Here is a 44038-nt window from a genome sequence, read left to right on the forward strand (position 1 = left end):
CCGGCTGCCTCCGCAACGCCCGCCGCTCCGGCCGCCACGCTCTCCGCGCCCGCCCGCATCGCCGGTCAGGCCCGCATCGCCGACAGGCTGCGCGACAAGGTCGCGCCGAACGACACCGTCTTCATCCTGGCGCGCCCCATGGAGGGATCCCGCATGCCGGTCGCCATCCTGAAGTTGCAGGTTGCGGACCTGCCGCGAGCGTTCGTGCTGGACGACAGCACATCCATGTCGCCGGACGCCACGCTGTCCAAAGCCGGCAAGGTGCGCGTGGAGATCCGCGTCAGCCGCTCGGGCAATGCTGCCGCCCAGGCCGGGGACCTGAGCGGCGTGCTGACGGATGTGGGGCCGCGCGCCGACGGGCTGGAACTGGTGGCTGACACTGTAGTGCGCTGACCGCTTCCGCCGTCAGCGCTTTCGGCTCACACCCGCTCGATCCGCGCCGGCAAGCCCTGCCGTACCGCCGCGCCCGATACCCAATCGATCCAGACGTTGGCGTGCTGGCCGCGCGTCGCGTCCCCAAAGCCCAGATCGTTCAGATTGACCCCCGCTGCCAGCGCCGGATCGTGCGGCATCGGCTTGCCGTCGACAACATGCGCGCGCGCGCCCAGCTCGGTATGCCCGTAACCGTGCTCGATGCCCACCGCGCCCGGCTGAACCCCATCGCGCAGCAGGGCCAGCCCCACCACCGACCCGCCCGGCGTCACGATGCGGACCGTATCGCCGTTGCGGATGCCCAGCCGTTCGCCGTCCTGCCGGCTGATCGACACGGGGTTGTGCGGATGCACCTGCCGCAGACGGTTCACGCCGATCGACAGCGAGCTCATCAGGTTGGACTTGAACGAGCTCAGCAGGAAGGGCCAGTCCTCGCGCGGATACTCATCCCGCATATCGCGCCCGTCCGCCAGGCGCGTCGGATACCAGGTGGGACAGCCGCTGTAGCGCTCGCCCGTCATCGCGTGGCGGAACCCCGCCAATTCCTCGCTCCAGACATGCAGCGGCTTGGCATAGGCCACGCGCGTGCGACGCGGCTGTTCGGCCGCTTGCGTCCACGCGTCTTCCATTCGATCGAAGCGCCCGCCACGGCTCATCAGCATCGCAACCTGCCGCCATTCGCCCGGCTTGAGCTTGCTCTGCAACAGGTCGCGGTAGCGGTCGACGCCGGTCAGCGCCATGTCGTCGTCGCTGGCCTCCGGCACCGGACGTCCCGCCGCAAACGCGATGTTGGCCATGCCGCGCAGGAAGAAATCCTCGGGCGTGTCCAGCGCGTACTTGCCGCCGTCCTTGTCCGAGATGGCGCCCTCGCCAAACCCCGGCATGCCCAGGCGCTTGGCGCACGCGATCAGGAAGGTCTCCAGGCACACGGGCTCGTTCGTAGCGGTACGCGACACGCGCGGCTGCACCGCAGGCCAGCGCACGGTCGAGGCCTTGGCCACCACGTCGGCCCACGGCGCGGATACGCCCCAGCTTTCGTACGTGACGGTGTCCGGCACGATGTAATCGGCCAGCGCATTGGTCTCGTTGATGAAGGGGTTGATCGACACCGCCAGCGGCAGGATGCGCGGGTCCTTCAGCTTTTCCAGCGCCACGTGGCGGAAGCCGGCGATGCCGTACACCGGATTGCTCATGTGGTTGAACCAGACCTTGGCGCGGTATGGATAGCCCGCCAGCGCCGACGCCAGCATCTCCGAGCTGAGTCCGCCGGTGGCCGGATACCAGGGCGCGGCCGCCGGATACGCTGGCTCGCCCGCGGCCTTCTTGCGCTTGAACTCGCTGGACTTCTCGTACGGAAAGCGGTTGCGCGACAGCGACACGCCTTTGGGCGAGGCCTTGTTGGCAAAGCCGGCGATGTTGTAGCGCGGGCCCATGCCGTAAGGCGGGAATGGCCCGGCATCCAGCACCAATCCGCCCTCGACGTTCAGGTTGCCCACCAGCGTGTTCAGCATGGCGATGGCGTAGGCGGTGTAGAAGCCCGACCCGCTCATCGTGCCGCCGTGCGCATCGGCCACGGCGCGCTTGCCGTGGCTGGTGAAGCGTTCGGCCAGAGACGCGATCTTGGCAGCAGGCACCCCGCAAAGCGCGGCGTACCCGTCCAGGGTCTTGCGGCGCGACTCCTCGCGCAGCAGGGTCAGCGAGGACCGCACGCGCAGCGCCTCCGGGTTACCGGGCATGCCAGGCGCGGCGATGGAGTCGTCCACAAACAAATCTGCCGATGATGCCGTCGTGTGCGGCGCGAGCGTGCCGTCAGCCAGACGCACGACATATACGTCCTCCCATTTTTCGTCCGCATCGGCCGGTCGCGCCCAGCCCATGTCGGCGCCACGCAAAAACGCGCCCAGGCGAGGATGACCGGGTTCGGCCACCACCAGATGCGTCGCGTTCGTCCACGCCGCCTCGCCCGCCGCCTTCATGGCATTCGGACCGGGTTGCGCCAGCATGCGCGCATCGAAGCGTTCGTTGTCCAAAATCCAGCGGATCAGCCCCATCGCCAACGCAAGGTCGCTGGCCGGATTGACCGGCACCCACTCATTGCCCGATCCCGCCGACAGGCTGGACGAGGCCGGCAGCACCGGGGACACGACCACGTAGGCGAACGCGGATTCACCGGGCCGCACCCGCGCCTCGGCCAATTGGCGGGCCTGGCGCTGAAACGGATTGCCGGCCTGCGCGGGCGCCGCGCCGATGAACAGGCCGAAGCGCGCGTTGTCCCAGTCCGGCTTGCCGTGCGGCATGCCCTTCAGGTCGCCCAGCGCCGCGCCCGCGCCCACCCGGAAGCTCTGTCCGCAGTACGAGCCGTGGTTGCTGAAGTTGACCGTGCCAAACGACTGCCCGGCAAAGCGCTGGATCAGCGGCGTGCGCCCTTCGTTGGACGCGTCGGTAAAGAGAAACTGGTTGACCTTCGCGCCGTACTCCGGGTTGTCCGGGTCCAGCGGCGTCTCGCGGTCGAAGATCGCGCGCAGGCCGTCCACGTGGCCTTCGCCAAACAGGTCGCCGCCTTCACAGACTTCCTGCACCAGTTGCTCGAAGCTGATCGTCTGCCATTTGCCGTCACCGCGCTTGCCGGCGCGCTTCATCGGCTGCAGTACCCGGTACGGGCTGTCCATCTGCTCCAGCATGGCCGAACCGCGCGCACACGACGTGGCGCGCCCTTCCAGCCCGCTGTCGCCGCCCAGTTGCGCATAGACATCGCGCACGGGCGTGTCCATCGCTGCGGGCCGCGTCGTGGCCAGCGGGTGATACGGATTGCCAGCCACGCGCAAGATGCGGTTCTCGGCCGTGTCCACGCGCAGCCGCACGCCACATTGCGTCCAGCAGCCCAGGCAGCTCGACGGGCTGACGATCTGGCCCGGCTGCGCGCTCAGCGCGCCCGTCAGCGGATCGATGCGGAACTCCGGCGTCAGCGAATTGCCGCGTACCGCGTGCGCCGTCGGCACGCCGGCGGTCCCCTGCGCCAGTCCCTTGACCGCTTTGACGACCGTGTCGCCATAGCCTGCCGCAAACGCCGCCATGCCGCCGGCCACCATGCCGCCGCGCATCATCAGCTTGCGCCGCGCCTCGTCGCGCGGCTGGTCCGGGCCATCCTCTGCGTCGCGGCGCTTGTCGTCTTCGTGTTGCTTGTCCATTGCGTTCTTATCCATGTGCTTATCGTCTCGGCGCGCGCTCAGGCGGCCACGGCGCGTGCGCGCGCGGGGAAGATGTCCAGGGCCCAGGTCACGGCGGTGATCAACGCCACGCACAGCCCCAGCACGCCCACCATGCCGAGCAGCCCGTCGCTGCCCCACGGCATCTCATACAGGTACAGCCCGGCGCCGTACTTGGGCACGCCCTGCACGCTCATGAAGACCACCCAGCGGAAGATCCACGCCGCGCCCAACATCGTCAGCGCCAACGCGGCCGACGGCAGCGGCGCCGCCAGCGTGCGCGCCGGCCGTTGCAGCAGCGCGATGATGCAGAAGGCCGTGATCACGGCGCCCGCCAGACTCAGGCGCCAGATCGGAAAGTCCGCGAAAAGCCGCAGCGCCGCCTCGAAGGACGGATCCAGTCCCAGCAGGCCCAGCAGCACCCACGCACCCGCGCCCAGCGCCATCATCACGACGGCGGTCACGCTCAGCCGGCGCAGCATCTCCACCGGCAACGCGCGCAAACCGCCGGGCAGCCAGCGGCCCACCAGGAACATCGCGCCCAGCGCGCCCAGCCAGGCGGTCAATGCAAAGTTCACCGGCAGGAACACGGTGTGCCACAACGGCCGCGAGCGCAGCACCATCACCTCGGCCCCGGTGTAGACAAGGATGGACAGCGCCGACAGCGCCAGCGCCGCCGCCACCACCCGCAGCCACCCGATCCGGCCCCACCACCACGCCGCACAGAACAGCAGCGCCAGCGTCACGAAGACCGGCAGCAGCAACGCCCCCAGCCACATCCACGACCACGGCGTGATGTGCGCATAGAAGTGCCAGAAACGGCCGGGCTGATGCAGGTCGGCCAGCAGCGACACCGGCGCGGCGATGGCGCTGACCAGCAGTACCGTCACCGCCGCCGGCAGCAGGCGACGCGGGGCGGAATCTGCCCGCCCGAACGTCGCGAAGGCCGCGGTCAGCGCGGTGGTCGCGCTGATGCCGATCAAAAAGAAATACTGCACGGCCCAGGGCAGCCAGGCGGCGTCGTAGACCGGCGTGAGCAATTCAGAAATTCGCATGAGAGTCCCCTTCCTTGGCTCAGTGGCCGCCCGCCAGGCGCACACCGGCCTGGCCGTCGACCTGGTGCACAAACGCATCGGGCAGGCCGATGTAAAAGACGTGGGGATCGGTCTTCATCTCGGGCTTGAGCACCTTGATGTCGGCCTTGTGTTCGGCCAGCAGCCGCGAGATCGCACTGTCCGGATCGTTCATGTCGCCGATCACGCGCGCGCCGCCGACGCAGCTTTCCACGCACGCCGGCAGCAGCCCGGCTTCCAGCCGGTGCTCGCAGAACGTGCATTTGTCCGCGGTCTGGGTCTCGTGATTGATGAAGCGGGCGTCATAGGGACACGCCTGCACGCAATAGCCGCAACCCACGCAGCGCGCGTTATCGACCAGCACGATGCCGTCCTCGCGCTGGAATGTGGCCTGCACCGGACAGACCGGCACACAGGGCGGCTTGTCGCAGTGGTTGCACAAGCGCGGCAGCATCACCATCGAACAGGGGCCGCCGGTTTCGGGGGTTACCTCGTACTGCAGGACGGTGGTGCGGAATTGTCCGATGGGCGGCACGTTCTCCAGCGAACAGCTCACCGTACAGGACTGGCAGCCGATGCATTTGCGCATGTCGACGACCATGCCGTAGCGCTTGCCGGCCATGCCGGGCCGGCGCGGCGGCTGGCCATTGAGCCCCGGCGCGGCGTCGGCGTGGATGGGAATGACCGTGGCGGCGGCGCCCAGGCCGAGCAGCCCTTTCAGGAAACCGCGTTTGCCCGGGAGCGGTGTCTCCGGGGGCCTGTGGGGGGTGTGCATCGTTAAACTCCGAAACGTTTAAGTGTTACGGAAATTAACTTATCACCTGTAGTTATATAGAGCCTTGATATCTGTCAATTGGGGGACGGAGTCGGGGCGGCGATGGGACGTCGTAATCGCATTTGGTGTGAGGGGTGTGCGGGAATAGATCGCCACACGATCTGGGCGCGAGTCGCAGATTCAGCGAGGTGGAAACTTCAATGCCGGCTCCCACGCCATCAGTTTCTGCTCGAAACTGGCCGCCGCGTGGGCGGGGCTGGTCGAGGGCAGCTCGTAAATGTCGAGTTTGGGCGCCTGCAACGTCGGCAGCACATGCCGCCGGAACATCGCTGCGGCCTTCGCACCGTTGAAGCAGATGCGCCCGATGGACGGGTGACGGTTCAAAAACGCCTGGAAATCGTTCGGCACCAACGTATCGCCCCGGATGTCGGCATCCAGGCTGCCCGGCCGTTCGCAGGCCTGCAACACATCCCACAGCGCCACGCCGTTAGCCTGCAGCGCGTGCAAGCGCCCGTCGTAGTCCAGGCCAGGATCGAATCCAAAGATCCGCGCTGCCAGGGGCCAGAACGCATTGCGCGGATGCGCGTAATACTGCACCTGCCGCAGCGAGGCGACGCCCGGCATGGAGCCCAGCACCAGCACGCGCGCCCCCTCCCCCACGACCGGGGCAAATCCCGTCACCACCGTCTCGCACCGCGCCGCCGCGGTTTCGTCCCTGGTCTTGTCCATGCCCGGAAGGATACCTGCCCGGGGCGGGCGTGCCCTGCTGCCCCGCGTTGATCGTTCGCCGCATGGAACAGTGCTTATCAGCCACGGGCACTACCGATATCGGCGTTCCGCCCTTATCTTCTTGCCTATGACGAACGGCCCCGAAGGGGCCGCGCAACAGGAAACCTCACCATGAAGAAGATCCTCGGCGTGCACGCCAGCCCCCGTCCCCACTGGGTGGGCGACGGATTTCCGGTGCGCTCCATGTTCTCGTACAACGACAAGGGCCGCGACACCAGCCCGTTCCTGCTGCTGGACTACGCCGGCCCCGCCGAATTCGGCCCGGCCAGCCAGCCCCGCGGCGTCGGCCAGCACCCGCATCGTGGCTTTGAGACCGTGACCATCGTCTACAGCGGCGAAGTCGAACACCGCGACTCCACCGGCAACGGCGGCGTCATCGGCCCCGGCGATGTCCAGTGGATGACGGCGGCATCGGGCATCCTGCACGAGGAATTCCATTCCCACGCCTTCACCCGTACGGGCGGAAAGCTGGAAATGGTGCAGCTCTGGGTCAACCTGCCCGCCAAAGACAAGAAGGCGCCGGCCGGTTATCAGGGGATTCTCAACGCAGACATTCCGGTCGTAGCGCTGCCGGATGACGCGGGCTCGCTGCGCGTGATCGCGGGCAGCTACGGTGGCCAGGCGGGGCCGGCGCGGACTTTCACGCCGATGGATGTGTGGGATGTAAAGCTGGCGGCGGGTAAGACGGCGACCTTCCCGATTCCGCCGGGCCGCAACAGCATGCTCGTGATGTTGCGCGGCACGGTTCTGGTCAACGGCGAAGCTGTCGCGCGGGATGCGCAGTTGGCGCTTTTCTCGCAAGAGGGAGAGGACATCACGGTCGAAGCGAATAACGACGCCGTGTTCCTGATCCTGAGCGGTGAGCCGATCGATGAGCCGGTTGTCGGCTACGGGCCCTTTGTGATGAACTCGCAAGCGGAAATCGTGGAGGCGATCCAGGACTTCAACGCCGGGAAGTACGGGCAGATGCATTAAGGCGAACGCTCCGCCAGCCCCCCGCGCCCGCATGCCAGTGAACGGCATGCGGGCGCGGTCGCGTTTTGGGGCCAGGCAGATCTGACGATCACGATGCCGACTGGCGCGGCGAGGACCCGCCTATTCCAAAGGCGCCTCATACGGCACCTGCACCAGTTCACCCGCCGCCGTCCGGGCAAACGCCGCAGGCGGTGGCGTATCGAGGAGCGGGATGATGTCGGGGGAGAGGTTTGCGATGGTGTTCACGTCGAAAACCCCGTGATTCGACGGATCATCCATGTAAGCCTGCGTCTCGTCCCCGGCCTGAAAAGCCCAGCCGCTGTCTTCGGGGAACATCGGTTCCTCACGCACCATGTAGCCCACTGGCCTGCCTTGCACCGTGATCCTGTCGGTGGCAATACATCCGCCCTTGCCGGTAGCCAGGGGTTTGAGTTCAGCCGGTGCAAGCTTGAAAGTTTTGGTGGGTCTGTTCATGGCGTTCACTCAATCCCGTTCCAACTGGCTGGCAAACTGTTTGGCGACGCCTTGATAATGCTTCGCGGATGCCGTGTTCTTTTGCTGCGAATAATACGCGCTGACCTGCTTCGCGGCACGCTCGGCGACCTTGAAGCTGTCGTCGATATCCACTCGCTCAGCTTCCTTGGAGGTGCCGATCTCCTTGCCGTCAAACAGGCCTGCGCGGTAGCCGGCCCCGTCACTGACAACGCCGATAATCGGGACGCCAGCGCGCAACTCGCCATAAAAGGCGGGGCCAGCCTGATTTGCCGTGCGAGCCACAATCGTGCCGACGCCGGTTGCCACGCCAGTGACGCTGGAGCAAAAACCCGTCCAGTACTTGGGTCCATCGCCCAGAGATTCCGGCGCAACGAAGCGGCATTGCGTGCTGGGATCCGTGGACCATTTCAAACTGGCGCTGGCTTCAGCCGCCCCGGCCGAAACCGGCATCGCTGCGCAGACTAGCGCCGAACCGATACCGAGCGCTAACTGGCTCATGCTCTTAGCGTGGAATTGCACGTTCAAGACTCCGTATTCAGCGAGGGGAAATTCACGCGCTCGGCGGCGGGCCCACCGGCATGCGCATCGTGGCTCGCTTTGTATCACCGCTATTCACGCGCGCATATTGCCGAGCGCGGCAAACCCGTAATAGGAAGTGGATAACGTGAAATTTCGTGTCAGGCAATTTACGGTTGGCCGATCGTGCTGCCGAATGGGCCGGCCCGGCGCGACTTGCAGCACAGCGAAATGCTGGATGAATCGTTCCCAAACCTATGGGTTTTCCCTTAGCAATTCCCAGTAATAGTTAGCAACGCAATACACGCCATCGTCCTCGCATGTCGCCCTGCATGCCCGTGATATGTTCGATCCCTAATTATTTCCGCCGCTGTTATCTCTCGACACTTCCACACAACGATGATGACCGCAATCGCCCGCTCTCCCTACTCTCTCGCTTGGCGCCTGGCACTGACAGTCGTCTTCGTGCGCGTCGCCTACGCCGCGTTGGTGCAAGGCTACACACTGGTCGGACTTCCCGAATCCGCGCAACTGCGCGAAACGTTCATCCTGCCGCAATACCTCGTGCCGTTCCTGGCCAACATCGCGGCTTCGTCCATTTTTGTTGGCTTGACGATATGGAGCACCACGCATCGCTGGCTGCGGCAGCACGACACGCATGAAGTAGACGCGCCGGGCAAACTTTTCGGCATCGCCATCATCTTGACGTTGGTGTTCTCGCTGGCCGTGTCGGCCCTGATGATTTATCTGCAAAGCGTGTTGGTGCTGTATGCCGTGCAGCACGCCAGCGCCGCCAACAACTTCCTGACAATGAGCCTGTTGCTCAGTGCCTTGGCTGTCGCCTTGGAAGTGGTGGGCGCGCACCTTGCCGTGCGCATCGCCATGCGGACCGTTCAGCCTGCAGATCACGCCGGTGGTCCCGCGTATGAACAGCGTCACGCGGCCTGGAGTGCTGGGTCGATGATCTTGGGCTGGCAATTGAGTGTGTGCATCGCCATGGGCACCTACCTGAATGCGCAATCACTCACCGTCGGCTGGCTGCAATATGCGCTGGGTTTCCTGATCCTGCCCGTCCTGCTTCTGGTGCTGTGCACGGTGGTCTGCCTGAAAATCCTGCCGCACCCGGTCGGCGACTCGCGTCAAGGGCGTGCAGTCGCGCTCGGCACGCTGGCCTTCTGGCTGGCGCAAGTGCTGGGGGTCGGCCTGGGCTTTCTGGCGATTCGGGCAATGACATGGGACCAGCTGATCCGCGCCGCGGATTCCAACGTGGTGGCGGTGGTGATGCTCGTGGTGTACGCGGCGCTGCTGATGCTGGGATGCTGGATTGGGAAGCTGGCGCTTTATGGCGGTTCGAGAAGGTTTGTACCGGCTAGCTGAGCATCGCGCGGAAGATGCCGAAGTCGCTCAGTTTTGCCAGTGCTCTAGTCGGCGTAGAAACTTCCCAGAATTCCGTCGATGACGGGAAAAGTGGGTTTTGTTCCGATCGTCCATCAGCATGTTCATCTGTCCAGAGGAGCAACCCCCTAATAGTGACGACAAGATGAAAAGCTCCTGCATTCACTTGCGTTGAACGTCGCCAGCGATCTTCCTGGCCGTCAGCGTCACGGTGAAGAACTCGTTAAGCTTATCGGCCGGAACGGCATCCAACTGGCCCCTTCCATACTCAGCATGTTGCCCGTCCTCGAATCGCGGGTAATACCCTTTCCAGAAATAGCGCACCTGTGTGCCGCCCGCGAACACTTCTTTCGCAGGCAGCCCGGCTACAAATCGCGTATCGGCCATGTCCGCCCGTGCTCGCAAGGCGACGCGGGCCTCTGTCAATGCCCAATGGCATACCCCCCGCCCGTAATAGTCTTCATTGAGCAGCATGTCGGCGTACACGGTGCCCGCGTACTCGGTGGCGGATATACGGGAAAGGCGGAATGGTTCGTGGCTGGTCAATGTCGGCACGTGGCCCGACACGGCGTTGGATTGTCCACAGCGCGCGCCGTTGCTGGCGTCGAATTGCGCAGTACCTTCGACTACCGTAAACGGCGATTTGCCGTCGGCTGCACTTGAGAGATCGGACGCATTGGCAAGTGTGAGCCGTATCTCATAGGCCTGCGTCGGAGCGGGATTCAGCTTGCGTAGCGGTGCCTTGGCCGTTGTATCGCCGTAACTTGACCCGCACCCGGCGGTGGCCAGAAAGACCAGCGCAGGCAATGTCCGACTTAAGATCGGCGGCGAGAGATATCGAAGAGCGTTCGGCAAGGTCAATGCTTCCTAGGCAAGGAATTTGATCGCAAAGTTTGCCACGAAATTGAACGACTGATTTTGGCCGGCAAACGTCCTAGTTGTCCGACCGATTTCGACCCATAGCGGCCATGCGTGATCAAATCCGATGCGCGCGCAGTACCAGCAGTTCAACATCGGCTACTCGCACCTCCTAGAAATCTAGGCACGGGCCAGTCTTACCGTGCCCGTCGCGTCACGCCGTCGCGCGTAGTCGACGGTGCTACCCCAAAAAGAGCGCGATATCGTGCGAGAGCATAGGAGGAATAGGCGTACCCGTTCTGCTCAAACGTTTCGCTGATGGAGGTCGAATCTCGGCGTGCATCAAGCAACGCATGGTGAATCGCATGGAGCCGTCGCAAATTGAGGTACTGCATGGGACCGCGTCCAAAGCAGTCATGGAAGAAGTTCCTAAGTGATCGAGCTCCGACAGGAAGCCCATCAAGCGGCGCGGCTACCAATCCTGTACTGTCGACCTCACTGAAAAAGTCCAAGGTCGCGTCGCACAGCTCGTGATTCGAGGCCGCTGGACGGCCGATTGCCGTCGAGCGCTGGCTACCCGAGTGCACCAGATTCACGATTGCGTTCTCGATAAGCATGCGGCCCTCAGCAGGGGGCGTGCGCGGGTCCGCGCCAATTAGCGCCGCATCTTGAAGGGTTTGGAGCACACGGGGCGTGGTCTCCACCATACGGGTCGATCGACTCCAGAGGCGCAAAACATCGCCTATGACGTCATCTCCGCGCAACAGGCCTGCTCCAAGAGGCAGGGCAATAGACGTCCAATGATTGGGCCCGGCAGCGCGGAAAACGAAGCCTCGACCCGGGGCCAGGACACCCAAATTTCTGCCAGTAAAGCGAACGCCATTCAACCATGTTGGGCTCGGCTGACCTCTGGACAGTAAGAACATCAAATGGCTGGGCCATCCGGAAGCCTCACATAGGTTCGGAACGCTCTCCACACCCCGTTGAACGGCTAACCCATCCACATCAGCATGCCCGAGCCGCCACCGTCCATCGCGGGGGCCGAGTAACCGCACGCTCAAATCGACATCGACGACGGCACTTTCAAACTCTCCAAACGAGTCAAAACGGTGCAACTCCATCAATTGCCTCGTATCTGTCTATCGAGTTATTGCCAAAATTAGCATGGACGCGGGACGTTGTCGCCGTTAACAATGACCTCGAAGCTTGATGCGGCCCTGCGACGCCGGGGCGCTCATAGGTCCCCCCCAATCGAAGAATTAGGGAGCGTAAGCATGAAGAGTAGGTTCGCAGTCTTGACGTCTGTCGCCATGTTGATCACGACAGGCCTAGCGCCGGCGCTCAGTGCATCCTCGCAACACGGCGATCGCCCTACGCTAGCAATGCCGGCCCCCGGTATCGTCATGCATCCGGAGTACGCCAAGACTATTGGCCGCATGGCGTACGTGTGGGGCTGGCCGATGGTGAACATGCTGAATCGCAACGAGCGGATCACCAAGGCGCCTCGTCCAGGTCTGCTGGGAGGAGTCCTGCCGGTCGCTCCCCGCGGTCAAGTGGGCATGCTTCACGATTACATACTCCCCGCGGAGACTTTCGTCACCTGCCCAAACCAGGACGTTGTCTACGGCCTTGGATTCTTTTCGCTCGATGAAGAACCTGTAATTGCACAAGTGCCGGATTTCGGCGACCGGTTCTGGGTGTACGCGCTCTACGACCAGCGTACCAATCAGTTCGGTGAGCTTGGCAAGCCATACCAAAGCAAGCCCGGCTTCTATCTACTGGTGGGTCCGAACTGGAAAGGGGAGAAGCCCGCCGGCGTACAGGCGATCATCCGAAGCCCCACCGCTCTGGCCAACGCCATTCCGCGCATCTTCATGGATGACACGGACGCGGACCGCCAGGCTATCCAAAAGAAAATCAACCAAGTGGTCTTCTATCCATTGAAGGACTTCGACGGAAAGATGAAGTCGATAGACTGGAAGAGCACCGCCGATATCCCGAATCCTGGCGCAGACAGCGCTAGTGCTGGAGAAACGCGTTGGGTCGTTCCGGAACAGTTCTTCGATCAATTCAGCCAGGTGCTGGAAATGGTGCCGCCGTTGCCTGGCGAAGAAGCCATGTATGCGCAGTTCCGCTCGGTGATGGCCGCGGCGGCTAAGGACCCGGCAATCAAGGAAGCGCTGGTGCAAGTCGCCAAGGAAACCGAGGAGCAGGTGATCACACCGTTCTTCCAGTGGAAGCACAACGGCGCTCCGGCTGGCAATAACTGGAACCGGTCGGTCAACAATGCTCAGACTGGACTGGACTACTTCAATCGAACGGGAACGGCCAAGTCGAATATGTTCGACAACCGGCCTACCGAGACCCAGTATTTCTATACCGACTACGACTCTTCCGGAACCACCCTGGATGGTGGCCAGCAGTACGAGGTCCGCTTCGCTTCGGGCCAGTTACCGCCCGTCAAAGGTTTTTGGTCCCTCACGCTGTACAACAAACACCATCTGTTCAGTCCAAACGACCTCAAGCGGTTCTCGCTGGGCACCAAGAATAAAGATCTAATCCGGGGACCGGATGGATCCGTGACGATCTATGTAGGGCCGACCTCGCCTGGCAAGGACAAGGAGCCTAACTGGCTACCTTCGCCTAACGAACCCATTTCGCTATATATCCGCGCCTATTGGGGCGATAAGGGCATCCTCGACGGTAGCTGGAAACCTCCCGTCGTCAAAAAGGTTCAGTAAGCGCCCGCATCTGAGAAGCGACGGCACCAGCCGTCGCCCGTTGATACGTTGGCGTCATGGCCGCGCCATTTCCAGGAGTCGATTCATGCCCGCTTTGCCCAAACTCTCCTTGTCTGCCGGCCTGCTGCTGGCGGTCCTGGCGCCCTTTGCGTCTGCATCCGCGCAGTCTGATGCGCCCAGGTCGCCATTGGTCCAACAACTGAACAACGGCAACTGGCTGGACCCCAAAGAGGCCGAGAGCCTGCGGGACGAGCTTTACTATCAGCGCGCTATTCACGCCTATATGACCATGTTGCCGGCGCTGAACGTCATCGGCATGCGCGATGGCTCTGAGAAGGAATTTGGCGCCGGCTACAACGTGCTCCCCATCTGGAAGCAACGTATGGATTCGCGGACGATGGTGCCCACGCCGAATGCCGACGTCATTTATTCCATGAGCTACCTGGATCTGAAGAAGACCGGCCCGCTCGTGGTGAATGCGCCTCCGAATGTCATCGGCATGTTCACCGACTTCTTTCAGCGCACCATCACGGACGTTGGCGCTATCGGGCCGGACCGGGCCCGAGGTGGCCTTTATTTGCTTTTGCCCCCGGATTACGAGGGGCATGTGCCCGCTAGCTACTTCGCTTTTAAATCACCGACATACAACGTCTTCTTGTTTTTCCGCACAGTGATGGCCAAAGGTGAGGGCAAGCCCGATCCAACGCCTGCGGTGAAGAGTGCGGAGACGACGAGGGTCTATCCCTTGTGGGAGACCGAAAAGGACATCAAGCCGATGAATTTTCCGGACGCGAGCGGCAAGCAGATCAACATGATGTATCCCATCGACAATACCTACTGGACCAAACTGAAAGAGTTCGTTGACTACGAGCCGGTGGAGGCGATCGATCCGGAATTGCGCGGTGTGCTGGCGTCCATCGGCATTATCAAGGGTCAGCCCTTCCAGCCCACCGCGCGCCAGGATGAGCTGCTGAAAAAGGCGGTAGAAACCGCACCGAAGATGATTTTGGCGAATCGACAGTTGGGGCGCGAGGATAAGCGCAATCTGTACTACAAGGATCGGTACTACGAAAACACGTGGGCTGGGGGAACGGCGGAATGGATGCAGGATAGCTATCTGGATGTCAGTCAGCGCGCGAATTTCTTTCAGTTTGCCTATTCCTCCGCGCCCGCTATGGTCATGCATACCACCGGGGCTGGCTCAAAGTACCCCTTCACGGCGCGTGATCAGGAAGGCAACTTCCTCGAGGGCAGCCACACCTACAAATTGCGGTTGCCGCCAAATCCACCCGCGGCTCTATTCTGGGCGGTCACGGCGTACAACATCACCGACGGCACGATGCCGGAAACCAAGCAATTGCTGCCGTCGACCAATGGCTATTACGACATTCCCAAGCAGTCTGATGGCTCTGTAGAGATCTGGTTTGGACCAGAAAAGCCTGAGGGCGTCGCCGAAACCGCGTTCATCCAAACGATTCCCTCTCGTCACTTCCTTGTCGCACTGCGCTTGTATGGCGCCCAAGACGCCTTCTATGACCAGACGTGGAAGCCGGACGACGTCGTCAAGGTCAAGTGATTCCACGCTGCGGCCTTCGACTATCGGTCGATGAGCTGAAGCAACAGGCCGCTATCGATTCGGGGTATGTAATGAACACAGCTTTGATTAGGATCGCCGTCACGGTTGCGGTTGCTACCGTATCGGTAGCGACCTCTGTGGAAGTGTCAGCTCAAACAGACGCCGCCGACTCTGCGGCACAGGCCAACAATCCGCTGGCCAACATGACGGCCTTCAACATCCAGAACTATTACATCGGTAGGCAGACGGAAACCGGCGATACCGCCAACCAGTTCTGGCTGCGTTATGCCCAACCATTCTCCATATCCAAAAGCAATTGGCTGATGCGGGCCTCGCTCCCTGTGAATACGTTTCCGGTGGACAACAGCCACAAGACGGGCATTGGTGACTTGAATATCTTCACTGCCTATCTCATAGATACCGGGAACCCCGCCGTCAGCTTTGGCATTGGGCCGCAGATCACTGCGCCTACGGCGACCAAGAAAGAGGTGGGCAGCGAAAAGTGGTCGGCCGGCTTGGTCAACGTATTGTTCGACGCCAGTTCACCGAAGTTCCAGTACGGCTATCTGCTGTCTTGGCAGAGTAGCTTTGCCGGTTCCAGCCGACGCGAAGACGCGAACTTGGTCGCCTTGCAGCCTTTCGCGATGTATCAGCTCGGTGGTGGCACCTATCTGCGCGCGGCGCCGGTCTGGACTTACAACTTGAAGAACGATGGGTATAGCGTGCCGCTAGGGATAGGGATCGGCCAAGTCTTTAAACGTCAGAAGACCGTCTACAACCTGTTTGTTGAGCCTCAGTTTGCCGTAGCAAGTCGGGGCCCGGGACAGCCCGATTGGCAAATCTACATGGGTTTGAATATGCAGTTTCCGAATTAACGTGACGCTTCCGTGCGCCCGACGCGGCTGAACTCGGCCGAGGGGGCCAGCGACGGTTCCTGGCCGGCAGCCGCCTTTGAGGGCATACCGTTCTCGATCTCAAGCGGACTCGCCACATCCACGGCGCAAAGGAAGCAAGGCCGACGCTCGGGAGCACCGGCCTTGTGGTTCACGGGCGAGTCCGCCTAGGGGGTCACGATGTTGAACCAGAACTCGAAGTTGTCCAGCGACGCAAACATATCGGTGATTTTCTGCTGATCGCCAGTAACCTTGACGTCACCCTTCGCCAGCGCGTCCTTGAGAGTCATTTCCTTGAGCATCATGCGGTTCAGGGACTCGCGGCTGAGCGTCATGCTAGCCGTGGGTTCCTTTGCCTGTTTGCCCTCAGTGTGGTTAAGCACGCCATTCACCATTTCCAACGTGTACTTCTGATTTGTATCGGTGAAATCCAGGTTCAGCACGACATGCTTGCCGGCGGCCTTCTCGCGGTTCAGGCGCACCGCGAAATAGTCGAACAGCATGTCCAGCGTCATCGCGCGCACGGTATCCGGGCTGGCGGTGTCGGGAACCGGCAGCTTTTGCACGCCTTCGCGCAACTCCTTGGCGCCGGTCAGGTAGAAATTGCGCCACGGGCCGCTCTCGGCCTGGTAGCCCATCTGCTCCAGCGCGTCGGCCTGGAGGTTCTTGGCCTCCTGATTGTCAGGCTCGGCAAAGACCGCATAGTTCACGACTTCCGCTACCCAGCGATAATCCCCCTTCTTGTAATACTCGCGCGCCTTCGTCAGGATGGCGGGAACGCCGCCCATCATGTCCACATAGCGCTTGGAGGCCTCCTGAACCGGCAGCGTGTGCAGCGTCGCGGGATTGCCGTTGAACCATCCCAAATACAACACGTACGTCGCGCGCACGTTGTGATTCACGGAACCGTAATAGCCGCGGTTGGAGAACTTGGTGGCGATCGCCTCAGGCAACTTGACCTGCTCGGCGATCTCTTCCTTGTTGTAGCCCATGTTGGCAAGACGCAAGGTCTCGTCGTTGATGTAGCGGTACATGTCTCGCTGCATGCCCAACTGCTCCTGGACTTCCTTTTTGCCCCACACCGGCCAGTGGTGCATGGCGTACATGACCTCGACATCGTCGCCCCACAACGCCAGGGCCTCGTTCAGTTACTTCGACCACGCCAGCGGATCGCGGATCTTGGCGCCGCGCAGCGAATAGGTGTTGTGAAGCGTGTGAGTGGAGTCTTCGGCCGTGTTGAGCGCCTTTTTCTCCTTGATGTAGTACAGCATCTCCGCAGGCGCTTCGCTGCCCGGCGCGTAGAGGAACTCGTAGGTCAGCCCGTCGATGGTGCGCGTTTCGCCTGTCTTTTCGATGATGTCCGTCGGCGGGATGAGGGTGACGGTACCCGCCGAGGTCGTCGTGCCCAGCCCAGCGCCTACTTGGCCGGTGGCGCTAGGCGGCAGCAGGTTGCCGTACATGTAGCTCGCGCGGCGGCTCATGGCCGTGCCCGCCATGACGTTTTCCGCCACGGCATGCTCCAGAAACCCCAGTGGCGCGTAAATCTTGACGGTGCCGGCCTTGACGTCCACCTCATCCACGACACCGCGCACGCCGCCGTAGTGGTCCACGTGGCTGTGCGTGTAAATGACTGCGACCACGGGCTTCTTGGGGCGGTGCTGGTAGTAGAGATCCAGCGCGGCCTTGGCCGTTTCGGTGGAGATGAGCGGGTCCATGATCGTCAGGCCTTCCTTGCCTTCGACAATCGTCATGTTAGACAAATCGAAGTTGCGGACCTGGTAGATGCCGTCGGCCACCTGGAACAACCCTGAAATGTTCAGCAATTGCGATTGCCGCCAGAGGCTAGGGTTGACCGTGTCGGGCGCGGGAGCGCCTTCCTTGATGAAGTCGTACTTGGTGGGATCCCAGACCAAATTTCCCTCTTCACCCTTAATCAGCCCGGAGGGAAGAGGAGCGATAAAACCCTTGTGTGCCAGCTCGAAGGACGTCTTGTCCGAGAAGGGCAGTTCCTTCGGCAAAGCGGCATTGGCGTCCTTGGTGGCCGCTTCTGCCGGCCGAGGGCCGTCAGCCGCCCAAGTGGCCGTCGTCAGACCCATTGCGAACGTCGCCACGGCAGCGGCGATTGTTCGCTTGCGCGGCATGGCCACCCGAAATTGCATTCTTGCGGACCTCGATGCAGGTCGTCTATTAGCGCGCAGGGCAACTCTTGCACCCTCGCAAACACTCCGCTGTCCGAGGTAGTGGTTGCCCTGGGGGGGGCCAAGCGCGGGCATCGGCGTGACCCTGAAGAGGAGACGCACCCGCTCGCGAATCCACGTTGGCGATGGAATGGGTCAATCGGCAGATGTCGTCGATGAACGGCAAAAGGTGTTGCAACACCCCAAAATCGTCGCATTGCTCAAGGCTACACGTGGGTGCCAATGGCGGAGAAGTGGACACTGGGGCTGCGTGCCGACAGCCAGATCACCTGAGGCAATGTGCCCTTTTTCCGACAACCCTATGTGGACCAACGAGGGGGATCACGGGGTCGCTATCAGGATCGCGACACGTTGACGGGTGAAGTGGAACTGCGGTGGAACGTAACCCCCCGTTGGTCCGTGCTGGGCTTTTCCGGAGTCGGCAAAGCCTACGGTCGATGGAACACGTTCTCCAGCGCCTCGAATGTGGTGACTATCGGCACCGGCTTTCGCTATCTGATAGCGCGCGAACTGGGACTCGCGATAGGAGTAGATGTGGCGCACAGTCGTGACCAGAATGCCTTCTACATTCAAGTGGGAAGTGCATGGCGATGAAGGCAGCTTGGCGGCTGTGGTGAATTTGCCATAAGCAAATATGGCGGGGTCAAGATGCTCTGCCTTTAAGCTACTATGGATCGATTGGCTTGAACCTTGATTCAGGCGAAAGTTCAGCTTTCCTGTCGTGTCCGGTTAATACTGATTCTGCGCAGGTACTAATGTGAACTACTCCCTTTTCCTGGCCGCCGTGGCTGTGGTGTTTTTCACGCTGTTGTTGCTGGCCATGCGGCTTGGCAAGGGACTCGGGCGGAGTGCCGACGAGACAAGTCGGTCAGGAACTGCGGCCATCGAGGCGTCGGTGTTTGCGCTACTCGGACTTCTTGTCGCCTTCACCTTCTCAGGTGCGTCCCAAAGAATGGCCGACCGTCGGGCCTTATTAGTTGAAGAGGTCAATGCAATCGGCACGGCCTGGCTACGCATCGACCTTCTCAGCCCCTCGGATCAGCCAGCCTTGCGCGAACACTTCCGCCGCTACGTCGACGAGCGAATCAGCTATTACCACCAGGTGGCGGATCTGGACAAGCGGGAAGCAATTGCTGCACGGGTGGGTATGCTTCAGAAAGAGATCTGGACGTCCTCAGTCAACGCCTCACGTAACGCTGCACCACCTTTTGCCGCGTCCTATGTAGCCGCTGTTAATGACATGTTTGATGTATCAACTTCTCAAACCGTCGCGCAAAAGATCCACCCGCCCCTCGTCGCATACATTTTTTTAGGTTGTTTGGCGTTGATCAGCGCGGGATTAGTGGGATTCAATCTGGCGTTAGCCAAGCGTGCAACCCTGCCGCATCAAGTCGTGTACGCCGCGGTCATGACGGCGGCGCTGTACATCATCATTGATTTCGAGTTTCCTCGGGTCGGCGCAATTCGCATCGACCAGAGCGACGCATTGCTGATTTCGCAACGTCAATCGATGGTAGACCCCGATGGAACTGCGCGATAGTCATGAACGAGGTAAGACGAGAATTGCCGGCCATCGTAAGCCCGTCGTAGAGCACGCTAGGGAGGTGATCCAGCCGAACTTTTGGCTCTCCGCCCTGGTTGTTTGCCTGCTATCCACTGACGCTCAAGGGCAGGAGCGACTTCGCTTGACTCAGGACGATCTGCAAAAGCGTGCAAACGGTGTACTGGCGCTGATGTCGTTCTCGATAGTCCCCGACATCACCACCAGTTCGCTCAATATCGGTAGTGGAGGCGGATCGACCTCGGGTTCAAATGAGTTTTTTATGACGCAATTGGGCGGAGGCGACACGGTTTCCGATTCGGTTCCCATTTACCTTGAGGGCGTCTTGGCGGGCAGCCGCTACGATCCAACTTTCATCGCAACGCAAGGCGCCGAGCAGCGGAAAATTCCAACGAAGTGGAACAGCATATCTGCGACAGGCGGAGTGGGGTGGGATTTCAAGCTCACAGACGAATTGAAACTTCGCCCAATTTTTAATATCGCTCTGGGGAATGTGACGAGTGACCTGCGCGCGGCGAGCTGGTACGTAGGACAACGCACCGGCCGGGACATCGATTTTCTAAATCGCGGGTCGCTGAACGCGTATGGACTCGGAGGGTCGATCATGCTGGATTACGAGCATTACCGGCCAGGCTACGAAGTGGATGTGGAGCTGCGATATTCCGATATCCGTCTGAAGAGCTTCGACAGTTCGGCGGCGGTACAGGGTAATGCAACAGCACAATCCGCCAACCTTTGGGCGCGCTATCGAGCGCCCACCGGAATTGCGATGCTGCAACGACCGCTGCGGTATGTACTGGAGTTGACGCATTCCGAGTTTCTCGGAGATCAAAAGGGAATTCTGGGGTTTGATCGGCTAACTTCGGTAGGAGCTGGTCTGGAATTGGATTCGAGCGCCTACGACGTGTTCATTACGCGGACCAGACTAGTAGGTCGCTACGTTTTTGGGAGCAATGTGCGAGGCTTTTCTGTCGGCTTGGCCGTCAGCTTTTGAAGTGGGTGGCGGGGCCGGCGACCATGCCGGCCCCTGACCGCTTACTCAGCCTTTGCTTGGATGGCGTGCGCAACGCGGCAAAGTCTGCTTTACGGTCGGGCGCGAAACCGACTGCTGGTTAGCTTTCTATTTCAGACTGGTCTGGCTATTCGGGACAGCGGCTCTTCAATCCGATCAGGGGTGATCAATGACCGGTACCGTATCGCAATTGCCTCCGGCCGAAACGTTTCTTTTAGTGGAAGATGACGGGCTGTCTCGCCTGCAAAGTCAAATCGGTCTTATGCCGGGCGGACGAGGAGGGATCAAGCGGCGAGCGCTGATCTATGCGCTTCTCGCCTGGCTACCTCTGGTCGTCGCGTCCTGGTTAGCAGGCATTCCGGCCGAACGGGGCGCCGGAACTGCCGAGACGCTGCTAGGGCACATCGGGATCCATATCCGCTGCTTGGTCGCCATTCCATTGCTCGTTCTGGCAGAAGGAGTTGCGCGCAAAATCCTCCCTCTTTGCCTGCGCGAGTTTAGGCGTTCCGGTCTGGTGGACGATGAGTTGGCGCCTCGATTTGACGAAGTCATTGTGAGCGTCGCTCAGCTTAAGAGGCGTGTATTTCCGTGGTTGATCATTGGGACGGCCGTGGTGGCTTGGACGACCGCATTCCTGGTTTCGCCGAACCCGGATGAGGTGCGGTGGGCAGCGCCAGAATCCGAAGGCATGGCGTTTGGCGCATGGTGGTTCCTGCTGGTCACACGGCCAATTTTTTCTGTACTTTTACTGGCATGGGTCTGGCGGCTGACGCTGGTCGGCATATTGTTACTGCGCATCGCTCGCCTTCCGTTGAAGGTGGTGGTGATGCATCCCGATCGCATGGGAGGGCTGGGATTTCTCGATCGGTTGCCGACGGTCTATGCGCCATTCCTGTTTTCTGTATCTGCGGTCGTCGCCGGCGCATGGGCGCACTCCGTGTTCTATCACGGGGTGACTGTCCCCTCGCTTTATGTGCAGGTCGCCACCTTGCTGCTAATTCTCATATTGATCGGCCTAGCACCGTTGCTCGTTTTTTCCTCAATGCTGGCTCGCGCCAAGCGGCGGGCTTTGCTGGACTACGGCGTCTTGCTGTCCGAATACGGGAAGCTGGTCGACGCTCGCTGGATTCAAAAAAATCGTGTTCCGGATAATCCCATTTTAAATGCGCCGGAACTCGGCCCGGTTGCCGACGTGCAGGCGATGTATCAGGCCGTAGTCGCCATGCGGTCCGCTGTGATCAACAAATCCATTCTGTTGAAAATTGCACTGCCAGCAGCGTTGCCTCTGCTGATTCTGATCGCGACGCAGTGGCCCTTGAGGAGCACGCTCTCCAAGCTGCTATTCACCCTCTTATAGGCGCATGAATGCAAAATCGCCGAGCGCACTTGAGTGCCCGATTCGCAATTTTGCATTGGCGACTGCGCGATTGTTCTAGCGGGATCGGTAGGTTCTCCGGAGTAGACGTTGAACAACAGACACTTGGGAGATGCTGCCATGCGGATAGCTAGCGATGACGCTGTGTCCGCCGAGCCGAACGACCGCTTCTGGCCGGAGGCAGACGTTAACCGACGTCCCCACACGGCGCAATTAGGACCCGCGTATACGGCGGGGCGGTTATGCGTCGTCCCCATCAATGTAAAGGGCTCGAGAAGGCGGGTACCGGCCGGCTAAGCGGCCAGCAAGCGATTCCTGATCCCAGCCGGTTCGTAGCGCCGGTGCCATCAAGGTCAAAGGAAAAAGAGGAAAGCCGCGGCAATAACTGTGGGCACCAGCGCACCAGACAGCAACCCAAGCATGCTGACGGCGCCGTTCGCAAAAGAGCCGCGAAGCAACGCCACGCCCGCCGGATTGGGAGCATTGGCAATCACTGTCAACCCTCCGCCCGCCACCGCGCCCGCCACCAGCATGTACTGCGCATCGACGGAAATCCCGTCGATGAGCGAGCCCAGGTAGGTCAGCGCTGCGTTGTCCGTGATTGCAGTCAGCGCCAACGCGCCCACAAACAGCACATTGGGCTCAAGTCCGCTCACGATGGGTTGCAACCACCACTGTTGCATTCCACCCAATACCACCAGACCTGCGAGGAAAAAGCCCACCAACAACGCCTCCTTGATGATGAGCGGGCTTTGATTGGCTTTGTAAGCCTGCGTGTAACCGATGAAAAACAGGAACAGTCCCAGGAAGATGATCGGATGGTGCGCGGTGGCAACCACCGCAGCCAGAAAGAACAGGTGCACGGCGATGACGACAGGCGACATGGGCGCGGCGGCATTCTTCATGGACAGCACATCTCCGGAGCGCAGGTAAGGACGCAACATTAGGGTCACGAGCGTGGCATTGACCAGCACGGCCAGCGCCGCCTTCCAACCGAACGTGTTGAACATGAAGGCGCTATCCCACCCCCACGTCGAGGCCACCATCAAAACGGGTGGCGCCGCATACGACGTCAACGTCCCACCAATCGAGATGTTTACAAAGAGGACACCCAACGCCAGGTACTTCAAGCGCTCCGGCATGTCGCGGTGAAATACCTGCGGCGCCAGCATCATGGCCGCTATCGTCATCGCAGCGGGTTCGGTCACCAGAGATCCCGCCAGCGGAACCAGCGACAGGCAAAGCCAGGCCTTGGCCGTCTGGTCTTGCACAGGGAGCACCCGCGCAACGCGCTCCACAAGACGCATCACGACGGTCAGCACCGGCAAAGATGCTGCGATGACCATCACGACGAACACGAAAGCGGGTTCCGTGTAGTTGCGGGATTCGGCATACGCGAGGGCTGTGCCGCCGGGCGCGGCCAATGCCATCAGGATAAGCAGTATTGCCGCCCAAAAACCAAATACGACTTCCACCTCACCCAGCAAGTGCAGCAGCCCGCCATGGCGCTTGCTGCGATGCGCCAGGCGCAGGAAGATCGGCGCCGAGAATGTGTGCAGCAAGGCAATTGCGAAAACCGTGGCGGCGATGATTTCCAGTCCGGACTCTGTCACGTTTCAGTTCCTGTTCTCAAGGGTAAGGACGATGGTGACCCTGGGGTTAGACCCGAGTAGATGAGACCCGCGCAACTTCCACCCAGAGTCGTGTCATAACGACATGCCTGACCAGGTCGAAAAGGTGCGCAGGTGCACTGGAGGGCACGAGAACGCGCCGGATGAGCCCTTGCAAGTCTACCCTTACGCACGGCTGCGATGCGCCCCGTACGCGTTGCCGCGACAGCGTTCGCAGACGCACCCGGCTCTTTGACGGCATGTCAATTTTCAGTTCGGCGTCTTCAGGAGGAAGCACGGCGTGATGCAGCGCGTCGAGCGTGGTGCAGACATAGACCGACCCAGGTTTCGACGCATCGTCCTGTATTTTTCGGTTCCATTCCTGCGAACCGACCAGTGCCGCGGTGGAGCCCCGCTTCGGAAGGTCAAAACGAAGGTGGCTGAATTCCAGCAGTTCAATGAATTCCTCAAAGGGAAGTTCGCGAACGACCGTCACCGCCTCGCATGGTTGACGGCTGTCCAGATGCCGCTCCGGTTGCTTCATCACTCCCTCCTGTCAATCAAAATGGGGGCCAGCCTGTGGCCCCCGCATGGCGGCGTCTCGCAGGGTAGGGGTCAGGCGTTGGCCTGTATCCGCTCGAGCTCACGGACGCGCTTGCGATTACGTATCGTCGAAAACACCAGCCAGACGGCAAGCGCCAGGATTGCGTAGACAAAGCCAGCACTAATCGGGCGATCCACGAAAACGCTCATACTGCCCCGCGACAACAGCAACGCGCGGCGGAAGTTCTCTTCGACCATTGGACCCAGCACAAAACCGAGCAAGAGCGGCGCAGGGGAAAAGCGCAGCTTAAGGAACAGGTAACCGACCAAGCCCAGCAACAGCACCATGCCAACGTCGAACAAGTTGTTGTTCGTGCTGTAGACGCCGACACACACGAAGAACAGCGCAGACGGGAAAAGGTACTTGTAGGGGACCTTCAGCAGTTTCGCCCACATGCCGATCAGCGGCAGGTTCATCACGACCAGCATAATGTTGCCGATCCAGAAGCTGGCAATCAGCCCCCAGAACAGATCCGCATGCTCGGTCACCATCTGCGGGCCGGGCTGGATTCCGTGAATGATCAACGCGCCCAGCATCAGGGCCATGACCGAGTCGCCGGGAATGCCGAGACTCATGGTGGGAATGAAGCTCGTCTGCGCGGCCGAGTTGTTGGCGGCTTCCGGACCCGCCACGCCTTCGATGGCACCATTGCCAAACCGCTTGGGGGTTTTCGAGACACGCTTTTCAACCGCGTAGGACATGAACGAAGCGATCGTCGCGCCCGTGCCCGGCAGGATACCCAGCACTGCCCCGATCGCGCTGCCGCGCGCAATCGGCATGGTGGATTTCTTGATGTCGCCCGGTTCCGGCCGCACCGACATCTTTGGACCTGCGCCCACAGTGGTGGCCTTGCCAATGCGATTGACGTTGGCAAAGAAGTCCGCCAGCCCGAAAAGGCCCATGGCCAGCGCCACCAGCGGGATGCCGTCGCTCAATTCGATGACTCCGAAGCCGAACCGGATGGTTCCCGTATTCACATCGGTGCCCACGACGCCCAGCAACAGCCCTAGAAAGACCATCGCAATGCCCTTGATTGCCGACCCCTTGGCAAGCGTGGCGCCGGCAAACAGACCCAGCATCATCATCGAGAAATATTCCGCGGGGCCGAATTGAAATGCGACTTCAACCAGCAATGGCGAAAACAGGATCATGATGACGATGCCCACGCTGGCGCCAACAAAGGACGCCATGACCAGCATGAACAGGGCCGATCCGGACTTTCCCTGCCGGGCAAGGGGATTGCCGTCCAGACACGTCACCGCGTGAGACGGCGTGCCGGGCAGGTTCAGCAGAATGCATGTGATGCCGCCGCCATACTGCGCGCCGTAGTAGATGCCTGCCAGCATCATGAGCGCCGCGACCGGCGTCATCGCGTACGTCAGCGGCAACAGAATGGATATGGCCGCCAGCACGCCCATGCCCGGCAACACGCCGATCATGTTGCCCATGAACACGCCAAATAGCGACCACAGCAGGTTTTCCCACTGCAACGCCACGGAAAAGCCATGCAATACGTTGTCGAAAAGTTCCATGATTCAACCCCAGCGCAGCATCGGAAACTGCAATTGCAGCGCCCAGGAAAACACCACCGCGCCGAACACGGTCATCGCGAGCGCGAGAATGGCGGCGGACTTTACCGAGTTCGAGGTGTCGCCCAGCGCAGACACGAAAACCAGCGCGAACGTGGCGGGCAGGAATCCCAGGAAACTGCCGAGAATGATGAACAGCGCGATGCCGCCCGCAATGCACGCCATGCCGCGCACGCGTTCGCGCCGCGTCGGCTGGGGCAGATGTTCGTCCATCATGTCTTCCTGCACTTCATCAGGGTCCGGGCTGAGCGGGACCAGAATGCCGAGCGCGACCAGAAAGCAGCCGACCATCAGGGGGAAATAGCCGGGGCCCATACGCGCCAGTTCCCCGATGTTGTACGAGATCGCTTCAAGAATCGTCAGCGCGCCGCACAGGGCGATGAACGCCCCGCCCCATAAGTCGCGCTTTCTGGAAAATATGGTGCTGCCCACGGCTTGCTCCCCTGTGTGTTGTCGATGAATCTCGGCGCACGGGATGCCGCTAGCCGAAAGAGGAGGCACTTTAAGAAGGGCGCCTTGCAATTCGCTTTCACGAGTGGACAGGCGAAATTCGGGTAAACCAGCAGCGCCCGTTTAGAACGTTTACGCGGGGGGGCTGGAGTGAACTTAGGTTCACGCGGGATGTTTACAAAAGTGAACACCGCACCGCGATTTCTCGCAGAGAACCGGGTTGGCATGAATCTTGTCCAACCGCTTTCCACTTTCCAATTCTTGCAACTGCGCCGGCTTACCGGGCCGAGGCATAATCGCCCTTTTACGGTTGCTGGCGCGTCGCATGCCCCGTTTGCCTCTTACTGCAAGAATCCCTCTCGCAGTCTCGTTGCTTTTCCTGGCGATTTCCGCTGCGCTGATTTCGTTGGCGCTGCATGGCGTGTCACGCCAGTTCGACCGGCAGGTCGCAAATTTGGGCCAGGTGTACCTGGACGGGCTGTCCGCGGCGATCCTTCCAGCGGTACAGGCTGGCGATGTCACGCAGATGGACGACGTCCTTAACCGGGCCCTGGATACGCACCTGGGCGTGATCGATCGGACCTTGGCCGTCGTCACCGCCGATCGCCACATCCTGGCGCACGTGGCCCGCTATCCGGAAGTCGAGTCGATTCCGCTGGCGTCATTTGCCGACCCCGCCGGCACGCTGGTCAGCCCGCGCTCGGAAGGGGTGTGGACATGGCGTTTGCTGGACGAAACACGCCCCGCGCTAGGTACGGTGGTGGCGAACCTTGACGTCAGTGATTTTCTTCGGCAAAGGCAGGAGCTTGCATGGGAATTGGGCATGGTGGGGTTGGCGATCGGCTTGATCGGCGCGGCGCTCTGCTTTGCCATGGCACGACGGCTTCAGCGCCCAATCATCTCCTTGACGGAAGCGCTGCGCGCGGGACCTGAGGACCGACTGCGGCCCATGCCGGTGAACACCACCGACCCCGAACTGCAGGAGCTGCTGTCTGCATACAACTGGATGATTGAAGGCGTGCTGGAACGTGAAGCGCTGACGCAACGCAGCGCCCGCGTTGAGCGTGAGGCCGTGCTGGGACGAATGTCGGCGGCGCTGGCCCACGAAGTTCGCAACCCGTTGGGCGGCCTGCGCACCGCCGTGCAGACGCTTAGACAATTCGGTGACCGCAGCGACGTTCGCAACGAGTCGCTGGGCTTCATCGAACGCGCCATCGAAACGCTGCAAGCCGTCGTGGACGCCAGTCTGCGCACATTCCGTCCTGGCCACGCGATGTTGCGCGAGGCGGATATCGCCGATATTCGTTTGATGGTGGGAGCACAAGCGAGCCGGGGAGGCGTGCGCGTCGAACTCCATTGCGAAGGCATCCAGGAAAGGCATCTGCCTCTGCCGGCCGGGGCCGTGCGGCAGGTATTGCTCAATCTTGTGCTCAACGCCATCCAGGCATCTGCGCCGGGCGAGATGGTCCTTGCCTTCGCGCGCGCTCGCGGTGACGCCCTGACGCTGCATGTTGCCGACGCCGGAAGGGGCTTGCCGCCAGCAGCACATCGGGCCTTGACGGGCTGCCCGACCGAAGGTGACGGCATGGGGTTGGGCATCGTGGCAGATCTGATAAAAGCCATGCGAGGCAGGCTACGCGTTTCCCCTCTCGCCAGCGGCACGCGCATCTCAGTGCGACTGCCCCTTGGCGAACAGGAGCAAACACTTTGAACGAAACACAGGTTTTGCTGATCGAGGACGACGAACTCCTGGGCGGCGCCTTGTTGCAGCGACTGCGGCTGGAAGGGATTTCCGCGCAGTGGGTGCAAAGCTGTGCGCAGGCGGTCGAACTGTTTCGCAGGACGCGCGTGCGGCCGGCGTTTCTATTGGCCGATATCCGGCTTCCTGATGGGTCTGGCGAAGACCTGTACCGGCGCCTGATTCCGCATTTGGCCAGCACCACCGTGGTATTCGCGACGGCGTATGGCGAGATCGCACAGGCGGTGAGGCTGGTCGGGGCTGGCGCGAACGATTATTTGACCAAACCCTACGACACGGATGCGCTCGTGATGCGCATCCGATCGGTCATCGCCGCACAGCCCGCCGGCCATCACGACAATGTGCTGGACAACCCCTTCGCGATTCATGACGAAACCCTGGCGTTGGCACAGGAACTTGAGCGCCTGGCCACCAGTTCCCTGCCGGTGCTGTTCCAAGGAGAGACGGGAACCGGAAAAGACCGCGCCGCCCGCTACATGCACACGCGATCCCCTTACTCTGCTGGTCCATTCGTCGTGGTCAATTGCGCCACCTTGGCCACGGATCTGAGCGAGAGCCTGTTGTTCGGACACGTGAAGGGCGCTTTCAGCGGCGCCAGCGCGGCGCGCGAGGGTCTGTTTGCGCAAGCAGGCGGCGGCACGCTTTATCTTGACGAAGTCGCTGAACTGACACCGAGAGCGCAAGCCGCGCTGCTCGGCGTGCTGGAAAACGGGGAATACCGTCCTCTGGGCGACGGCGGCACCAGGCAAACACAATGCCGGATTCTGTCCAGCACGAGTTCGGACTTGCAGGCCGCAATGGCGCAAGGCACGTTTCGCCCTGATCTCTACTATCGGCTGAGCGTGGCAAGCATTTCGGCACCGCCGCTACGTCATCGCCCCGGCGCCTTGCCAGATCTCGCGCGTGGCATGCTGGCCCAGCAAATTCCCGCCGGCGCTTCGCTGTCATCCGACGCGCTGCAAGCCATGCGGGACTACGCCTGGCCTGGAAACGTGCGAGAACTGAAAAATCGCATTGCGCGCGCGGCGGTCATGGTGGACGGCACAATCGTGAAAAGCGGCGACCTCTTCCCCGAAAACAGGCTGACGGAACCGGCAGACCTGGCCGCAACCCGGTTCGACGCGGAACAACGCGCGATCCAGCACGCCATTGCGGAGTCCGGTGGCCATATGGGCCAGGCAGCCAGGCTGCTCGGAATCTCCAGGACAACGTTGTGGAAGAAGCTACGCGCAGCTCGGGGCGAAGGGGGGAACTGAAGGATTCATTTCCACCTGGTTCCGCCCTGCCGCCTTCCCGCGGTAAAGCGCCGCGTCTGCCTCCCGAAGCGCCTCCTCCAACCTATTTGCGCCATAGAACCGCGAAGAAATGCCAATCGTCACCGTGCAGCGCCGTGGCGCGTCGACGCCCGTGATGTGGATTGGCTGACTCTCAATGGTTGCTCGCAGCCGCTCCGCCACCTCCAAGACGTCCGCCACTTCCGTGTCCAGCAGAATCGCGACGAACTCCTCCCCCCCAATCCGCCCCGTCAAATCCCCCTGACGCACGCCCGCGCGTAGCAAGTCCGCCACCTGGCAGATCACCTCATCCCCCGCCTGGTGGCCGTAGCTGTCGTTGATCCGCTTGAAGTGATCGACATCCAACACCAGCAAATGCGCAGGCGCCGCGTTCCGGCCGTTGAAGTATTGAACTAGCGCGTCCGTCAGCCCCCGGCGATTCAGCAGATCCGTCATCGGATCCCGCGCCGCCATATTGCGCAGACTATCCGTCAGCCGCCGGAGAACCAGCCAGACAATGGAAGGCGGCACGATGGTGGCAAGCGTCGACATGTAGATATAGAAAATCATCTGGAACCGGCTGTCCATATGCAGCGCGTCCAGGCCGCCCTCCGTAATCTTCAGGAACTTCAACGCGTTCAGCACACAGATTCCGCCGATCAGGCAGGCGAAGAAGATCATTTCTGCGCGCAAGTCTTTGGCGAACATGCGCGTGCCGCAGAGCACCGTGACGGTCATGGCGAAGAAGAGAAGCGTCGCTGCCGCCGCCAGCATGGCGTAGCGCGCTTCCGGTCCGAATTGCCATTGCACCAGCCACTGCAATAACCCATACACCAGGCAAAACACCGCCAGCGGCAACCACAAGCGCACCTGATGCCCGAAGAATCGCATGGCGCCTAGCAGGTACGCGATTGGCGCGGCCAGCGTCAGGCAGTGATTGACGACGCTCATCAGGCTCCAGGCAGGACCACCTTCGACCAGCTGCAGGATGTAGGCCGCCGCGAGCAGCAGATTGCCCACGGCAAAGACGTCCATCCCCATCCTGTTGCCAGGCAAGCGACGGCTGATAAGCAGGAACATGCCGGAAAAGCACAGCAAGTGTGCGCACAGCATGCCAACAAGGGTGGAGGCAACCATGAGAGGGACGTGGAGAGGGAATTCGACCGAAAACGCTCGGAATTGACGATAAAGTAGCCGTCAGACACGTCGGTGCGGCAGATGTGCCGGCCGTTGTCCAGATGAATGACGCCGGGATAATACCGCCCATTCCCGTCACGAGGAGAATTCAAATGCCCACCACCCTGCGAGCCATCCGCTCGGACATCACCAAGCTTCAAGTGGACGCGATCGTCAATGCCGCCAATTCCTCATTGCTCGGCGGTGGCGGCGTGGATGGCGCGATTCATCGTGCCGCGGGTCCGGATCTGGTGCATGAGTGCCGGCTGCTGGGCGGATGCAAGACGGGCGACGCAAAGGTGACCGGCGGGTATCGGCTGCCCGCCCGCTTCATCATTCACACGGTGGGCCCGGTTTGGCGCGGTGGGAATAACGGGGAGCCGGCACTCTTGGCAAGCTGCTATCAACGCTGCATTGCGCTGGCGGAGGAAAAAGGCGTGGCTTCGATTGCGTTTCCCAGCATCAGCACCGGCATCTATGGCTATCCCATTGATTTGGCGGCGCAGGTCGCGGTCGATACCGTTCGCGAAAGCCTGTCGAAGGATTCGTCAATTCAAGAGGTCATCTTCTGCTGCTTTTCGGACGCAGACCTGGATCACTATGCGCGAGTGTTGAACCGGCACGACGATTCCGCGGCCTAATCCCGCCGGCGCCACACACTAGCCAGCCACGGCTGCTGCTCGCGCGGCAGTCCGTCGGGCCGGTAGTAATGCTCAAGCTCTTCGAATCCGGCGGCCTCCATCAGCGCACGCCAGCCGTCGAGATCGTGGTACGCCCCATAACGCCCGCGATTCCAGCCTTCCTGGTTTCCGCCCCGGGGATTGGAACTGAACAGCACCCCGCGTGGCCGCAGTGCTGCCCGCAACTCCTTGAGCACGCGCGGCAGTTCCTGCCCCGGCACGTGAAACAGCACGGCGTTGGCGAAGATGCCGTCAAAGCGCGCCGCAGGCAGTTGGAGCCGCAGGAAGTCCTGCTCCCAGACCTCGCACCCGCTTGCCGCGCGCGCCATTTCCACGAAGCGCGGCGTGCCATCCAGGCCCACGGGCCGGTGTCCCATCGCGAGGAAGGTCTTCAGGTCGCGCCCCGGACCGCAACCCAGATCCAGGATGTCGAACGGCGGCTGGCCGTCGATGTGCCGCAGCAAGGCGGCGATGTTCTGGCTGACATCGTGGTCCCGCGTGCCGGCCTGGAAGGAATCAGCGTTCTCTTCGTAATGGGCGAGCGTCAGGGATGTGATCTTGGCGAGGTCTTCGGGATCCAGGTGCATCAGGCGATTGTGCATCAAAGGGCGCGGGACGGCGAGACGGCGCGCCGTCCCCCGGGGAACAACCGCGGCTTGCGATCAAGGGAACAGCCGCGCCTTGGGCTTGGGAGATCCGGTGTGCCTGGCGCTCAAGGAAACGGCCGCGCCTTGACGAAATCAATCAGCGCCTTCAGCGGCGACGGCACCAGGCGGCGTCCCGAGTAGTACAGAAATGGTCCCGAAAACTGCGGCCACCACGGTTCCAGCACGGGCTCCAGCGCGCCGCTTGCGAAGTGCGGCCGCAGCCAGTCTTCGAACAGATACATGACGCCCGCCCCCGCGATGGCCGCGTCGACGGCAAGATCGACCGCGCCGCCAATCTGCACGACCAACGGTCCGGACGCATCGATACGCACGGTCTCTCCGCCCCGCTCGAATTCCCATGCCGGCATCGCCCCGCTGGGAAAGCGGCCGCGCAGGCAGGCGTGCTGCATCAGGTCTTCGGGATGCGCGGGCCGCCCGCGCCGGTTCAGGTAGTCCGGCGAGGCGCCGGCTGCAAAGCGCTGCACGCGCGGGCCGATGGGCACCGCGATCATGTCCTGTTCCAGCCGGTCGTCGTAGCGGATGCCTGCGTCGCAGCCGGCGGCCAGCACGTCGACGAAGCTTTCCTCGGCCACGACCTCCAGGCGGATATCGGGATAGGCCGCCAGAAAGTCCGGAACGATGGACGGCAGCACCAGCTTGGCCGCACTGAGCGGGACATTGAGCCGCAGCGTGCCCGCCGGCTTGTCGCGAAAGCTGTTGACGGCGTCCAGCGCCGCTTCGATCTCGCTCAGCGCGGGCGCCAGCCGGGCCAGCAGTTCCTGGCCGGCCTGGGTCAGCGCCACGGAGCGCGTCGTGCAGTTGAAAAGCCGCACGCCCAACTGCGCCTCCAGGCGGCGCACGGTGTCGCTCAGCCGTGAGGCGCTGGTGCCCGCCGTCCGGGCCGCTTCGCGGAACCCTCGCGCGCGCGCCACGGCGACGAAGGCGTTGAGGTCATCCAAGTCGGTAGCCATTGTGCATTTTCCCGTACAAGCCGTGCGGATTGTATTGGCTTATCAGCAAGTGGCGAAAGCTCTATCGTTTGCCCATCCCCACTCCTTCACCGACACAAGGAACCCCAACATGACCCAACTCGCTGACAGCGGCACCTACACCCTCGGCGCACGCCAGGTCTATCGGCTTGGCTATGGCGCCATGCAGCTCGCCGGCCCGGGCGTCTTTGGTCCGCCCAAGGACCGCGACGCTGCGCTTGCCGTGCTGCGCGACGCCGTGGCCGCCGGCGTGAACCACATCGACACGAGCGATTTCTATGGCCCGCACATCACCAATCAATTGATTCGGGAAGCGCTCGCCCCCTACTCCGACGATCTGGTGATCGTGACGAAGGTGGGCGCGGTGCGCGGCGACGACGCCTCGTGGAATCCCGCGTTCTCGGCCGAACAGCTGACCCGCGCGGTGCACGACAACCTGCGCAACCTGGGCCGCGACGTATTGGACGTGGTCAACCTGCGCGCCATGTTCGATGTCCATGGCCCGGCGGAAGGGTCCATCGAGGAACCGCTATCCGTGCTGGCCGGCCTGCAGCAGCAAGGCCTGATTCGCCACATCGGGCTGAGCAACGTGACGGCCACGCAGGTGAAAGAGGGCCGCGGCATCTGCGACATCGTCTGCGTGCAGAACCAGTACAACGTCGCCCACCGGGCCGACGACGCCCTGATCGACGACCTGGCCCGCGAAGGGATCGCCTACGTACCGTTCTTTCCGCTGGGCGGGTTCAGCCCGTTGCAGTCGTCCATCCTGAACGACGCGGCTGCGCGGATCGGCGCGACACCGATGCAGACCGCGCTGGCTTGGCTGCTGCGCCGCTCGCCGAACATCCTGTTGATACCCGGCACGTCTTCGCAGAAACATCTGAAGGAAAACCTGGCCGCGGCGTCGCTGCAGTTGCCGGACGACGTGGCCAAGGCGCTGGACGGCATCGCGGCGAGCAAGACGGTGTAAGCCCCGGCCTGAACAACCTGAACGCCGGACGCGCCTGCGCACTCAAGCCGGCGGCAATAAAAAACCCGCCTGCGTCAATGCAGGCGGGTTCGATCAACCGGCAGACCCCAGCAGCATCAAGCCGCCAGACGGCCCTCGATCTCGGTCTTGGTGGTGCGCAGTTCGTCGGGCAGGCCTTGCGACAGCTGACCGAAGAGCTCATGGTGCAGCGCCAGTTCCTCGCGCCAGGCGTTCTCGTCGACCGACATGACCTGCTCGAACTTGTCCGGGCTGAATTCCAGGCCGGTCCAGTCGATGTCCTGGTAGCTGGGGGACACGCCAAACACCTGATCCACGCCCTTGGATTGACCGTCGATGCGGCCCAGCATCCAGCGCAGCACGCGCATGTTGTCGCCAAAGCCGGGCCAGACGAACTTGCCGTCCGGACCCTTGCGGAACCAGTTCACGCAGTAGATGCGCGGCAGGGTCGCGCCCGCGGCTTCGAGCTGCTTGCCCAGCTTTAGCCAGTGGCCGAAGTAGTCGCTCATGTTGTAGCCGCAGAACGGCAGCATGGCGAACGGGTCGCGGCGCACCACGCCTTGCTGGCCGGCGGCCGCGGCGGTGGTTTCCGAGCCCATCGTGGCGGCCATGTAGACGCCTTCGACCCAGTTGCGCGCTTCGGTGACGAGCGGCACGGTGGTGGAGCGGCGGCCGCCGAAGATGAACGCGTCGATGACCACGCCCTTGGGGTTTTCCCATTCGGGGTCGATGGACGGGCACTGCGCGGCCGGCGCGGTGAAGCGCGCGTTCGGGTGCGCGGCTTTGCGGCCGGTTTCGCGCGCGATTTCAGGCGTCCAGTCCTTGCCCTGCCAGTCCACCAGGTGCGCCGGCGGCGTGCTGGTCATGCCTTCCCACCAGACGTCGCCGTCGTCGGTCAGCGCGACGTTGGTGAAGATGACGTTGGCCTTGAGCGTGGCCATGGCGTTGAAGTTGGTCTGCTCGCTGGTGCCCGGGGCCACGCCGAAATAGCCGGCTTCGGGGTTGATGGCGTGCAGGCGGCCGTCGGGGCCGGGCTTGATCCAGGCGATGTCGTCGCCGATGGTGGTGACCTTCCAGCCGTCCATGCCTTGCGGCGGGATCAGCATGGCGAAGTTGGTCTTGCCGCAGGCCGACGGGAAGGCGGCGGCGACGTGGTACTTGCGGCCCTTGGGCGAGGTGACGCCCAGGATCAGCATGTGTTCGGCCAGCCAGCCCTGGTCGCGGCCCATGGTGGACGCGATGCGCAGCGCGAAGCACTTCTTGCCCAGCAGCGCGTTGCCGCCGTAGCCGGAACCGTAGCTCCAGATTTCGCGGGTCTTGGGGAAATGGACGATGTACTTGGTGGGGTTGCACGGCCAGGCCACGTCGGCTTCGCCTTCGGCCAGCGGCTTGCCGACCGAGTGCAGGCACGGCACGAAGTCGCCATCGGTGCCCAGCACGTCATAGACCTGCTTGCCCATGCGCGTCATGATGCGCATGTTCACGGCCACGTACGGGCTGTCGGACAGTTCGACGCCGATGTGGGCGATGTCCGAGCCCAGCGGGCCCATCGAGAACGGCACCACGTACAGCGTGCGACCGCGCATGGCGCCGTCGAACAGGCCGTTGAGCGTGTCGCGCATTTCGGCGGGATCGGCCCAGTTGTTGGTGGGGCCGGCGTCTTCGGCGCGGTCGGAACAGATGAAGGTGCGGTCTTCGACCCGGGCCACGTCGGACGGATCGGACCACGCAAGATAGGAATTGGGGCGCTTGGCGGGGTTGAGCCGGCGCATGGTGCCGGCCTGGACCATCTGCTCGCACAGGCGGTCGTACTCTTCCTGCGAGCCATCGCACCACACCACGCGATCAGGCTTGGCCAGCGCGACGAAACTGGCGACCCAGTCGATCAGTCCGCGATGCTTGACGTACGCGGGCACGTTCAAGGCTGCCAATCCCCCGTCCAAAGGCTTATTCATTGGGGCTATCTCCATACTTTGGCTAAAGGTGATACGGCCCCAATTGAGAGGGGCCGTATCCAGTTTGCGCAATCATACTTGCAGCGCTGGGCAGCCAGTCAACCCATCCACATGGGCGAGATTGTCACCGGGTGAGTCCGCTTACGCGGGGTATCCGGCACGCAACTCCCTGCGGATGATCTTGCCGGTCGCGGTCGTGGGCAAACTGGTTACAAAGCGGATCGCGCGCGGATACTCGTGGGCGGCCAGCCGGGTACGGACGTGCGCCTGCAGCGCCTTGACCAGCGCTTCGTCGCCCGCCACCCCGTCGTTCAGCACCACGAACGCCACCACGATTTCCGTACGCTCAGCATCCGGCATGCCCACCACCGCCGCCATGCGCACCGCCGGGTGGCCGATGAGGCAGTCTTCGATGGGGCCCGGGCCGATCCGGTAGCCGGCGCTGGTGATCACGTCGTCGTTGCGGCCCACGAAGCGGATGAACCCCTCCGCATCGCGCACGCCGATGTCGCCGGTCAGGAGGTAATCGCCGGCAAATTTTTCCGCCGTGGCCTCCGGGTTTTTCCAGTACCCCAGGAACATGACGGGATCCGGGCGCAGTACGCCGATGTTGCCCTCCTGTCCATCGGCCACTTCGGCCCCCCTGTCATCCACAATAGCGACCCGATGCCCGGGCGCGGCGCGGCCGATGGCGCCGATGCAGGGGTCGAACAGCGACGAGCACGAGGACACGATCATGTTGCATTCGGTCTGGCCGTAGAACTCATTGATGGTCACGCCCAGCACGCGGCGGCCCCAGTCGATGAGTTCGGCGCCCAGCGATTCGCCGCCGCTGGCCACCGAGCGCAGCGCGCGCGGCCCGGCGTGGTCCGGCCAGTCGCACCCGCGCATCATCTTCAGGGCGGTCGGCGGCAGGAAGGTATGCGTTACGCCATGGCGCGCCATCAGTTCCAGGGCAGACGCGCCGTCGAACTTTTCAAACCGCCGCGCCAGCACCGGCACACCGTGATGCCAGGCCGGCAGCAGCACGTCCAGCAGCCCGCCGATCCATGCCCAGTCGGCCGGCGTCCACATCAGGACGGCGTTTTCGGGAAAGAACTCGTGCGACATCTCCACGCCCGGCAGGTGGCCGAGCAGCACGCGGTGCGCATGCAGCGCGCCTTTGGGTTTGCCGGTGGTGCCGGAGGTGTAGATGATGACGGCCGGGTCGTCGGCGGCCGTCGGGACCGGGTCGAAGGCGTCGGATTCGAGCGCCAGGCTTTGGTGGAACGGCAGCGCGCCGACCGTAACCCCCGCAGTCCCGGCGTCGCCATCGATGCAATAAATCACTTTCAGATCGGGCAGGCTGTCGCGGATTTCCAGCAGCTTGCGGCAGCCTTCCGCGTCGGTGACGAGGGCCGCCGCCCCGCTGTTGGCCAGCCGGAACTGGATGGCGTCCACGCCGAAAAGCGTGAACAGCGGCACCGCCACCGCGCCCATCTTGTAAGCGGCGACGTGGGCGATGGCGGTTTCGGGCGCCTGCGGCAGGTAGATGGCGACGCGGTCGCCGCGCCGGATGCCGTAGCGCGCCAGGCTGTTGGCGAACTGGTTGGACTGCGCCTTGATCTGATCGAACGTATAGCGCGTCTGCGCGCCGTCGCTCTTTTCATAGATCAGGGCCAGGCGGCCGCTGCCGTCGGCCCATTTGTCGCACACGTCGACGCCGATGTTGTAGGCCGCGGGCACCTGCCACTGGAAAGCGGACACGACTTGCGCGTAGGAATCTGCTCGGTGCAGCATGGTTGTCTCTTGATAGTTATGGTTGTTGCCATGTAAGGCCCGCGGCGGCGGCGGGTTGCCCCCCGCCTTGCCACGAAGTTGACCGTCGCTCAATAATAGGCCCTCGCGCGGACGGCCGGACAGGCCGCCCGCCCCTTTTTCGCCAGTAGCCTGCATGGAAAAAAGCCCAGCCGTCCCGATGCGCCGCCCGCCGGCCAGCGCCAAGTCCGAACAACGCATCCGCGACATCCTGCGCGTCGCGCGCCAGGTGTTTTCCGAAGCGGGCTTTCACGCAGCCACCACCACCGAGATCGCGCAGCGGCTGGGCGTCTCGGAAGCCACCGTCTTCACCTACTTCGGCGGCAAGCGCGAACTCTGCGTGCGCGTCATCAGCGACTGGTACGACGAAATCATCGCGCGGGTGGAGGACCACCTGCCGCACATCCACGGCGCACGCGCCCAACTGCATTACCTGGTCCACACGCATCTGCGCCATCTGCTGGCCGAAGGTCCGGGCCTGTGCGCATTCATTCTTTCCGAAGGCCGCGCGCGCAACGACGACTTCGGCGACATCTACGCCGACCTGCAGCGCCGCTACACCGCGCCGCTGATGCGCATCCTGGCGCAAGGTCAGGCCGACGGCGACATCCGCCAGGACATGCCGCTGCGGCTGCTGCGTTCGGCGGTGTACGGGCCGATGGAGCACGTGCTGTGGGACGCGATGCGGCGCGGCGCAGAGGTCAATGTCGACGTGGCCGCCACCGCCGACCAGCTGGTCGGCTTCCTGTGGCAGGCCCTGCAGCCGCCGCGCCAGGATGCCCTGGCGCTGGCGCAGTTCCGGGGTGAAGTCCAGAATGCGCTGCATCGGCTTCAGTCCTCCGAAAACAGCGACGGCGGCACGTACTGAGGAAAGCCGTTGTAGGGTTCACCGCGTTCGGACGGCTGCAGGTTCCATGAATGGCGCGCGTTCGGCACGCCGCCGTCCACCCGGATCACGGTGCCGTTGATGAACGCCGCCGCGGGCGACAGCAGGAAGACGACGGCCGCGGCCAGTTCGGCCTCGGTGCCAAAACGCTGTAGCGGCACCTTGGTTTTCAGCTCGCGCAGCACGCCGCGGTAGTGCTCGTCGTAGCTGTCCATGCCGCTGGAGGCAATCCAGCCCGGCGCCACGGCGTTGACGCGCACGCCGGCATACGCCCATTCGCAGGCGGCGGTCTCCGTCAGGTTCCACACCCCCGCGCGCGCCGCGCCCGAATGTCCCATGCCCGGCATGCCGCCCCAGATGTCGGCCAGCATGTTGACGATGGCGCCGCCGTGCTGGCGCATGTGCTGCGTATAGACCTCGCGCGACACAAGAAAGGTGCCGTGCAGGTTGTTCTGCACCACGGCGTTCCAGCCATTGAGGCTGATGCGGTCCAACGGCGCGGGAAACTGGCCGCCAGCGCAATTGAAGACGCCGTCGATGCTGTTGTGCGCGGTGAGCGCGTCGGCCACGGCGCCGCGTACGCCCGCTTCGTCCCGGATGTCGCAGGAATGCTGGCTGATACGCTCGGCGGCCTCGGGATAGACGCGGGCGATTTCCTCGGCCGCCGTGCGCAGTTTGTCCGGGTTGCGTCCCACCAGCGCCAAGCGCGCGCCCAGTGCCGCCAGCTCATGCGCGGTGCAACGGCCCAAGCCGCTGCCGCCGCCGGTGACCATGACCGTCTTGCCGTCAAACAATCCCGGCCGGAATACCGATGCGTAACGCTGATCGGCGGCGCGACTCCCCGCAGGCTGATTCATGTGTGTCTCCGAAAATTTTTTGTTGAGGATAACTCAATCTACTGAAAACAAGCATCGCAATGCCGCGCTTTTGCCCATAGAATCAACCGAATTGATCGGAACACCTGTTGAGCCATCATCAACAACACCGGAGACCGCGCATGACGCTGACCGCACCGCTGGACCTGACCATAGAAGGCCCCCTCGCCCGTCTGACGTTGAACCGGCCGGACATGCGCAACGCGTTCGACGAGACGCTGATCGCCGCGCTGACGGCCGCGATCCAGACTGCGGTCGATGATCCCCAGGTGCGGGTCCTGCTGCTGACGGGCGCGGGCAAGGCATTTTGCGCCGGCGGCGACCTGAACTGGATGCGCAAAATGGGCACGCTGACCGATGCGGACAACCGCAAGGACGCCACGCGGCTGGCGGACATGCTGCACGCGGTCTGGACCAGCCCGAAACCCATCGTCGCCTGCGTCAACGGCGACGCTTACGCGGGCGGCATGGGGCTGGTGGCCGCGTGCGACATCGCGGTGGCGGCCGACAGCGCGCACTTCTGCCTGTCCGAGACGCGCCTGGGCCTGTTGCCCGCCACCATCAGCCCCTACGTGATCCGCGCCCTGGGCGAGCGTGCGTCCAACCGCTATTTCCTGACCGCCGAACGCTTCGACGCCGCCACCGCGCTGCGGCTCGGGCTGGTGCACGAGGTGGTCCCGGCGGCCCAGGCGCTTGAGGCCGCGGAAGCGCTCTGCCGCACGCTGTGCGCGAACGGGCCGGGCGCCGTGCAGGCCAGCAAGCGGCTGGTGCGCGACTTTGCCGGCCAGCCGCTGGATGCCGCCTTGATCGCCGACTCGGTTGAACGCATTGCGGCCATCCGCAGCACCGAGGAAGCGCGCGAGGGCGTGACGGCTTTCCTGGAAAAACGTGAGCCGTCCTGGCGCGGCACGCCGTAAGCGGCCGGCGGGAGCGCCTCGCCATTGATGCCATAATCCAGGGCGGATCTTCTGGAAGTCTCATGCCGCAAGCCACACCGCCCGCTTTTCCTCCGCTCAACGCCGAACGCCTCTGGTCGCGGGTCGACACCCTGTCCAAGTTCACCCTGCCCGACGTCCCCTGGACGCGCCGCGCCTTTTCGCCGCTGTTCGATGACGCGCGCGCCTGGCTGCGCAGCGAGTTCGAAGCCGCCGGCCTGACCACGCGCCTGGACGCGGGCGGCAATTTGGTCGGCACGCGAAAGGGGCGCGATGCCTCGCGCAAACCGATTTCGACCGGCTCGCACTGCGACACCGTCATGGCCGGCGGCCGCTTCGACGGCATCATCGGCGTGCTGGCCGGCATCGAAGTCGCGCACACGATGCAGGAACACGGCATCACGCTCGACCATCCCTTCGAAGTCATCGATTTCCTGTCCGAAGAACCCAGCGACTACGGCATTTCATGCGTGGGCAGCCGCGCGCTGTGCGGCCAGCTCAGCGCCGACATGCTGGACGCGCGCAATCCGCAGGGTGAGACGCTGGCGCAGGGCATTGCCCGCATCGGCGGCGACCCGTCCGCGCTGAACGCGCCGCTGCGGCGGGCGGGCGAAACCGCCGCTTTCGTCGAACTGCATATCGAACAAGGCCCGGTTCTTGAAAGCCGCCAGCTGCCGATCGGCGTGGTCACCAACATCGTCGGCATCCGCCGCGTGCAGATCGTGGTCGAGGGCCAACCAGACCACGCGGGCACCACGCCCATGGACATCCGGCGCGACGCGCTGGTGGGCGCGGCCCGCATCATCGACGCCGCCAACCGGCAGGCCAGCGCAGCCAGCGGCAATCCGCATTACGTTGTCGCCACCGTCGGCAGGCTGACCATGACGCCCAATGCGGCCAACGCGGTGCCGGGCCGGGTCGAGATGACGCTGGAAATGCGCAGCGACAGCAACGCCGTCCTGGACGCCTTTCCCGAAACGCTGATGGCTGGCGTGGCCGACGACCTGAAGGCGCTGCGCCTGACTGCCGGCTTCACGCCGCTCAGCCGCGCGCAGCCCACGGACTGTTCGCCGCTGGTCATGGACGCGGTCAAGGCGGCCGCCGACCAGCTTGGCTACGCATCGATGCGGCTGCCCAGCGGCGCCGGCCACGACGCCGTGTACATGGCGCCCACCGGCCCCATCGGCATGATCTTCATCCCCTGCCTGAACGGTCGCAGCCACTGCCCCGAAGAATGGATCGAACCCGCGCAACTGCTGGACGGCACCCGAGTGCTGTATCAGTCGGTGCTGGAACTGGACCGCGTGCTGCGCGGCGCTTGAGACACACGATGGAACAGATAGAACTCAACGACAGCACCGCCGACCGCTTCCTGCTGGATGCGCGCGGCCTGTCGCTCATCGTCTTTCACAGCCGCACCTGCGGCACCTGCCGCGTGGCGCGCGAGCAGCTTCCGGGCGTGGAACTGCCGGTCGAGCGCATCTGCTGGATCGATGCCGGCGACAACCGAGGTCTGGTCGAGCGCTACGAGGTCTTCCACCTGCCCGCCATGTTCGTCGCCCGCGACGGCGCCTTTTATGGTCCGGTGCAAGCCTCGCTGGCCGAATGGGACCTGCGCCAGCAGATCGGCCTGGCGCTGGACAGCTACCCCGCCGAACTGCCGTGAGCGTCGCCGCCGCCAAACCGCTGCGCCTGCCGCTGGACACGCTGGCGACCGGCGCCATGCTGGCGCTGTGCGTGTGCTGGGGCTTCCAGCAGATCGCCATCAAGCTCGTCGCCGACGACATCGCGCCCATCATGCAGATCGGGCTGCGTTCCACCTTCGCGGCCCTGGTGCTGGCCGTCGTGGTGTGGCGCGCCGAAGGGCAGCGCGCATTCACCGACGGCACGTTCCTGCCTGGATTGATCGTGGGGCTGCTGTTTGCGGGCGAATTCCTGTTCGTCGCGCAAGGCCTGGTCTACACCACGGCCTCGCACATGTCGGTGTTCCTGTACACCGCGCCGATCTTCGCGGCGCTGGGCCTGCACTGGCTGCTGCCGGAAGAACGACTCAAGCCGCTGCAATGGGCGGGCGTCGTGCTGGCCTTCTTCGGTATCGCGGTGGCGTTCCTGGTCAAGGGCGGCCAGCCGTTGGCGCACGACGGCGCGCGCAACATGCTGCTGGGCGACGCGATGGGATTGTTGGCCGGGCTGCTGTGGGGCGCCACGACCGTGGCGATCCGCAAGACGTCGCTGTCCGAAGCCGCGCCCGCCAAGACGCTTTTCTACCAGATGGCGGTGGCCTCGGTGGGCCTGTTGGCCTTTGCAGTCGCCACCGGCCATCATGGCATCCGCTATACCCCGGCCGCCGTGCTCAGCGTCGTGTTCCAGTCGGTCGTCGTCGCGCTGACCAGCTATCTGGCCTGGTTCTGGCTGCTCCGCCGGTATCTGGCGTCCCGCCTGTCCATCCTGTCGTTCATGACGCCGCTGTTCGGCGTCAGCTTCGGCGTGCTGATCCTGGATGAACCGCTGGATGCGGGCTTCGTGATCGGCGCGGTGATGGTGCTGGCGGGAATCACGCTGGTCAGCGGGGCCGAAATGGTGCGGGAGCGGCTGCGCAAGCGTCAGGCGCGGCGCGATTCCCATCATGGTTAACTCGGCTTTTTCCCGACGGCCCGGGCGGATATAACGGACTTTTGCCGCCGTCGGGCTCGCGGTGACGTCCAGCCCGGTGCGCGGCCTCGGCCTGGAGGTCACATGCAACCCTGGCACAGCGACAACCCCGCCCTGACCCGCGCGTTCGCGCCGGTCTTCGACGAACGCGACGACGCGGATCTGCCCATTGAAGGCGCCCTGCCCCCCGGCCTGTCCGGCGTCTTCATGCGCAACGGCCCCAATCCGCAATTCGAGCCCGGCCCGGGCTATTCCTATCCCTTCGACGGCACGGGCATGATCCACGCGCTCTACCTGGACGGCGGCCGCGCGCGCTATCGCAACCGCTGGGTGCTGACCGCCGAACTGCAGGAAGAACGGGACGCCGGCCATCGCATCTACAACCCGACGTTCGGTCCGCCCCCCTACGCGAACCTGGCCAATACCAACGTGCTGCGGCACGCCGGCCGCATCCACGCGCTGTACGAAGGCGGCTGCCCGTACGACCTGGACGACGCGCTGGGCACGGTGGGCGCCAACACATTCCAGGGCAGGCTCACCGGCGCGTTCTCCGCGCATCCCAAGGTCGACCCGCTGACCGGGGAGATGCTGGCGATCAATTACGACCTCATGGCGGGCACGCTTGAATACATGCGGCTGGACGCCTCGGGTCGGGTGGACCGCCAGGTGGCGTTTGCATCGCCCTGGCCGGCGCTGGTTCATGACATCGGCCTGACCGCCACCCACGTGGTGGCGTTCGTCTGCCCGCTGGTGTTCGACTTCAGCCGCGGACCGGCGGCGCCCGGGTGGGAGCCGCAGCGCGGCACGCAGGTGCTGCAGGTGCCGCGCGACTGCACCGACGCGGCGCAGATCCGGTGGATCGAAGCCGACCCCTTCTTCAATTGGCACGTTGCCAATGCCTGCGTGGACGGCAACGTGATCGAGGCGGTGCTGCCCTGGCACGATGGCTACGGTCCCTCGTCGCGCAAGCGGCTTGAGATGCACCGGCTGCGCATCGACATGGCAAGCGGACGCGTGGACGACCAGACGCTGGACGACCAGCCCTGCGAGTTCGGCCGGGTCAACGACGCGTGGCTGGGCCGGCGCACGCGGTTCTGCTATGCCGGGCTGCGGGCCCCGCGGCCGGGCGAAACGCCGCAGCCGGGCGCCTTCGAGGCCTTTGCGCGCTACGACGTCGAAACGGGGGCGAAGACCGTGTACCGCCTGCCCGCCGGGCAGACCGCATGCGAGCCGGTGTTCGCCGCCGATCCGGCCGGCGCGGGTGAAGCGGACGGCTACATCCTGAGCTTCGTGCACGCCGAA

The 44038-nt window shown here is 63.2% G+C and carries 37 protein-coding genes and 2 pseudogenes; 20 read left to right on the top strand and 19 right to left on the bottom strand.

Annotated elements, in window-relative coordinates; all coding sequences use genetic code 11:
- On the top strand, positions 1-393 hold a 393-nt coding region (locus tag B3446_RS26325; protein ID WP_422652850.1), incomplete at its 5' end, for a c-type cytochrome biogenesis protein CcmI/CycH.
- Between the two features lie 26 nt (positions 394-419).
- On the opposite strand, the gene B3446_RS26330 is transcribed toward B3446_RS26325, so the two are convergent.
- The 4 genes from B3446_RS26330 to B3446_RS26345 form a co-directional block, all read right to left on the bottom strand.
- Positions 420-3635, bottom strand: coding sequence for a tetrathionate reductase subunit A (locus B3446_RS26330; protein ID WP_409558281.1), 3216 nt, complete (start codon positions 3633-3635; stop codon positions 420-422).
- 23 nt (positions 3636-3658) lie between these two features.
- The gene (gene nrfD, locus B3446_RS26335) at positions 3659-4693 is read right to left on the bottom strand and encodes an NrfD/PsrC family molybdoenzyme membrane anchor subunit (protein WP_291386893.1); all 1035 of its coding nucleotides are present in this window, start codon (positions 4691-4693) and stop codon (positions 3659-3661) included.
- A 19-nt stretch (positions 4694-4712) separates the two neighbouring features.
- Complete coding sequence (gene dsrO, locus B3446_RS26340; RefSeq protein ID WP_291386895.1) at positions 4713-5486, bottom strand: sulfate reduction electron transfer complex DsrMKJOP subunit DsrO; 774 nt, start codon at positions 5484-5486, stop codon at positions 4713-4715.
- Between the two features lie 180 nt (positions 5487-5666).
- The gene (locus B3446_RS26345) at positions 5667-6215 is read right to left on the bottom strand and encodes a DNA-deoxyinosine glycosylase (protein ID WP_291386897.1); all 549 of its coding nucleotides are present in this window, start codon (positions 6213-6215) and stop codon (positions 5667-5669) included.
- 171 nt (positions 6216-6386) lie between these two features.
- On the opposite strand from B3446_RS26345, the gene B3446_RS26350 reads away from it, so the two are divergent.
- On the top strand, positions 6387-7250 hold the full coding sequence (locus B3446_RS26350) for a pirin family protein (protein ID WP_291386900.1): 864 nt from the start codon (positions 6387-6389) through the stop codon (positions 7248-7250).
- A 120-nt stretch (positions 7251-7370) separates the two neighbouring features.
- Here the strand turns inward: B3446_RS26350 and B3446_RS26355 are convergent, their stop codons facing one another.
- Positions 7371-7724 (bottom strand): DUF2185 domain-containing protein, encoded by a 354-nt coding sequence (locus B3446_RS26355; protein ID WP_175185093.1) that lies wholly within the window; start codon positions 7722-7724, stop codon positions 7371-7373.
- Between the two features lie 9 nt (positions 7725-7733).
- Positions 7734-8243 (bottom strand): hypothetical protein, encoded by a 510-nt coding sequence (locus B3446_RS26360; RefSeq protein ID WP_291386902.1) that lies wholly within the window; start codon positions 8241-8243, stop codon positions 7734-7736.
- Positions 8244-8660: 417 nt separating this feature from the next.
- On the opposite strand from B3446_RS26360, the gene B3446_RS26365 reads away from it, so the two are divergent.
- The gene (locus B3446_RS26365) at positions 8661-9638 is read left to right on the top strand and encodes a hypothetical protein (protein WP_291386904.1); all 978 of its coding nucleotides are present in this window, start codon (positions 8661-8663) and stop codon (positions 9636-9638) included.
- A 180-nt stretch (positions 9639-9818) separates the two neighbouring features.
- Here B3446_RS26365 and B3446_RS26370 read toward each other — a convergent pair whose 3' ends face one another.
- Entirely contained in the window at positions 9819-10511 is a 693-nt protein-coding gene (locus B3446_RS26370) for a hypothetical protein (protein WP_291386906.1), read from the bottom strand.
- Positions 10512-10711: 200 nt separating this feature from the next.
- Positions 10712-11635: an AraC family transcriptional regulator gene (locus B3446_RS28620; RefSeq protein ID WP_409558282.1), complete on the bottom strand. Its 924-nt coding sequence runs from the start codon at positions 11633-11635 to the stop codon at positions 10712-10714.
- Between the two features lie 153 nt (positions 11636-11788).
- Here B3446_RS28620 and B3446_RS26375 point away from each other — a divergent pair, with 153 nt between their 5' ends.
- The 3 genes from B3446_RS26375 to B3446_RS26385 all read left to right on the top strand — a co-directional run bounded on the left by B3446_RS26375 (position 11789) and on the right by B3446_RS26385 (position 15706).
- Positions 11789-13255: a DUF1254 domain-containing protein gene (locus tag B3446_RS26375; protein ID WP_291386908.1), complete on the top strand. Its 1467-nt coding sequence runs from the start codon at positions 11789-11791 to the stop codon at positions 13253-13255.
- An 85-nt stretch (positions 13256-13340) separates the two neighbouring features.
- On the top strand, positions 13341-14831 hold the full coding sequence (locus B3446_RS26380; protein ID WP_291386909.1) for a DUF1254 domain-containing protein: 1491 nt from the start codon (positions 13341-13343) through the stop codon (positions 14829-14831).
- Positions 14832-14902: 71 nt separating this feature from the next.
- A complete protein-coding gene (locus B3446_RS26385; RefSeq protein ID WP_291386911.1) occupies positions 14903-15706 on the top strand; it encodes a hypothetical protein in 804 nt (267 codons plus the stop codon).
- A 185-nt stretch (positions 15707-15891) separates the two neighbouring features.
- Here B3446_RS26385 and B3446_RS28625 read toward each other — a convergent pair.
- Positions 15892-17820: pseudogene (locus tag B3446_RS28625) on the bottom strand (alkyl/aryl-sulfatase).
- A 300-nt stretch (positions 17821-18120) separates the two neighbouring features.
- On the opposite strand from B3446_RS28625, the pseudogene B3446_RS26400 reads away from it, so the two are divergent.
- From B3446_RS26400 to B3446_RS26415, 4 genes and pseudogenes are all read left to right on the top strand, one after another.
- Positions 18121-18516 (top strand): annotated as a pseudogene (locus B3446_RS26400) (glyceraldehyde-3-phosphate dehydrogenase); the annotation flags it as partial.
- A 163-nt stretch (positions 18517-18679) separates the two neighbouring features.
- The gene (locus B3446_RS26405) at positions 18680-19462 is read left to right on the top strand and encodes a hypothetical protein (RefSeq protein ID WP_291386917.1); all 783 of its coding nucleotides are present in this window, start codon (positions 18680-18682) and stop codon (positions 19460-19462) included.
- A gap of 67 nt (positions 19463-19529) precedes the next feature.
- Positions 19530-20477 carry a hypothetical protein gene (locus B3446_RS26410; RefSeq protein ID WP_291386953.1) on the top strand — a complete coding sequence of 316 codons (948 nt, stop codon included), beginning with the start codon at positions 19530-19532 and terminating at the stop codon, positions 20475-20477.
- 187 nt (positions 20478-20664) lie between these two features.
- The gene (locus tag B3446_RS26415; RefSeq protein ID WP_291386919.1) at positions 20665-21852 is read left to right on the top strand and encodes a hypothetical protein; all 1188 of its coding nucleotides are present in this window, start codon (positions 20665-20667) and stop codon (positions 21850-21852) included.
- 371 nt (positions 21853-22223) lie between these two features.
- Here the strand turns inward: B3446_RS26415 and B3446_RS26420 are convergent, their stop codons facing one another.
- From B3446_RS26420 to B3446_RS26435, 4 genes are all read right to left on the bottom strand, one after another.
- Complete coding sequence (locus B3446_RS26420; protein ID WP_291386921.1) at positions 22224-23483, bottom strand: putative Na+/H+ antiporter; 1260 nt, start codon at positions 23481-23483, stop codon at positions 22224-22226.
- Positions 23484-23529: 46 nt separating this feature from the next.
- Positions 23530-24024 carry a hypothetical protein gene (locus tag B3446_RS26425; protein WP_291386923.1) on the bottom strand — a complete coding sequence of 165 codons (495 nt, stop codon included), beginning with the start codon at positions 24022-24024 and terminating at the stop codon, positions 23530-23532.
- 71 nt (positions 24025-24095) lie between these two features.
- Complete coding sequence (locus B3446_RS26430; protein WP_291386925.1) at positions 24096-25616, bottom strand: tripartite tricarboxylate transporter permease; 1521 nt, start codon at positions 25614-25616, stop codon at positions 24096-24098.
- A 3-nt stretch (positions 25617-25619) separates the two neighbouring features.
- Positions 25620-26105, bottom strand: coding sequence for a tripartite tricarboxylate transporter TctB family protein (locus tag B3446_RS26435; RefSeq protein ID WP_291386927.1), 486 nt, complete (start codon positions 26103-26105; stop codon positions 25620-25622).
- Between the two features lie 388 nt (positions 26106-26493).
- Here B3446_RS26435 and B3446_RS26440 point away from each other — a divergent pair, with 388 nt between their 5' ends.
- Both B3446_RS26440 and B3446_RS26445 read left to right on the top strand, forming a co-directional pair.
- Positions 26494-27834, top strand: a complete 1341-nt coding sequence (locus B3446_RS26440) for a sensor histidine kinase (protein WP_291386929.1) — start codon at positions 26494-26496, stop codon at positions 27832-27834.
- The gene (locus tag B3446_RS26445; RefSeq protein WP_291386931.1) at positions 27831-29138 is read left to right on the top strand and encodes a sigma-54-dependent transcriptional regulator; all 1308 of its coding nucleotides are present in this window, start codon (positions 27831-27833) and stop codon (positions 29136-29138) included. The genes B3446_RS26440 and B3446_RS26445 overlap by 4 nt, the downstream gene beginning before the upstream one ends.
- On the opposite strand, the gene B3446_RS26450 is transcribed toward B3446_RS26445, so the two are convergent.
- Positions 29106-30293: a GGDEF domain-containing protein gene (locus B3446_RS26450; RefSeq protein WP_291386933.1), complete on the bottom strand. Its 1188-nt coding sequence runs from the start codon at positions 30291-30293 to the stop codon at positions 29106-29108. The two genes, B3446_RS26445 and B3446_RS26450, sit on opposite strands and share 33 nt — an antisense overlap.
- A gap of 152 nt (positions 30294-30445) precedes the next feature.
- Here B3446_RS26450 and B3446_RS26455 point away from each other — a divergent pair, with 152 nt between their 5' ends.
- The gene (locus B3446_RS26455; protein ID WP_291386935.1) at positions 30446-30973 is read left to right on the top strand and encodes an O-acetyl-ADP-ribose deacetylase; all 528 of its coding nucleotides are present in this window, start codon (positions 30446-30448) and stop codon (positions 30971-30973) included.
- Here B3446_RS26455 and B3446_RS26460 read toward each other — a convergent pair.
- A complete protein-coding gene (locus tag B3446_RS26460; RefSeq protein WP_291386955.1) occupies positions 30970-31599 on the bottom strand; it encodes a class I SAM-dependent DNA methyltransferase in 630 nt (209 codons plus the stop codon). The genes B3446_RS26455 and B3446_RS26460 overlap by 4 nt on opposite strands.
- Before the next feature lie 125 nt (positions 31600-31724).
- Positions 31725-32630, bottom strand: a complete 906-nt coding sequence (locus tag B3446_RS26465) for a LysR family transcriptional regulator (protein ID WP_291386937.1) — start codon at positions 32628-32630, stop codon at positions 31725-31727.
- 109 nt (positions 32631-32739) lie between these two features.
- Here B3446_RS26465 and B3446_RS26470 point away from each other — a divergent pair, with 109 nt between their 5' ends.
- A complete protein-coding gene (locus tag B3446_RS26470; RefSeq protein ID WP_291386939.1) occupies positions 32740-33618 on the top strand; it encodes an aldo/keto reductase family oxidoreductase in 879 nt (292 codons plus the stop codon).
- Between the two features lie 116 nt (positions 33619-33734).
- On the opposite strand, the gene B3446_RS26475 is transcribed toward B3446_RS26470, so the two are convergent.
- Together B3446_RS26475 and B3446_RS26480 are read right to left on the bottom strand one after the other, a co-directional pair.
- A complete protein-coding gene (locus tag B3446_RS26475; RefSeq protein WP_175124104.1) occupies positions 33735-35591 on the bottom strand; it encodes a phosphoenolpyruvate carboxykinase (GTP) in 1857 nt (618 codons plus the stop codon).
- 141 nt (positions 35592-35732) lie between these two features.
- A complete protein-coding gene (locus B3446_RS26480; protein ID WP_291386942.1) occupies positions 35733-37370 on the bottom strand; it encodes an acyl-CoA synthetase in 1638 nt (545 codons plus the stop codon).
- Positions 37371-37524: 154 nt separating this feature from the next.
- On the opposite strand from B3446_RS26480, the gene B3446_RS26485 reads away from it, so the two are divergent.
- Entirely contained in the window at positions 37525-38256 is a 732-nt protein-coding gene (locus B3446_RS26485; protein WP_175124102.1) for a TetR/AcrR family transcriptional regulator, read from the top strand.
- On the opposite strand, the gene B3446_RS26490 is transcribed toward B3446_RS26485, so the two are convergent.
- Positions 38220-39131: an SDR family oxidoreductase gene (locus tag B3446_RS26490; protein ID WP_291386943.1), complete on the bottom strand. Its 912-nt coding sequence runs from the start codon at positions 39129-39131 to the stop codon at positions 38220-38222. The genes B3446_RS26485 and B3446_RS26490 overlap by 37 nt on opposite strands.
- Positions 39132-39271: 140 nt before the next feature.
- Here B3446_RS26490 and B3446_RS26495 point away from each other — a divergent pair, with 140 nt between their 5' ends.
- The 5 genes from B3446_RS26495 to B3446_RS26515 all read left to right on the top strand — a co-directional run.
- Entirely contained in the window at positions 39272-40066 is a 795-nt protein-coding gene (locus B3446_RS26495) for an enoyl-CoA hydratase/isomerase family protein (protein WP_291386945.1), read from the top strand.
- A 62-nt stretch (positions 40067-40128) separates the two neighbouring features.
- A complete protein-coding gene (locus B3446_RS26500; protein WP_291386947.1) occupies positions 40129-41406 on the top strand; it encodes a Zn-dependent hydrolase in 1278 nt (425 codons plus the stop codon).
- 8 nt (positions 41407-41414) lie between these two features.
- Positions 41415-41750, top strand: coding sequence for a thioredoxin family protein (locus tag B3446_RS26505; protein WP_175124098.1), 336 nt, complete (start codon positions 41415-41417; stop codon positions 41748-41750).
- Positions 41751-41806: 56 nt separating this feature from the next.
- Entirely contained in the window at positions 41807-42718 is a 912-nt protein-coding gene (locus B3446_RS26510; protein ID WP_291386957.1) for a DMT family transporter, read from the top strand.
- A 102-nt stretch (positions 42719-42820) separates the two neighbouring features.
- A partial coding sequence (locus B3446_RS26515; RefSeq protein ID WP_291386949.1) for a carotenoid oxygenase family protein occupies positions 42821-44038 on the top strand: 1218 nt, incomplete at its 3' end.

This window comes from Achromobacter sp. UBA5777, assembly GCF_002418565.1.
Classification (GTDB): Bacteria; Pseudomonadota; Gammaproteobacteria; order Burkholderiales; family Burkholderiaceae_B; genus Achromobacter; species Achromobacter animicus.

Bases quoted from the DNA above. Each gene is read 5' to 3' on its own strand.
- B3446_RS26330 (WP_409558281.1), bottom strand. From the start codon at position 3,635: ATGGATAAGAACGCAATGGACAAGCAACACGAAGACGACAAGCGCCGC.
- nrfD (WP_291386893.1), bottom strand. From the start codon at position 4,693: ATGCGAATTTCTGAATTGCTCACGCCGGTCTACGACGCCGCCTGGCTG.
- dsrO (WP_291386895.1), bottom strand. From the start codon at position 5,486: ATGCACACCCCCCACAGGCCCCCGGAGACACCGCTCCCGGGCAAACGC.
- B3446_RS26345 (WP_291386897.1), bottom strand. From the start codon at position 6,215: ATGGACAAGACCAGGGACGAAACCGCGGCGGCGCGGTGCGAGACGGTG.
- B3446_RS26350 (WP_291386900.1), top strand. From the start codon at position 6,387: ATGAAGAAGATCCTCGGCGTGCACGCCAGCCCCCGTCCCCACTGGGTG.
- B3446_RS26355 (WP_175185093.1), bottom strand. From the start codon at position 7,724: ATGAACAGACCCACCAAAACTTTCAAGCTTGCACCGGCTGAACTCAAA.
- B3446_RS26360 (WP_291386902.1), bottom strand. From the start codon at position 8,243: ATGAGCCAGTTAGCGCTCGGTATCGGTTCGGCGCTAGTCTGCGCAGCG.
- B3446_RS26365 (WP_291386904.1), top strand. From the start codon at position 8,661: ATGATGACCGCAATCGCCCGCTCTCCCTACTCTCTCGCTTGGCGCCTG.
- B3446_RS28620 (WP_409558282.1), bottom strand. From the start codon at position 11,635: ATGGAGTTGCACCGTTTTGACTCGTTTGGAGAGTTTGAAAGTGCCGTC.
- B3446_RS26375 (WP_291386908.1), top strand. From the start codon at position 11,789: ATGAAGAGTAGGTTCGCAGTCTTGACGTCTGTCGCCATGTTGATCACG.
- B3446_RS26380 (WP_291386909.1), top strand. From the start codon at position 13,341: ATGCCCGCTTTGCCCAAACTCTCCTTGTCTGCCGGCCTGCTGCTGGCG.
- B3446_RS26385 (WP_291386911.1), top strand. From the start codon at position 14,903: ATGAACACAGCTTTGATTAGGATCGCCGTCACGGTTGCGGTTGCTACC.
- B3446_RS26415 (WP_291386919.1), top strand. From the start codon at position 20,665: ATGACCGGTACCGTATCGCAATTGCCTCCGGCCGAAACGTTTCTTTTA.
- B3446_RS26425 (WP_291386923.1), bottom strand. From the start codon at position 24,024: ATGAAGCAACCGGAGCGGCATCTGGACAGCCGTCAACCATGCGAGGCG.
- B3446_RS26430 (WP_291386925.1), bottom strand. From the start codon at position 25,616: ATGGAACTTTTCGACAACGTATTGCATGGCTTTTCCGTGGCGTTGCAG.
- B3446_RS26450 (WP_291386933.1), bottom strand. From the start codon at position 30,293: ATGGTTGCCTCCACCCTTGTTGGCATGCTGTGCGCACACTTGCTGTGC.
- B3446_RS26455 (WP_291386935.1), top strand. From the start codon at position 30,446: ATGCCCACCACCCTGCGAGCCATCCGCTCGGACATCACCAAGCTTCAA.
- B3446_RS26460 (WP_291386955.1), bottom strand. From the start codon at position 31,599: ATGCACCTGGATCCCGAAGACCTCGCCAAGATCACATCCCTGACGCTC.
- B3446_RS26465 (WP_291386937.1), bottom strand. From the start codon at position 32,630: ATGGCTACCGACTTGGATGACCTCAACGCCTTCGTCGCCGTGGCGCGC.
- B3446_RS26470 (WP_291386939.1), top strand. From the start codon at position 32,740: ATGACCCAACTCGCTGACAGCGGCACCTACACCCTCGGCGCACGCCAG.
- B3446_RS26475 (WP_175124104.1), bottom strand. From the start codon at position 35,591: ATGAATAAGCCTTTGGACGGGGGATTGGCAGCCTTGAACGTGCCCGCG.
- B3446_RS26480 (WP_291386942.1), bottom strand. From the start codon at position 37,370: ATGCTGCACCGAGCAGATTCCTACGCGCAAGTCGTGTCCGCTTTCCAG.
- B3446_RS26485 (WP_175124102.1), top strand. From the start codon at position 37,525: ATGGAAAAAAGCCCAGCCGTCCCGATGCGCCGCCCGCCGGCCAGCGCC.
- B3446_RS26490 (WP_291386943.1), bottom strand. From the start codon at position 39,131: ATGAATCAGCCTGCGGGGAGTCGCGCCGCCGATCAGCGTTACGCATCG.
- B3446_RS26495 (WP_291386945.1), top strand. From the start codon at position 39,272: ATGACGCTGACCGCACCGCTGGACCTGACCATAGAAGGCCCCCTCGCC.
- B3446_RS26500 (WP_291386947.1), top strand. From the start codon at position 40,129: ATGCCGCAAGCCACACCGCCCGCTTTTCCTCCGCTCAACGCCGAACGC.
- B3446_RS26505 (WP_175124098.1), top strand. From the start codon at position 41,415: ATGGAACAGATAGAACTCAACGACAGCACCGCCGACCGCTTCCTGCTG.
- B3446_RS26510 (WP_291386957.1), top strand. From the start codon at position 41,807: ATGCTGGCGCTGTGCGTGTGCTGGGGCTTCCAGCAGATCGCCATCAAG.